Origin of the sequence: Pseudoalteromonas sp. P1-11, from assembly GCF_001399995.1 — a bacterium.
In the GTDB taxonomy this organism is placed as follows: Bacteria; Pseudomonadota; Gammaproteobacteria; order Enterobacterales; family Alteromonadaceae; genus Pseudoalteromonas; species Pseudoalteromonas atlantica.
The window spans coordinates 539,594-597,264 of record NZ_LJSP01000002.1; the positions used below are offsets into that span (position 1 = coordinate 539,594).

Below are 57,671 nucleotides of genomic sequence, written 5' to 3' on the forward strand. Positions count from 1 at the left end.
CCCTTGGACCCAAACCAAGTGCGCTACCAAACTGCGCTAATCGCCGATACTCGAAGTAAATTGGGGTGACTGATGGGGCTCGAACCCACGACAACCGGAATCACAATCCGGGGCTCTACCAACTGAGCTACAATCACCACGGTATTTACTTTGTTTTCAAATGGCGCACCCGGAAGGATTCGAACCTTCGACCAACGCCTTAGAAGGGCGTTGCTCTATCCAGCTGAGCTACGGGCGCATCGAAAACTTCATAGTTTGCCTGTAAGCTATTCTATTATAAAAATAAAAGAAGTGGTCGGCGATGCAGGATTTGAACCTGCGACCCCTTGGACCCAAACCAAGTGCGCTACCAAACTGCGCTAATCGCCGATGCTTACGATTGCCTGCGAGTGACCTCGTTGACAACGGGGTGCATAATAGTGATTTGCCTGGGAGAGGTCAAACGTTTTTTGCATAAAATAAATCAATCGGTCATTTTTAGTTCATAATGGTTAAATATTGCAAAACTAAGCTGAAATTTAGACGCTTTTTTTGAAAACACCGGTTTATAACCTAAAAGCAACTTGGCGCTTCGGGCCTTTTCTGCGAAAATAGCCTGCATATTAAAAAAGCATTAATAAAATTAATTTTTTGCATACACCCCTCTTTATATGCAGATGCTTTTAAAATATAAGTATCGAAGTTTATTTAACCCCAATTAAAGGTCCCCCATGACGGCAAACATCATTGATGGTAAGGCAATCGCAAAGCAAGTACGTAGTGCAGTGGCTGAGCGCGTAAGCGAACGCGTTGCAAACGGTTTACGTGCACCCGGTTTAGCAGTAGTACTGGTAGGGCTTGACCCTGCAAGCCAAGTTTACGTTGGCTCTAAGCGTAAAGCGTGTGAAGAAGTAGGATTTATTTCAAAGTCATTTGATTTACCTGCTCAAACCAGCGAAGAAGAACTACTAGCATTAATTGATGAGCTAAATAACGATGGCGAAGTAGATGGTATTTTGGTGCAACTACCGCTACCTGAAGGCCTAGATGCTGAAAAGATTTTAGAACGTATTACACCACATAAAGATGTAGACGGTTTTCACCCTTACAATATTGGCCGCTTAGCGCAACGTATGCCGGCGCTGCGCCCATGTACACCCAAAGGGATTATTACCTTATTAGATTCAACGGGCGTGCGTTACAAAGGGATGCATGCGGTAGTTGTTGGTGCCTCTAATATTGTTGGCCGCCCTATGTCGCTTGAGTTATTACTTGCCGGTTGTACTACAACGGTATGTCACAAATTTACACAAGACTTAGAAACCCATGTGCGCCGCGCAGACTTATTAGTAGTGGCCGTAGGTAAACCTGAATTCATACCTGGTGAGTGGGTAAAAGAAGGTGCAATTGTGATTGATGTAGGTATTAACCGTTTAGATACAGGCAAGTTAGTGGGCGATGTTCAGTACAGTGTTGCAGAGCAAAAAGCTGATTTTATTACTCCTGTACCGGGTGGCGTTGGCCCAATGACTGTAGCAAGTTTAATTGAAAACACCCTCGAAGCATGTGAAAAATACCACAGTTAAATTAATGCCTTAGCATTAAAAAAGGGTTGCCAACTGGCAACCCTTTTTAGTTTAAAAGCTACTTTAACGCATTTACGCTTTACGCCACGTTGTTTTACCTGCTGAGTCTTCAAGCACGACACCGAGTGCATTAAGTGCATCACGTGCTTCATCAGCAGCGGCCCAATCTTTGTTTACGCGCGCTTCATTACGTTTTACAATCAGCGCTTCGATAGTGGCCACTTCATCATCATCTTGCCCGCCTTGCAAAAACGATTCAGGTGCTTGCTGGGCAACACCAAGCACTTCGCCTATGCTGCGTAGCACAAATGCTAATTGCCCTGCTTGCTGTGTATCGGTGTCTTTAACACGGTTTAGCTCTTTAGCCAGTTCAAATAAAACCGGTAACGCCTCTGGTGTATTAAAATCATCATTCATGGCTTTTCTAAATTTAGCCACGTACTCATTGTTTTCAATATCACACGTTATTGGCTCAACACCACGAAGTGCTGTGTAAATACGTTCAAGCGATGAACGTGCTTGATCTAAATTCTCTTGCGAGTAATTTAGCTGGCTACGGTAATGCCCTGAGATTAAAAAGTAACGAACTGATTCAGCGTCATATGTTTTTAGTACCTCACGCACAGTAAAAAAGTTGTCTAATGATTTAGACATTTTTTCTTTATTTACTTGTACCATGCCTGTGTGGATCCATGTATTTACATACTTACCATTGTTTGCACAGCATGATTGCGCAATTTCGTTTTCATGATGCGGAAACTGTAAATCAGAGCCGCCACCGTGAATATCAAAATGCTCGCCTAAATGCTTTGAGCTCATTGCTGAACATTCTATATGCCAACCCGGACGCCCTTCTCCCCACGGAGATGACCATGAAGGTTCGCCTGCTTTTGCTTTTTTCCACAATACAAAATCAAGCGGATCGTCTTTATCTTGGGCGACCTCTACGCGAGAGCCTGCTTGGAGCATACTTAAATCTTGCTGCGATAGTGCGCCGTACTGCTCAAACGTAGAAACATCAAAAAGCACGTCGCCGTCGTTTGCTACGTATGCATGGCCCTTTGCAATTAAGCGCTCAACCATTTCGATAATTTCATCCATATGGTTTGTAACCGTAGGTTCAATATCTGGGCGCAGCATGTTTAGGCTATCAAAGTCTTCGTGCATGGCTTGGGTCATACGCAAAGTTAGGTCATTAATTGACTCGCCATTTTCGTTTGCGCGTTTAATTATTTTATCATCTACGTCGGTAATATTACGTACGTATTTTAAGTCGTACCCAAGGTGGCGAAGGTAGCGGACAATAACATCAAACCCGACAAATGTACGCGCATGACCGATATGACAAAAATCATAAATGGTGATACCACACACATACATGTCGATTTTGCCTTCGACCATAGGTTTAAACTGCTCTTTTTGTCGCGTGAGTGTGTTGTATATTTGTACCATTTACTTTTAGTCCTTGACTGTTTGCTGAGTTGGCTATGTTAACACTTGAAAAGCCCCCGCTCTAGCGCTTTTTATACCCAAACCTCTTCAATACGCATGTTTAAGCAGCAATTAAAACCAATTTAGGCAAGGCCTTGATTGTATGTAATAGAGGTTCTGTTGTTAAAATTAATAACACTGTAAAAATCAGTTTTAAACCACCCTGTTTATTGCTTAACAGGCTCTTGTTCTGTGCATGGTTTATATTGAAAAAAATACCACAACGGCCAAATACCGCCTCGATATTAACCCCCTGTAAAACGCACAAGTATATACCTTGGGCAGCTTTGGATATATTGAACAAGCACTTTGTTTATCTTAGTTAACTAAGATAAAATAGCGCGACTAATTAAACCAGATATAGGAAACCACATGGTTGTTCTACACACTAATTTTGGTGACATCACCATTAAAATGTTTGAGCAAGAAGCTCCAAACACAGTTAAAAACTTTTTAGAGTACGCAAACTCAGGTTTTTACAACGGCACTATTTTTCACCGCGTAATTGACGGCTTTATGGTGCAAGGCGGTGGGTTTGTACCTGGTATGGAACAAAAAGACGTTAACGACCCAATTCAAAACGAAGCAAATAATGGCCTATCTAATAAAGTAGGTACATTAGCAATGGCGCGTACGCCTGATCCACATTCAGCAACAGCCCAATTTTTTATTAACGTTAACGACAACGACTTTTTAAACCACAGCAGCGAAACTTCGCAAGGCTGGGGTTACTGTGTATTTGCTGAAGTAGTTGAAGGTATGGACGTAGTAAATAAAATTAAAGGTGTAGCAACAGGCAGCGCTGGTTTTCACCAAGACGTACCGCTTGAAAATGTAATCATCGAAAACGTTACTGTAAGCTAAACGTTTACTCATATACTGAGTAATTAAGCGGGCATGGTACATTATGTATTCGTCCGCTTTTATTAAACCTAACTAGATGCCTTTATGACTTCTCAAACCTACTTTATTGCAGACTTACACCTAAGTGAAAACCGCCCAGATATTAGCGAGGCCTTTTATCGCTTTATAAATACGCACATTATTGGTAAGCCCGTAGATGCACTGTATATTTTAGGTGATTTTTTTGAAGTATGGGTTGGGGATGACTACGTAACAGAATTGGCTAGTGAGGTAGCAAAGCATTTAAAAGCCGTTAAAGATGGCGGTACACCAGTGTACTTTATACACGGTAATCGCGATTTTATTATGCGTGAGCAATACGCTAAACGCGCAGGTATGGTATTGCTAAACGAGCAAACGGTTATAGATTTATATGGCACTCCCACTGTTATTTTGCACGGTGATGAAATGTGTACCCAAGATATTGAGTATCAAAAGTTTCGTAAAAAAAGTCGCGGTTGGTGGTGGCCTAAATTAATGTTAGCAATGCCACTATGGTACAGAAAAAAAATTGCTCGCAATGCCAGAGAAAAAAGCAAATTAAGCCAAGCCGACAAACCCATAGAAATTTTAGACGTAGTAGATGACGCCGTACTAGCGATGTTTGCCAAGTATAATGTAAGCAACATGATACACGGCCACACCCACCGCCCTAACGTACACACTTACACTGTAGGTAAGCAAACACTAACACGCACTGTGCTTGGTGATTGGTATACTCAAGGCTCATATTTAGTGGTTACTCCACAAGGTCAAAAACTCATTAATACGCCCTTCGCATAATCTCAAATCCTGACTATTATTTAAGTACTTTTTGGTAATAGGATAAGGATATATGTATAAAGCTATTTATTGTTTGGTGCTTTGTTGCATTTTTTCCAAAGGGTATGCCTCAGAAAATTGGCAGCTCGTCGCCGAAAACTCCCCACCCTATATTGGTGAGCGCTTAATTGATAACGGCTGGGTTACTGCCTTAACTAAAGCGGCCTTAGCTAATCAAAATATTAATAACGACATCGAGTTTACCAGCTGGAACAGGGCGCTGGAGCTTACCAAAATAAATAAAAAAGATGCGATTTTAGGCGCTTTTTATACAAAGTCGCGTACTGATCTTTTTTATTATTCGCGCCCACTTGCTAACGTATACGTTGGACTATTTAAGCTCAAAGACAGACAAATAAACTATGACGGCAGTATGGACTCTTTACAGCCATACAGTATTTGTAAAGGCGTTGGCTACGCAGTAAGTGAAGTTTTTTCTGAAAGTAATGGCCTGGCCGTAACCTCAACTCGCGGGTTAATTAACAGTTTATATATGCTTCAAAAAGGACGAATAGACTTAGTAGCAGGCACTAAAGAAGTGGGTGAATACTGGTTAAAAAACACCGAAAAGCTTAATGAACCCGGCGCGCCACAAGTTGAATATATTTCGCCCGATTTAGAGCATCATCAACTGCATGTTATGTTTCCAAAGTCTGACCCTGATGCAAAACAAAAAAGAGACGCGCTTGAACAAGGCTTTTCTACTATTTTATACAATGGCACCGCAAAAGAGCTATTAGTAAAACATGGCTTTTCTCAAAGCACGGCGCTTGAGCTCATAGACTTTATAGAAAGAAGTAGCACACCTAACTAACCGGTGTGCTTAAAGAGCTAAATAGCACCACTTTAGTTAGTAACTAGTGCAGGTGCGCCACTGTGAAATTTAAAGTCTTCATCAGGGCTAGTGATCAAATCAGCCTCAATTTTACCAAAAAAGTCTACTCGCTCAGTAATATCAAAATCAGCAATTTCTTGTGCCAGTGTTAAGTAATCTTGATAATGGCGCGCCTCAGAGCGAAGCAATGAAATATAAAAATCGCCTAAGCGTTTATCAACATGTGGAGCAAGTGCAGCAAAACGCTCACATGAGCGAGCCTCAATATAAGCACCTACAATTAGTTTATCGACTAATGCATTAGGCTCAAATGTTTTAACGTTACGTAGCATCCCTTTAGCGTAACGACACGGTGTAATACTGCGGTACTCTACCCCATACTCGTCCATTATTTCGAGCACTTGGTAAAAGTGATGTAATTCTTCTTTTATTAGCATCACCATTTTATCTATTAAATCTTGCCCGTAAGGTGAGTTAGACTTTGGGATAATAGATTTTGTAAGTTTATTTTTAGCCGCTAAATCACGCCAATTACCTTCCCGTTTATAAATAAGTGTTTCAAAGGGCTTTAGCCATTCAAGTAATGCATCGCTGCTGTCTTTATCTACCGCGTACTTACGAATTAAAAACATTGCACTTTGCGCTGCTTTTAACTCACAAATTAAGTGATCGATTAAAATAATCGATAAATTTTCTTTTTTTACAGCCTCAATAACCCATTCATTTGGGGTTTCGCACAATAAAAAATTATTAATAGGGGCTAAAAGTTCGCTATGTGGCACAGGGCTGCTCGTTACTTCAAATAATAAAAAGCCATTTTAACACGAAAAATAACGAAGAATAAAACGAGCTAAAACAACCCCTTTAAAATGTTAATAAGCAGTTAACTTGACTTTGTATATGAACTAAACCATAAATATAGGTGCTGTATAAAAAACAAACTAACTAAAACTAAATTATAACCAACAGTAATACGTTCCTTTTATGGAGTACCGCTATGATACTGAACCACCTGTGGGGCATTTATGCTCATCCACTCGAAGAATGGCAAACAATAGATAACCGCCACGAAAGCCTGACTTATAGCCTGTCGCATATTTTACTTATTGCATTATTTCCATCGATTATGGGGTATTACTCATCGGTGTATTTAGGCTGGAGTATTGGTGCGGGCAACCCAGTATTTTTAACGCATGAAAGCGCACTGCTAATTGCCGTGGCTATGTATGGTGCGTTAATAGCCGGTGTGTTTGCACTGGCCTATTTAGCCCATTGGATGGCCGTTACATTTGGTGCTAAACCTACCTTTACACAAACGCTTGAACTTGCCGCTTATACTGCTACACCCGTGTTTATGTCGGCCTTAGCCGCTTTTTTACCTGAGCTGTGGTTTGTTGTTTGCGTAGGTATGATTGCCCTAGCCTACTCGGTGTACTTGCTTTATACAGGCGTGCCAATACTAATGCATATTCCACAAGAGCGCGGCTTTATTTATGCCAGCTCTGTTGTTACCTGCGGGCTAATTTTATTGGTAATAATTTTAGCTGTAACCGCAATACTTTGGACTAACGGCATTATGAGTCCAATGTTTACCTAATCAACCACGTTGTTTGATATGAAGTGTTCCCTTTCTTTCCTTCGCAAAAAAGGAGCTAGTTAGCTCCTTTTTTTATGTCTGATTATGTTTAATCACACATTAATCAGCTTCGTTGGCATCTTGATTGTGTATTTCAAGGCCTGATGACATGGCGTTTTCTCGGTTACTTTTAGCCGAGTCGTTACGCAATTGATCAATATGGTTTAAGTAATCTTGATCGATATCACCGGTAATGTATTGCCCATCAAATACAGAGGTTTCAAACTTAGTAATTTCTGGGTTTTCTTGGCTTACAGCGGCAATTAAATCGTTTAGCGATTGAAAAATTAAGCCGTCAGCACTGATGCTTTGGTTAATGTCTTCAACTTCGCGGCCATGCGCAATAAGCTCTGCGGCAGATGGCATATCAATACCATACACATTAGGAAAACGAATTTCTGGTGCTGCTGAGGCAAAATACACATTTTTTGCTCCGGCTTCACGGGCCATTTCTACAATTTGTGCCGAGGTTGTACCGCGTACAATTGAATCATCAACCAGTAAAACGTTTTTACCTTTAAACTCACGGTCAATCGCATTTAGCTTTTGACGCACTGACTTTTTACGCATTTCTTGGCCAGGCATGATAAATGTACGACCAATATAACGGTTTTTAACAAAGCCTTGGCGGTAAGGTAAATCAAGCATGCGGGCAATTTCTAACGCCACATCGCATGAGGTTTCAGGAATTGGGATAACAACATCAATGTCTTTATCGCTCCACTCACGCGCAATTTTTTCACCCAGTTTAGTACCCATATTTACACGCGTTGCGTAAACCGACATACGATCGATGGTTGAATCTGGGCGAGCAAAATAAACAAACTCAAAAATACACGGCGCATAAGAGGCTTTTTCAGCACAACTTTGTGAATGAAATTGGCCATCTTCAGTTACGTAAATCGCTTCACCTGGCGCAACGTCACGCACAAATTCAAAGCCGTCTGGCTTTAATGCTACGCTTTCTGAGGCAAACATGTACTCAGTGCCTTTAGGGGTTTCACGCTTACCAAATACCAAAGGACGGATACCATTAGGGTCACGAAATGCTAAAACACCGTGGCCAATAATCATCGCAATAGCGGCGTAGCCACCGGTTACCTTGTTGTTTACTTCGGTTACTGCAGTGAAGATGTCTTCAGCGTCTAAATGTAATTTGTCAGACTTACTTAGCTCATGTGCCATGATATTAAGTAGTATTTCTGAGTCAGACGTTGTATTAACGTGACGACGCGCTTCTGAGAACAGTTGCTGCTTTAGAGTTTCAGCATTGGTTAAATTACCATTGTGCGCAAGCGCAATACCAAATGGTGAATTAACGTAAAACGGCTGCGCTTCAGATGAACTTGACGAGCCAGCAGTAGGGTAACGTACGTGGCCAATACCAATTGTGCCTTGTAGTCGTTTCATATGGCGGGTGTGAAACACATCCTTTACTAGGCCATTTGCTTTGCGCAAGCTAAACGTATTGTTTTCAATGGTAATGATGCCCGCGGCATCTTGACCTCGGTGCTGCAAAACAGTTAAGCCATCATAAATCGCCTGATTAACAGGAGATGTTCCGACTATCCCAACGATACCACACATGTAATTTATCCTCGCCGATTAACGGTTTACTGAATTTAAAAAGCTCGAGTTGTTTTCTAGGTACGAAAAGAACCATTCAACAACAAAGCCAAATTCTGGAATCAAAATAGAATTGCCCCACCAGTGCGTGTTTGGTGCACCAGTAAAAGCATCAAGAAAGAAGAGTAACGCGCTCACGACCAACACGCCTCGTAACGCACCAAAAACAATGCCGAAGACACGATCGGTGCCAGATAAACCAGTACGTTGTACAAGCTCACCTAAAATGTAGTTTAGTAAACCGCCTAACAGTAGCGTCGCAAAGAAGAGTATGGCAATGGCCGCCGCATTTCTTAAAAGGGGTTCAGAAATACTTGTTAGGAAGGAAGCTAAATATTGGTAAAACAAACTAGAGATGATAAATGCGCAAGCCCATACTGCTAATGACATAGCTTCTTTAACAAAGCCGCGTATTAAACCGATGATGGTAGACAGTGCAATGATGCCAAGAATGGCGTAATCAACCCAGATCATATTAACCAATTAGTCGCTATTTTGGGGCGCATTCTATACCCAAACCTCGTTAATATGCAAGTTAAAGCGGGAGATAACCAGCAACTAGCACGTACAAAAACTTATCACTTTAACGGCTATTTTTAGCCCTTAAAAACAAAAAAAGCCTTACTATAGTAAGGCCTTTTAAAATCAATTAGAGACGCTGTATTGAGTGACTTTACCGTTTAACTTGGTAAGCGCTTTAAGCTCGGGTAACTTTTTGGTCAGCTCCCCCTTATCAAGCGAGGGCCCAACAAACACTTTAGTCAATGTGCCGTTTGGCGTTTTAATTGGTTTTGTAAACGTTTTAAAACCTTTCGCTTTAAGCTTAGCTTGTAAGGCCTTAACATTGGCGGCATGGGAAAAACTACCTAGCTGAATTACATAGGCCATATCAGTGAGGTTTTCTTCACTTTTACGTGGTGCAATAGGTTTTGCTTTTACCGGCTCTGGCGCTTTAGCTATAGGCTTTTGCGCAGTTTGAGGCTCTATGCTTGCTTCGACTATTTCAGGCTCAGCTGCGTATTGGCTTTGTTTGCTTGTCAGCACATCGTCATCGGCAGCTATGTCTTCAATTTGCTCTTGTTTTAAAGGCTCAGCCTGCGCTACTTTTTCATCTATAGACTCTTGAAGGTCAATAGTTTTAAACTCAGAGCGTTCAGGGATAGCTTTAAAGCCCTCTTTGTAGTGGACCTTTTCGCCATCGAGTATATTAGGAATAAACACAATTGCTGCGATCACCACAATACTGGTTCCGACTAAACGATTTATAAAACCTGAGTTCACCGACTTTCTCTCTATTTTTTAAAGTAGTTTATAGCATCTGCAACAGTAAAAAATGACCCAAACACAATTAAAAGCGTATCACTTTGCTGTGTAGGCATAATTACATTAAGTGCATCGTGCACACTATTATAGCGTTCATGCGTGCCTGTATGAGGTATAGTTTGCAACGCCGCGGCCATATTTTCAACGTTATCGCCACGAGGTATGTGCAAGCTAGTAAGAGACCAGTGATCAATTACATGGCTTACCTCTTTAAGTACACCCGCTTTATCTTTGTCAGCAAGCATAGCGACTAATGCATGAATTTTAAAGCCTTTATCTTTATAGCTTGCAAGCTTTAGTGCTAAATAACGAGCAGATTCGGGATTGTGAGCTACATCGGTAAACACTAAAGGTGCAGTGCTTAACTGCTCAAAGCGTCCCTCAACAACTAAGTTAGCTAAACAATGCTTAATTACCTCATCACTTGGCAATAAATTTAGCACAGCTAAGGTTGTTAAGGCCGTTGCTGCATTTTGTGCAGGGATCGCTGGCTTATCTAACAGCAAATTATGATTTTTATATTGCCATGTAAAATGCGCTTCGTGCTCTTTGAATATAAAATCAGTACCGGATATAACCATGCCTGCTTTAATATCGGCACCGTAATCGGTCATTGTATGTGGTATGTTTAAATCACCAATAATAGCCGGCGTGTTTTGACGAAATATGCCTGCCTTATCATAAGCAACTAACTCTCGTGTATCGCCTAGGTATTCTTTATGATCTAAATCTATGGTGGTGATCACGCTTGCATAAGGTGTAACAATATTGGTGGCATCAAAGCGCCCGCCCAAACCAACCTCAAGCAGCACATAATCAACCTCAAAGCGTTTAAAAATAGCCAGCGCACCTAGGGTGCCATATTCGAAATACGTAAGCGCCGTATTAGCGCGACCTTGCTCTAGCGTGTTAAAGGCATCAACATGGTATTGATCATCAAGCTCTTGGCCATTTATGCGCACACGCTCGTTGTATCTAATTAAATGAGGAGAGGCATACGTACCTACGCTGTAACCTTGCGCAAGTAATAGCGATTCTAAACAGCGTGCAGTTGTGCCTTTGCCGTTTGTGCCGCCAATAAGAATAATTTTGCTGGAAGTGTTTAATAAGCCAATGTTATTTGCAACAGTAGCAACGCGTTCGAGTCCCATTTCAATATTTGCAGGGTGAACACTCTCTAAATAACAAAGCCAATCATCAAGGCTTGATGATTGGCTAGGAATTGTATTTGTCATAGCGTGTAATCAGTAAAGCTGAAATTTACGCTACTCTATGCTCTTGTTCGGTAGAAGGCAAGTTCATAAATTTAGCAAGTACGCGTGCTAATGTGTCGCGCATTTCACGACGGTCAATAATCATATCAATTGCACCGTGCTCTAATAAGAACTCACTGCGTTGAAAACCTTCTGGCAAGGTTTCACGCACTGTTTGCTCAATTACGCGCGGACCCGCAAAGCCAATTAAAGCTTTTGGCTCAGCTACGTTAATATCACCTAACATCGCTAATGATGCAGATACACCACCCATGGTTGGGTCGGTCATTACTGATATAAACGGCAGGCCTTTTTCGCTCATTTTAGCAAGCGCAGCGCTGGTTTTAGCCATTTGCATTAGCGACATAAGCGCTTCTTGCATACGTGCACCACCTGAGGCAGAAAAACACACTAATGGCATGTTGTGCTCTAAACATTGGTCTACGGCATCAACAAAACGTGCGCCTACAACCGAGGCCATTGAACCACCCATAAATGAGAATTCAAAAGCAACCGCAGCAACAGGAATACCTTTTAAGCGGCCCTTCATTGCTACTAACGCGTCTTTTTCGCCACTTGATTTTTGGGCTGCGCTAATACGGTCTGAGTATTTTTTAGAGTCTTTAAACTTTAATACATCTTTAGGCTCGTGCTCAGTGCCAAGCTCCGTGCGGTCACCCTCATCTAAAAAGTGCTCTAAACGTTTACGGCCGCTCACACGCATGTGATGGTCGCATTTAGGACATACGTTTAATGATTTTTCTAGTTCAGCTTTATATAAAATTGAATCGCAAGCTGTACATTTAGCCCAAACGCCTTCTGGAATTTCTTTACGACCTGACGACTTAGTCGTTTTAGGTAAGATTTTTTCTAACCAACTCATTTGCAACTCTCTTAATGCTGTTCTGTGTCGCGAGTCTGCTAATAAGTAGCAGACAGATTTTTTCAATTAAAACATGAATTACACAAACACGGTATAAAAAACTGGTCTTAGTAGTTAGATAAACGCTTATAAATTCAACACTAACATTCCGAGTCAGGTAAAAATAATGGCCCTAGTGGGGTTTTAGGAATATTAAAGTGTTCTGGGTAATCTACATCTACTAAATAAAGACCCGCGGCTTTTGCTGTGGCACTGGCTTTAGCACGTTCTTTTAAATCTAATAGCTCTTTTAACCATACAGGTTGGTGCTTGTGTAGGCCTATATCCATTAAACAGCCGGTAATATTTCGCACCATATGGTGTAAAAAAGCGTTCGCTTTAATATCAATAATAACGTAATCGCCCTGGCGATGTACCGATAAATGATGAATAGTTCTGTTTGCTGTATTAGCTTGGCAATGCAGCGCTCTAAAAGAGGTAAAGTCGTGCTCGCCAATTAAGTACTGACACGCCTCTTGCATTTTTGTTTCATCAAGTGGGTGATGAAAATGCGTAACGCCTTCATTCATAACTGCGCCTCTATAAGCGTAATTATAAATAACATAACGATAACGACGCGCTGTTGCGCTAAAGCGTGCATGAAAGTCTTCACTAACAGGTTGTGCAAAACGAATCGCTATATCTTTAGGGAGTAACGTGTTCATTCCCATAGTAAATGCAACCATCTCACGGGGAGCATGGGTTTCAAAGTGTACAACTTGACCAGTGCCATGCACACCTGCATCTGTGCGGCCCGCACACACTATTTCAACCGGATGATTACAAATGCTCGACAACGCTTTTTCTACTTCTTGTTGTACGCTATTTACATGAGACTGACGTTGCCAACCACTGTAACGTGCGCCGTTGTATTCAACTCCAAGTGCTACTCGCATAATTACTGCTTTACCTACTGTGCTAATGAACGGGGCATTTTATGCTATCTCGCGGTGCAATAAAAGTAACCTCGTCTATTTATAGTTATTCGCAAAATTAAGTAATTTATTTTACCCCAATAAAACACAGCGATAAGTTAGTGAGCTTTTAACATCCTGGGTTTAATAAACGTCTAAAACTAATTAAGTGCTTTTTATAGGTTAGAGTTATTCGTACCTATAAAAAAACCGCATTAACAAAGCTAATGCGGTTTTTATAATCATGAATGCTCTAGTTAAGTTTAGCTTTTAAACTTTGCGCTTCTTCTTGTACATCTTCAGGGCCACTTTCAATAACATCTTCAATCACTTTAAGGGCTGAGTCAAAGTCGTCAATTTCAATGTATGCTCTTGCCAAATCAAGCTTGGCAGAATAACCACCGCTTTCTAAGTCAACATCTGTTGGGTTATCGCCTGCAAGTAACGAATCAAAGTCACTTAACCCTACGTCCATATTAACCTCGTCATAGGGCTCGTGCTCAAGTACTGAGTCATCGCTTTGTTCAAGTAGCGCGTCAATATCAACAAAGTCATCGGTTGTAGCCTGCTGTTCACTTGGCGAAGGCTCTTCTTGTACCGCTTTCGCTTCAACTTCAGTGTCTAAGTCTTCGTTTAATAGGCTATCAAAGTCGACATCAAATTCGCTGCTATCTTCTAAATTTAACTCATCCGGTTCACCTAACTCACTAAGCAACGCATCAAAATCGGTTTGCGTTAAGTCAGCCATAAATTCATCGTCTAGCTGCTCGTCGGGTATAACGTCTTCATTAGTTTGATCATCAGCAGCCTGTGTTAGCTCGGCTTCTAATTGCGAATTTGTTATTTCATCTTCAACATCTTCTGAAAGTGCTTGTTCTAAAATTGCATCGTCAAAATCAGGTTGTTCCTGCGCACTATCCGTTGCTTGCGCTTCACCTAGAGGTTCCTCCTGCGGTAAAGGCGCATCAAGCTCATCGTCAATCAGCGGCTCGTCATCTAGGTCGGCTTCTAACGCATCAATACCAGTGTTACCAGCAAGTGCATTTGCTAAGTCTTGCTCAGCTTGGCTTGGCGCCATACCGCTTGCTTGTCCATCAAGTTCATCACCTTGTAACTCTTGCGGACTATATGATTGCTGATCATCTAAATCAATTTCGTCATCGTTATCAAGCTCTAACTCAGGGTACTCGTCAAGTTCTTCACTTGGAGTTACTTGCTCATCTAATAAAGCATTGAGCTCGTCGTCTAACTCATCAACGCTTTGCAATAAATCATCATCGAAAACCCCTTCGTCTTCATCCGTATTTTCAGATAAATCTAGCTCGCTTTCATCATCAGTTAATTCATCTAGTGATGACGGCACTTGAGCGTGGTTATCATCTGCACCTATATCATCGGTATGCTTCGGCTCAAGCTCTGGCTCTGAAAAATCGTTATCAATGAGTAACTCATCATCAAAGTCGTCTTCTAAGCTATCTAATTCACTGCCTGAAAGTGCGTTTGCTAAGTCTTGTTCAGCTTGGCTTGGCTGCATGCCTGTTGCATCACCATCAAGCTCATCTCCCAATAACTCATCAGGAAGATATTGCTGTTGCTCTGTTACATCTAACGTCTCGGGCTTATCATCTGAAAAGTCTATATCATCACTAAGCGTATCATTTACAACATCATTTTCAGGTTGAGTATCTAAAAGCGGACTCACTGGTTTTTCTTGTGAATCAAGCGGATCGTCACCTAAATCAACCTCTACCTCTTCAATGTCATCATCAAGATCATCTAACGCCCAATCAGGGTTTTCAACATAGTCTTCGTCTGTAGCCTGCTGTAGCTCGTTGAGTAATTCATCAACACTTTTTAGGGTATCGTCGGTGTACTCTTCCTGTGCATCCTCTGGGTCGAGTAACGTTTCTGAACTATCTGTAAAGTCAGTGTTTTCAAGCAAGTCAGCATCAAGCTCTGGTTCCTCGCGAAGTTCTGGCTCGTCTGCAAGCTCAGGCTCATCTTCAAGCTCTGGCTCATCTTCAAGCTCTGGTTTTTCTTCGAGTTCAGGCTCTTCTTCGAGCTCTGGTTCTTCTTCAAGTTCAGGTTCTTCTACAAGTTCAGGTTCTTCTACAAGTTCAGGCTCTTCTACAAGTTCAGGCTCTTCTACAAGCTCTGGCTCATCAATAAGTGAAGACGCTAATGTTTCAATATCATCTTCGTCAAAATCTTCCTGTGCATCAGCTAGATCTTCGACTGAATCAGCTAATGCGCTATCAATATTTCGCTCAGTATTATTATCTGTTGCTACTTGAGCGACAGATGAATCTTCAACTTCATCAATTAAGCTGTCTATGTCGTCTAAATCAAAGTCATCGCTTTCTTCAACTAGCGCATCAGCAGGAGTTTCTTCGGTTGTATTGCCTGCTTCATCAATTAAGCTGTCTATGTCGTCTAAATCAAAGTCATCGTCTTTTGGTGATTCTTTATCAGCTTGTTGATCTAATAGTTCATCAATATCAAAGTCAACATCCTCTTCTTGGGCTAGCTCTTCGCTTAACGCGGCCAACTCATCATTGCTTTCTAAGCTGCTATCTGCGGTAGGTTGCTCAACCTCAGGCAAGTCAATTTCAGGCAGGCTATCGTCCTCATCAAATAAATCGTCTAGGTCGTCACTGCTTAAAATATCGTCCGAATCTTTTGTATCATCTAAATCAAGGTCAATTTCATCATCTTGTTTTTCATCTACAGGTTCATCAAAGCCCTGCTGCATGAAAACGTCTAACTCGTCCCCTTCACTGCCTTCGTCATCAAAAACAATATCATCACTTAATAGGCTTTCTAATTCGTCTTGATCGAGCAAGTTTTCTGAATCAGAAAATTCATCGTCTAACGCATCATCGAGAGAATCATCAAATGCAATATCATCCTCTGGCAAAATATCGCTGCTATGATTGTCATCTAGTTGAATATCTAAATCATCAAGCGGGTCAGGAATGATTGGATCGTCTAACGCATCATTACTTTGCGGCTCGTCTTCGGTAAAGCTGGGCGTTTGTGGCAGAAAATCATCGTCATCTTGAGTTTCTTCGTCTTTGTTGGCGCGCTTTCGTAAAAACATCACCACAGCAAAAATAATTAATAACGCAGGAATGGTCATTAATAAAATAAGTACAAGTGGGTTAGACATTAAAGCGCCTAGGTTAAAAGGTTCTTCTTTTGGTACTTCTTGCACTTTTTGCTGAGCTATTATTTCGTTTTGTTTTTCTATTAGCTCTTTTAGCTGTTTTTGAATTTCGCTGTCTTGGCCTAGCTGTTCTTTTACATTGGCGAGCTCTTTTGAAATACCCGACAATTGTTTTTTGAGATTATTATTCTCAGCTAATATTTCTTCTACATTATTAACCGAGCTTTTAAATTGCTGCTGCAGCTCTACAAGCTTATTACCTTGCTGCGTTTTTATTTCATTTAATTCTTTTTGGATTTCTTTTTTAGCGTCGTCAACATCGGCTTTACGAGCTTGTGTTACTTTAGTTTGCGCGGCGTTAATTTCACTGGTGGTTAGTGTGCCATTTTTCTTTTTTTCCCACAGCGCGTCATCTTGCTCTGAGCGTTGTTTAGCAAGCTGTGGATTTACGCGTCTAATTTCCGCTAAAGTGGGTATTTTTAAATATGCACCACTTTGCATGTGGTTTAGGTTTTGTTCTAAAAAAGAATTAGGGTTTTTGTTATACAAGGCCTGCATAACTTGGTAGATACTAACTGAGTTATCTGGGCGTACTTTGGCAGCAATACGCCATAGTGTATCGGTTGGCTTTATAGGCCCTATTGATCGCCCTTGCGCACCATAGTCAGCGCCTTTTGGCCCCTTTAATTGGGTGCTGTCTTGAGAGTAAATTGGAGTTACTACCAATGCAGACGCTAATATAATAAGTGAAGCTAAACCGCGCATGCTGATCCTTTAATGTGTAAATGTTAAATGCTTTGCTATTTATTTAGCTGCTCAACATTAATTATTCTTGCCGTAACCAGCCAAATAGCTGATCTACATTTGTTATTACAATCTATTTTTATTGCAAGCTCTATTCCAGTTACAAACTATAAACCAGTTGCGGCCTAATATCCATTGCAACGCTTTGAAAATAAATACCTTAAAACTTTATTCTTAATACTATTTTATCGTGATAGATCAAGGCGTTTAGTTTGTAGCAACGCTAAGCGGCAATAATTTGGCTCCCTTAAATACAAAAGCGGCAAACTATAAAAGTTTGCCGCTTAATTTACACACAATATTAGCGGGTATTTATAAGTAGTTAGCGATTAACTCTTCTGCTATTTGCACACTATTAGTGGCAGCCCCTTTACGGGTGTTATCACTTACAACCCACATATTTAAACCATGAGGGTGCGAAATATCAGCGCGTAAGCGGCCAACATAAACTGTATCATTACCACTGGCATCTGAAACCGCGGTTGGGTAATCGCCCTCATCTTCAATAAGCTCGACTCCTGGGGCATCATTTAAAAGCTGTTTAACGTGCTCAAAGTCATACGGCATGCGTGTTTCAATGTTGATTGACTCAGAGTGGCCAAAAAATACAGGTACACGTACACAGGTTGGGTTAACAGCAATAGTGGTATCACCCAAAATTTTATGCGTTTCGTTTACCATTTTCATTTCTTCGCGCGTGTAGCCGTTATCTTCAAAGGTATCTATTTGAGGGATAACGTTAAATGCAATTTGCTTAGGAAAAATTTCGTTTTCCATTGGGCGAGCATTCATTAAATTAGCTGTTTGTTTTGCTAGTTCATCTACGGCTTCTTTGCCTGCACCAGATACAGCTTGGTAGGTAGATACATTAATGCGGTCAATACCGTAGGCGTCGTAAATTGGTTTAAGCGCTAGCATCATTTGAATAGTAGAGCAGTTAGGGTTTGCAATAATATTGCGATTTCTAAAGTCTTCAAGGCTTGCTGCATTAACTTCTGGTACCACTAGCGGTACTTCAAAATCATTTCTAAAATGTGAGGTGTTATCAATTACAACACAGCCCGCATCGGCTGCAATTGGCGCGTATTTTTGTGATACACTGCCACCAGCTGAAAACAAACCTATGTGTGCCTGGCTAAAGTCAAAGCCTTCTACGTCTTGCACTTCAATGGTTTCACCACGAAACTTTATGTCTTCACCTGCGCTGCGGCTACTGGCTAGTAAAAAAAGTTGGTCTACCGGAAATTTACGATCTTCCAGGGTTTCAATAATTTGACGACCTACTAAGCCTGTAGCGCCAAGTACAGCAACGTTATATTTTTGCGACATATTTTATCCTCTTTAAGCAGTGTTAAAACAACACTACTAGTTAAATTAGTTTGCGGTGTTAAAGCCAAGCTGAGCGAGTGCATCTGTATGCTGTGCACTCCCTTTTACCGTTAAAGTGCTAAACTCACGCCTTACTGGGTAGTTTTTACGTAAACTATCAAACCCGTCTTTTGCTAAGTTGCGCAGCAAAATGCCATCATCACGGCGTATGTCGTAAATTAAATGCACTAAACGCGCAATATCAGCCTCAGTAAAGCTGCTTTGTAAACTTAGGCTTGTAACAGCAGGTTGTGGTAAAAAATCAGCAAGAGATTTTTCTGCGGTTACGCCTTTTAATTTACACAATGCTTGGTACAGCATTTGTGTGCCGCGGGCTTTTCCTTCAAGGGTATGGCCAGCAATGTGCACGCTGGCATAGCGCACATGATCAAGCAATGGAATTAAAATGTTAGGCTCGTTTTCCCAAACATCCAAAACCAAATCTAAGTCTGCCCCTTGCTCCATAACCGATAACAAAGCTTGATTATCAATTACTTCTCCACGGCTCGCATTTATAACTGCTAACCCAGGCTTTAACGCTTTAAGGCGTTTTTCATCAATTAAATGATGCGTTTTGTGCTCACCGGTTTTAATCAGCGGTACATGAAAGGTAACCGCATCTACGCGCTCAAGTAGTTCGTCAAGCTCAACATGCTCGGCTAATAAGCCCTGCTCATGTTTAATTGGGTCACATAATAAAACATCAACATTAAGTGCTTTTAGTTTTTGTGCTAAACAGCTGCCAATGTTACCCACCCCAACAATACCTATTGTTTGACCACTTAAAGGGGCTGCGTTTTCTTGGCTTAAGGCAAACAAGCTACTTATTACATACTCAGCCACCGCAATTGCATTGCAGCCAGGGGCACTACTAAAGGCAATACCTTTATCGTTTAGTAACTGAGTATCTATATGATCAACACCAATAGTGGCGGTACCTACAAAGCTTAATTTATTAGCGTGGGCAAGCAAGTCACTGTTTACTTTAGTAACCGAACGCGTAAGTAATACATTAACATCAATTAACGCATCGGGTGTTAAGTTTCGTCCATCAAAGCGCGTTACCTCACCAAAGTCTGCAAAATACTGCTCAACTAAAGGCATGTTTTGATCGGCAAGAATCTTCATTGGGGAGTCCGTATGGCAAAATGAGGCGCTATTGTAACGAACAACCGAGCCATTACACAAACTAAAAAGCCGAGCAATGCTCGGCTTTTAATCACTATAAAGAGAAAACGAATTAACCTTTATATTTGCTCATAACTAATGTGGCGTTTGTACCACCAAAACCGAAGCTATTAGACATAACAGTATTAAGCTGTGCATCACGGCGCTCAGTTACAATGTTAAGGCCTTGTGCTTGCTCATCTAGCTCATCTACGTTAATAGATGGCGCTACAAAGTCGTTTTCCATCATTAAAATTGAGAAAATAGCTTCGTGAACACCCGCAGCACCTAGTGCGTGACCCGTTAATGATTTAGTCGCACTAATAAGCGGCGAGTTACCACCAAATACTTCTTGAATAGCGCCTAGCTCTTTAACATCGCCTACCGGCGTAGATGTACCGTGCGTGTTTAAATAATCAATTGGTGTATCAACGCCTTGCATTGCTTGGCGCATACAGCGTACTGCGCCTTCACCTGAAGGTGCTACCATGTCGTAGCCATCAGATGTAGCACCGTAGCCTACAATTTCTGCGTAAATATGTGCGCCACGAGCAAGTGCATGCTCAAGCTCTTCTACTACAACAATACCGCCACCAGCAGAAATAACAAAACCATCGCGGTTTGCATCGTACGTACGAGATGCTTTTTCTGGTGTTTCGTTATATTTGGTAGATAACGCGCCCATTGCGTCAAATTCCATTGCAAGAGTCCAGTGGAGCTCTTCACCACCACCGGCAAAAATAACATCTTGCTTGCCTAATTGAATTTGCTCAACAGCGTGGCCAATACAATGTGCAGATGTTGCACACGCAGAACTTATAGAATAATTAACGCCTTTAATTTTAAATGGCGTTGCTAAACAAGCCGATGTCGTGCTTGCCATCGTACGCGGAACCATATAAGGACCTACACGCTTTACGCCTTTTTCGCGCAAAATATCGGCCGCTTCTACTTGCCACTTTGAAGAGCCACCACCAGAGCCAACTAATAAACCCGTGCGCTCATTAGATACTTCCTCATCAGATAAGCCAGCATCTTCAATTGCTTGCTTCATAGAAATATAAGAGTAAGCAGCAGCATCACCCATAAAGCGCATTGCTTTACGGTCTACGTGTTCTTTAACATCAATATCAATTTTGCCCGATACATTACTACGTAAGTTGTAATCGGCAAATTCTTGGTTAAAAGCAATACCGCTTTTGCCCGCTTTTAGTGACTCTAATACTTCTTGTTTGTTATTACCGATGCTTGATACAACACCGATACCCGTAATTACGGCTCTTCTCATGGGTAATTCCCTTAGCTTGATACTAAATTACTGTGTATTTTACGCTGTTTTTTGATGTTAAGTGGTCAGCTTTCTAGCGTACACCTGTACTCTGAATTTAATAGCTTATAAATAACGCCAGACTATTTCAAAGAAAACCCGTAAAATAATTAAAAAATACTGTCTAAAAATTTAATAAGTCATGATAAAAAACGCCCAAATACACTTTAATGAAGTAGGCACACCGGTAGCCGATAACTTTGACGATGTTTATTTTTCTAATGACGACGGCCTTGCTGAATCGCATTACGTGTTTTATCAACAAAACAATATACAGGCGCGGTTACAAAATCATGACCAAACGCATTTTGTTATTGCCGAAACCGGTTTTGGTACTGGTTTAAACTTTTTAAATGCATGGCAACACTTTAATGACCACCTTGCCAATCAACAAGTTCAAAATCAAGTAGACAAACGGGTTAAACGATTGCATTTTATTTCATTTGAAAAATACCCGCTTAATGCTGATGATCTAAAAAAAGCACTGCAAGCGTGGCCAACATTAAACAAGCTTAGTGATGAATTAATAACACATTACCCTATAAATTTAGGCGGCTGTCATCGCATAGAATTTAATAACGGCCAAGTTATACTTGATTTGTATTTTGGCGACGTGCTTGATTCAATAAATGCAATGAGCTACCCGCAATCAGGGGTGGTCGATGCATGGTTTTTAGATGGCTTTGCACCGAGTAAAAACCCTGACATGTGGCAACAAAGTGTGTTTAATGCCATGGTTGATATATCACGCAAGCATGCAACACTTGCCACATTTACCGCTGCAGGCTTTGTACGCCGAGGCTTAATAGCTGCAGGCTTTAGCATGCAAAAAGCGAAAGGCTTTGGCCGTAAACGCGAAATGCTGATAGGCCAATTAGCACACGCTAATAGTGCACAGTCATCGCCCCCGTACTTTGAACAACCCCCAGCCAAACTAGAGCATGTTGCTGTAATTGGCGGTGGGATTGCGAGTAGCTGTATTTTGCACAGTTTGGCTAAGCGTGGCATTAAAAGTAGCCTATTTTGCCATGATGAAAAACCAGCTATGGGTGCTTCACATAACGTACAAGGCGCGGTTTACCCCCATCTGCAAGCTAAAAACTCACCTCATAGTGAATTATTTGCGCACAGTTTTTTATACGCTAAACGCAGTTACCAACAACTACTAAAAAACGGCTTTAATTTTGATTATAGCTGGTGCGGTGTACTGCAACATGCGGTAAAAAAGCCTCTTGCCGATAAACATCAAAACTTAGAACAAAAACAGTTATGGCCTCCAGCCTTAATGCGCAATGTAACTGTAGAGCAAGGAGATAAACTGGCAGGCGTAAAAACCGGCTACCCCGGCGTTTATTTTGAGCAAGGCGGTTGGGTAAACCCACCCCAGCTAGTTGAGGCAATGCTAAAAGCGGCCAATAGCCTTAACCCTATTAATAGCTATTTTAATTGCCATATACAGCAACTTACTAAAACCGATGCAGGCTGGTATTTAACCCACAAGCATACCCAATATGGCCCTTTTAGTGATGTAATAATATGTGCAGGTGAGCATAGCGATGCGTTTGAACAAACAAACGCATTACCTATTGTAGGGGTACGTGGTCAAGTATCGCATATTCAAGCGAGTGAACAATCTAAACAGCTTAAAACCGTGTTGTGCCATAAAGGTTATTTTACCCCCGCCTATTTAGGTAAACACTGTATGGGCGCTACATTTGAAAAAAACACAAAAAGTCGCGCCGTTACAGACAAAGACAACCAGCTAAACCATGAGCAACTACTTAGCTTTTACCATCAAAGCGACTTTGCCACCACATTAGGTAACATCACCTGTGCCAAAGCAGCTGTGCGCTGCACGTTTATAGATCACTTACCAATGGCAGGACAATGGTGTGAGCAAAGCGATTACAGCACCGCCTTTGCTAATTTACGCCTAGGTAAACGCTATCAATACTCACCTCTATGCAAGCCACAACAAGGCTTACATATTTTTACCGGATTTGGAGCGCGCGCATTATGCAGCGCTCCGTTATTAAGCGAGCACTTTATTAGCACGTTAAATAATGAACCACGCCCACTCAGCGAGCGTGTAAGCCAGGCCATTCACCCTGCGCGTTTTATAGTACGTGATTTAATACGAAATAAAATTTAAATGACATCATTCATTTTTTGCGTAAAATAATAACTATAAAAGGAATTTATACCAATCCGCTTAATTAAGTGATCAATTTTGAGGCAGAAAAAACGTGTTGATAGCTAGGTAAAAAGTTCGCTATTTAGTTGTTCTAAATAAGAATTTTTTAAAACAGGTAGCGACACGGTTAGCACCGCAAAATGATTAAGTATTATTGCGCACTGGTATTATATAACCAATGCGCACCATATGTATGAATGCGGATGGGTATCAATAAAAGGATAACAATGAAAGCTTTAACCTGTGCTGTAACATTACTCGCCGCTTTATCGTTTAACACATTTAGCCAAGACGTAACCGCCATCCCCTTACCTGAAGAATTCATCACTACCATGGATGTAACTGGCGAATACCCGCTGGTTAGAACAGGGTATTTAGCTGCTTCTATTGATGCTATTTCTAAATTTTATCAGCAGGCCCTTGGTGACCCCATTAACAGCAAAGGCGATAATAGCTACCGCACCCTTTACTATAACTACCAAAACCATGCTGTTCGCATCAGTTTATACCATCATAATTATGTTACCGAAGTCAGCATAATGATTGAATAAACACAGTAAAAAGCGGCTAATTTTCATGCTCAGTTCAGACTCAATTTTTATTTACTTTTAAATAACCACTTTGTAGAGAAAAACAGCGTTTTACCCTTTAAAAACGAATGCCTACCCCAAGGTCTATTTGTACTAAATACCTTTACACTATATTGAGAAGGAATTAATTATGAGTAAGACCCTAATTATTGGCGCTAGCGGACAAATTGGTAAAATGGCAACCAAGTTGCTTTTAAACAATGAGCAAAATGTATCTGCATTAGTGCGTGATAAAAGTAAGTTAGATGATTTAGATAGTCCATTTTTAACCATTGTGGAGCAAGATCTCGAAGGCGATTTTTCTGATGCGTTAAAAGATTGCGATCAAGTTATTTTTGCTGCTGGCTCTGGCGGGAGTACAGGCACAGATAAAACCGTGCTAATTGATTTATGGGCAGCCACCAAAGCAGCAACGTATGCTAAAGAGCATGGCGTAAAGCATTTTATTATGATTAGCTCTATTGGCGCTGACGATCCAGACTCAATTGAAAGCGACTTAAAACCTTACTTAGTTGCCAAACATATGGCCGATGAGCACCTTATCAACAGTGGCTTAAACTACACCATAGTGCGCCCAGGTGGGCTGACCGATGAAAGCGCCTCAATGAAAGTAACCACCGAGCGTCCAAACGATCGTTCTAAAGCTAAAATTAGCCGCGAAAACGTTGCTAATGCCCTATTACATATTGCTACTAACGCATTTAATGGCAACCGTGTTTTTGAACTATTTGACGGCGAAACGCCCATTAAAGCAGCTGTAAAATAAACACTCTGGTTGCCCTTTGTAAACCCCCTTACAAAGGGCAACGTATTTAAATGCTAAATCGCACGCGCCCTTCCTTGCTTCACTATATTTATTAAATGTAAACAACACGTTTAAATCGCTTTATAAAAGCCTACACACCGCGTTCCTAATAAAACAACATGAAAAACAAGTACTTCCACTAAAACCACCACAAAACAATGCGTTAAAAACTCAACAGAGTAAATTTTGTTCAGGCTTTTTTACTAGTTTAATAAGGCTAAATACTAGAAACCCCTTATTTTATCTGGTACGTTAATGCCGTGTATAAAACAATAATAAAAATTCCTCAATGGAAGTTGCACGAATAAGGACATAGCGTGAGCGCCTCATTTAAAATTATTTTTAATGGTCAGTTACACCAAAATGCTGACATTAGTACCGTACAAGAGCAACTCTGTCAGTTTTTAAAAATTCCCCATAATGTCGCTGTAAAATTATTTGATGGCCGAGCCTACGCACTCGTCAAAGACCTATCGAGTATTGATGCAGTTAAAACAGAATCTAAACTAAAAAGTTTTGGTTTAATCACCAAAGTAGAACCGCACGCAAGTGTAAGGGCACCCCAAAGTGCCGCGGGTACTAAACTGGTTGTTGCTCGCAATGAGCCAGCAGTAAAAAACATAGCTAATACAATAACCAGCATTAAAAAGTCCGGCGTAAATAGCCCAACCGCCTTGCCCAAATTAGCACTGCAAAGCGCATTATTTTTTTGTTATAGCTTATTATTCATCTGCCTTATTTACTCAGCAGTAATAAGCTTTAACACACTTAAAATGAGTATGATAGACAGCTCATCAGCTTCGCCCTCAACAACATTAAATTACGTTCATTATAAGCAGTACTTAGCAAATCAAAAAAAGTACCCAGAAGTCACCTTGCCTAACACCCACAACACAGATGAGCTTAACCAAGGGGCGCAGCAAAAAATTGATAGCTATTTTGCTCGTTTTTCAACGCATATAAACAGTTACGCAAAAATTCTAAAGCAACCAAATATAAACAGTATGGGCGCAGAAAGGTTAAAGCAGCACCTACAAGAAATAGATGCGCTAGGCACTGAACATGTATTTTGGGAGCAGTTAATTAACCTTGCTAAATCGCTTAATAACGACGCCCATGTAATGAGCAAGCTTGGTAATGATAACCCTGATAAAATTCAATGGATAAACGCCGTTGATTGGATAAGCCAAAGCTACATTAGGCAACAACAAAATAAGCCTGACGCTTTGCCCGTCACACCTACAAACACACAACTCGCCAAGTCACCGATATTAGATTTAACTCTACTAATTAGCTTAATGTCGTTTTTAACGCTTATTATTATTAGTATTAAAATGAAAGTAAGGTCGATAAAAATGAAGCTAGCCACTGCAAGCAAATAATAAATTAAAACCATAAAAAAACCGCCAATCTGATTGCTCAAATTGGCGGTTTTTTATGGTTTTTAAGTAACGAACTTAAATACCTGTATTGGTGGAGCTGGGGGGATTTGAACCCCCGTCCGAAAAGCCTCGACCGTCGGTACTACATGTTTAGTATTGTCATTTAATTAACCTTTAAATCCCGGACAAACACGGTAGATAAAGGCGAGGCCGCTTAGTTTTAACGCTTCAACCCCGGCCAGGGTTTCCGTCGCGATCAGGTGTTAGGGTGACACTCCAAAATCCAGTCCACAAGAATACATGGAAGGAGCGCTAGCCAGCCTAAGCTGCTAGAGAGTAGTTATCGTCGTTTGCGATTACTTTAAATTGCGGCTTTTTTACGAGGCAAACCGCACCTCGACATGCACCTCAGGCTTCTTGAATTCCGTCGAATCCTAATCAGCCCCTGAAATATGAATTTCTTTCAGTGAGGGCAGTATAACTGAGTAAACGACTGATACTCAAGGGGTGTGACACTTTTATTTTAGCTAACTGAATCAACTGAACAGTAAACAAGCACAAGTTTGTAAAAAAGCAAACAAATACTGAACATTTACTTAACATGTCGGTCAAGTTGTGCTCAAATAAGGAGTTAAATTTTACACTAGCTATAAGGCTTTAGTAGTAAAAGTAATAATCATAATAACAGGCATATTACGTAGGGAATTTATAAATGTCGGTTTTTTTATTTAATGAACAAACGGGTGAGCTGGCGTTATCAGCACACCCTATTGATAATGGATTTCCGGTGACGAGTGCTCAACTTATTGAGCTACTTGAACAGTCGGATTATTGCGAGTTTGAAGTACTCTCTAGCAATATTGGTAAGTTATTTTCACCGAGTAAAAATTATCAGCAAGAATCATTAGTAATTGCCAAAGCCACGGACGCGAGCATTGTTATTAACGTTGATGAAAAAAACATGGTTGCAGAGGCAACGCTTACCACGGCCAAAGGCGGCGCATTACTCTCTATGGAGGCAGCTCAAGCAGCTTTAGTTAAAGCCGGTGTAAAAAAAGGCATTAGCCCTCGCGCACTTGATACGTTTTTAGGTCAGCAGTTTTCTCACCCTGCAGGTACATCATACAGCGCTATTGTGGCTCATGGCCGAAACCCTAAAGAAGGTAGTGATGCGAGGTTTGTTCGCCTTTGCTCTACAGCGCAAGACCGCGTACTTAGCCCCCAAGCAAAAGAAGGTGGCAAGGTCGATATGAAAGACCTTGGCGCGATTATTACGGTAAAGCCCGGCACCCCTTTAATGCAGCGAGTAGCAGCTACTCCAGGTGAAGATGGCTATACGGTTTTTGGCGATATGATCAAGGCAACGCCTGGTAAAGAACACCAATTACAGCCCTTTGAAGGCACAAAAATAGATCCTAATAACCCAAACATGCTCATCGCTGATTGTAAAGGTGTGCCTGTGGCCTTACCTAGAGGCATGCGGGTTGACGATGTTTTGTGTTTTCATAATGTAGATGTAAGTACAGGCCACGTTGATTTTGATGGCAGTGTAATTATCTCTGGTGATGTAAAAGACGGTATGCGGGTTAAAGCCAATGGCGATATTACTGTATTGGGGTTTGTTGAATCAGGCACGATTGAAAGTCAAAGCGCGGTAACTATTATGCTCGGCGCTATTGGCCGTAAGCGTGAAAATGAAGAAGCATTTACTTGCGAAATTTCAGCCCAGCGTACTATTTCTATTGGTTATGCCCAGTACTGCAATATTAAAAGTGCGCAAGATTTATTTATAGAACGCCAAGCATTGCATTGTAATTTAAGTGCAAGGCGCTTAATACGTGTGGGTAAAGCAGGTAACCCTCGCGGCAAAATAATTGGGGGCAATATTCTTGATGCTATGCGTATAGAAACAGGTGAACTAGGTGCGCCGGCAGGGACTAAGACCCGTGTGTTTTTAGCTCAAAACTGGCATGAGCTGCGCTCAAAGCAGTCTCAAATAATTGATTTTGAAAAAGTGTTAGCAAGTAAAACATCTGCACTTAAACAAGCTAAAGAAAAAGCGATAAAAATTCCAGTTGCTGCTCAACGCCAACAACTACTAGATAAAATTGCCGCTAATGAGCAGCATATAAAAACCCGCGCTATGCACGTACAACGTCAAAAAAGATTGGTGAAGCAAAAAATTTCTCAGCTATTGGCAACTAGCCGACTTAAAATTAACGAAATAATGCACCCAGGTGTGGAGCTTAAAATAGCAAAAGACACAAAACAGTTTTCGCGTATTTACCCACCCCACTTAGTAAAACTTTCTGAGGGAAAAATCACTCAGTCGTTTTAGTATCCTCTTCGGTGTTTTCAGTTTCTTGGGCGTCACTTTCAGGTAGTGGCGCTAATGGCCAGCCCCCTAGTTCTTGCCAACGATTTACTATTAAACAATATAGTTCTGCTGTGCGTTCTGTATCGTAAAGTGCTGAGTGTGCTTGGCTGTTATCAAACTCAATCCCCGCGGCTCTACATGCTTTAGCCAGTACTGTTTGGCCTAAAGCTAACCCTGCAAGCGAGGTTGTGTCGAAACTCACAAATGGATGAAATGGCGTACGCTTAATATTGTTACGCTCAATGGCTGCATTTAAAAAGCCATGATCAAAGGCTGCATTATGTGCCACTACAACTGAGCGTTGACACCCAGCAGCTTTTTGCGCTTTACGTACTGCTTTACAAATTTCTTTAATTGCTTCGTCTTCTGGTACAGCGCCGCGCAACGGGCTAAACGGGTCTATGCCGTTAAATTCAATTGCGGCTTGTTCAATATTAGCGCCTTCAAAAGGCTCTACATGAAAATGAACGGTATGATCTATGCTGAGTAACCCTTCGTCATCCATTTTTAAAATTGATACGGCAATTTCAAGTAAGGCGTCGGTTTCTTTATTAAAGCCGGCGGTTTCTACATCAATAACAACAGGAAAAAAGCCGCGAAAGCGTTGTGCGAAAAGTGTTTGCTCAGTATTTGCCATAGTCTTCTTGGTTTATGAGGATAAGCTCACTATTATGTCAAAATTGGGGGCTACTCGGCTAGGGCTTTATAAATTATTTAATTAATATATTGTAGGCATGCTATTTGCTTTTAAATAACTGCTAATTGTATTGGCTGTTATTAATTCCCATCGCATTAAATTACGGATACTAGTATGGCGCCTAGAAAATAGCGCAATAACAAGGCGAAAATTATTTATAGCTTTGTTTTACATCAGTAAGTTTAACGCAGTGAGCGGGCTATTTAATACGATACCAAGATTATGTTTTTAATTAAGTTGGTATAGAGCCCTACTTTAGCCGTACGCCAAAATATTGGCTTAGTAGATTAACCGGAGCGTTTTATGAAGTGTAAGTTGTTTTTTATTAGCGTAAGCCTTGGCACCGCCTTGATGAGTTATTCATCGCAAGCTGCTATGCGCCAATACAGCGCAAATCAAGATAACTCCAATTGGGAAGTTATAAAAACAACGCGCTTACAGTGTCAATTAAACCACGAAGTGCCCTACTACGGTGAGGCCATATTTAAGGCATCGGCCAGTAAAAACAAAAACCTAACTTTTAATCTAGATATGGTTGTGCGCCCCGACAATTACGATATAGCCGGTTTAAAGGCGGTGCCACCAGCATGGCGTTCAGGCCTGCCCGCGCGTGATATAACCACGATGAAGTTACTTAAAAAGTTTGATGGTGAGCTTGGTAATAAAACCGCATGGGAAATGCTAACTGAACTTGAAAAAGGGTTTCATCCTACCTTTTACTACCAGGACTGGCAAAATAGTGCCGACAAAATTGCCGTTGGTATTTCAAGCGTTAATTTTAAACAAGCCTATTGGGCGTTTTTACAGTGCCGCGATGAACTTTTACCATACAGCTTTGAAGATATTTCATTTACTGTAATGAACTACCAATCAAATAGCAGTAAGCTCACTAAAGAGTCGCAAAAGCGCTTAGATAAAATTGCTGAGTATTTAAAAAATGATACCAGTATTGAGTCTATAAGTATTGATTCGTATACCGATAGCTACGGTGGCCGTTGGAATAACTTAGATTTATCGCGTAAGCGTGCTAAAGCTATAAAAGATTATATGGTCAGCTTAGGTGTTGATGAGGGCAAAGTACAAACCACAGGCCTAGGTGAAAAACGTTTTGTTGATACTAACGAAAATATTTTAGGGCGAAATAAAAACCGTCGTTTAATTATTCAAATAGCAAAAATGTAACCGCCCTAAACAGCTAGCTAAAGCTTCGCCGCTTTATGAGCTTATCGCCAAACTGAAAAAACGTTAGGCTCAAAAATATAATTATGGCTCCTATAATGAGCTCCTGACTTAAAGGCTCGTTATTAAGTAATGCGCCTAGCGCTAATGCAAAACTTGGTGTTATTAAACTACTTAAGGCTACAGTACTGGCGTTTAACTTTTGTAATACATGAAAATACGCTAAAGCCCCTACAATCGAGCCAAAAATACCTAAATACGCAATACTCCATAACGAGCGAGGACTCCAATAATCCATACTTATTTGCCCATCTACCAGCCACCACAGCAGCCCGAATAAAGGAGTAACAAAAACCAGCGCTCCAAAAGTGGTTGCCATAGGGTGAATAGCAATTTTTACACGTTTGATCATCACCCCACTGAGACTAAATAAAGTAACCGCCAATAACACATACATCAGCCCTATGCCCTGAGTTTGTGAGGTTTGTAGCTGGTTATAACTTACAAAATAAAGGCCTATTAATGCACAGCTCAGCGCTATTAATTTAATAGGGCTAAATTTAGGCTCATTAAGTAACCTTTGTGCTAAAAAACCAGAGAGAATAGGCGCAAGGCCAAACACTAATGAAATAATACCTGAAGGTACTGTGGTAGCAGCCATGTAACTTAATGACATACCGCCAAAAATACCCAAACTGGAGTATGCATATAACGTAAACGCGTTTTTGCTCCAAGGTACACGAATATTGGCTATAGCAACAATTAACCCAGCAACAAATAAGCCTATAATCATGCGCATTAAAACGGCGAGGGTTGGTGCTACAGTTTCACTGCTCCATACAATACCTAAAGGCGTAGTACACCAAATAATGACAAGTAGTAAATAAGATAATTTAACTGGCACACGCCATCCTTTGCACTGAGGAGGTAGAAACCCTATTAAAGTAAATTATACGCGCGAAAGTAATACGCAGTACATATATAAACGTCTAAATACAGCTGTAAATTCATAGTTACATTATTATTTACCGGCATTTATTACAAAACTATTTATGTTTTAAGTAACTAGTTATATCTTGAGTGCCTCTCACACATTTTAGGATAGTTAAGTGCTTAAAAATAAAACAATAGGCAGCATGTTAATTGTTGCAGGCACCACCATAGGCGCAGGTATGCTGGCATTGCCAATAGCCTCTGCAGGGCTTGGATTTAATACCGCGCTTGCACTGATAATAGCCAGTTGGTTACTGATGACCTACACCGCTTTATTAATGCTAGAGCTCCACCAATACGCCCCTAGAGATGCAACGTTAAACACCTTAGCAAAGCGCTGGTTAGGAAAACGCGGCCAGTACGTTGCTAACTTTTCGATGATATTTTTGTTTTACGCTCTGTGCGCAGCCTATATAGCCGGGGGGGGCGCGCAGTTGCAGTCGCGTATTAGTAGTGATTTGAGCATAAACATAGCGCCCCAAATTGCCTCTATTGTTTTAGCCATTGTAATAGGTAGCGTGGTTACTTTAGGCACCAGTAAAGTAGATAAACTTAACCGCGTGTTATTTACGATTAAAATTTTAGTACTAGGCAGCTTGTTTTATATGCTTACACCCTATGTACAAGGTAAGCACTTACTTGAAATGCCCGTTGAGCAAGGGCTGATTTTATCTGCCTTACCCGTTATTTTTACCTCATTTGGTTTTCATGGCTCTATTCCGTCAATTGTTAAGTATGTGGGGCTGGAAACAAAAGTATTGCGTAAGGTAATGATTGCAGGGGCTGCTTTACCTTTAGTGATTTATATTTTTTGGCAACTGCTTAGCCAAGGGATTATGCAGCAAAGTGATTTACTCAATAGTAATGGCTTAACAGGCTTTGTAGAGAGTGTGGCAAATATTGCGCATAATCCGCAGGTAACAAGCGCTGTTACACTGTTTGCCGACTTAGCATTGGCCACCTCTTTTTTAGGTGTTAGCTTAGGGTTATTTGATTTTTTTGCTGATGCATTTAATAAAGGCGACACCAAGTCAGAAAGAATAAAAACCGCACTAATTACTTTTATTCCCCCTTTAGGGTTTGCGTTATTTTACCCTCAGGGATTTATAATGGCGCTAGGCTATGCAGCCATCGCCCTTGTGGTATTAGCAATATTTTTACCGGTTTCTATGGTGTATAGGCAGCGTAAATCGGGCCCTCAAACGGGATATCAAGTGCGAAGTGGTAATATGGGATTAGCGGTGGCTGGGCTGTGCGGCATTGTAATTATTGTCGCCCAATTTATGCAAATGTTGGGATTAGTACCCGCTATTGGTTAATAACAAAACTAACCCCTTTAGCTTAAAGGGGTTAGTTAAAAATGTTAAAATACCCGAGACTCACCACGGCCTGTAGCCTGAGAAGCTGCTTGTAACTCACCGTCTTTATTTACAATAACCTGCAAATCGCCAAAACGGCGCTCATCCAGTGTGTAGCCCATTTTTATAAGTTCAGCTTGAGTGTTTTCACTGAGCCCTGCGTGTGTTCTGATCACGTTTTTAGGCCATAACTGATGATGAAACCGCGTGCTATTAACAATATCGTTGGCGCCCATGTTAAATTCAACCGCATTTAAAATAGATTGATACACCGAGCTAATAATTGTTGTGCCCCCAGGCGAGCCTGTGACCATTTTAACGCTGTTGTTTTTGAGCAGTATGGTTGGCGACATTGAGCTAAGCATACGCTTTTGTGGCTGGATTTCATTGGCTTTACCGCCGAGCGCACCAAAGGCGTTCATTACCCCTGGTTTAGCGCTAAAGTCGTCCATTTCGTCATTTAATATAAAGCCTGCCCCTTCAACCACAACGCCACTGCCAAAGCTTAAATTAATCGTTGTGGTATTGGCCACTGCATTACCCATTTTATCAATAATAGAAAAATGCGTGGTTTGCTCACTTTCTTTGAGGCCTGGTTTAATGTTTTCGGTGGTTGAAATAGCTGTTAAAGAAATATCTTTACTGCGCGCTTTTAGGTAATCAATATGAGTAAGCTCAGTCACTGGTACATCAAAAAAGTCCGGATCACCCAAGTACTCTGCTCTATCGGCAAACACACGTTTACCTATTTCAGCAAGTAAATGTACGTATTGAGTAGAGTTATGTACCAGCCCCATTTCACTTTTTTTAAGCTCAAACATTTTTAGCCACTGCAAAATAGCTATTCCGCCAGAGCTTGGCGGTGGAGAGGTTAATACTTCATAACCGTTCCAGTTAGCTTTAAGCGGCGTGCGCGACACAGCCGTGTAATTAGCCAAATCAGTTTGGTTAATAATGCCGCCGTGCTGGTGCATAAAGTTGGCAATAATGCGGGCTGTTTCGCCTTTATAAAACCCGTCTTGGCCGTTATCTCTTATGCGCTTTAAAGTGGCGGCTAGCTCAGGCTGTTTAAAAATCTGATTTGCTTTTATATCTGCAAAATAGTGTTTAAAATTTACATTTATATTTTGTTTGTCTAGATGAGCAATGTATCGTGCGACCCCTTGAGCCAATTTGGGCGGCACTTTAAAGCCTTGCTCTGCTAAGGTAACCGCTGGCTGTACTAATGCTTGCCATTTTAAGGTGCCGTGTTTTTGATGGGCCAGCCACATACCGGCTACGCTCCCTGGTACACCACTTGCGTGAATACCATAAATTGACTTGTTTTTAATTACATCGCCCTTGGCATCTAAATACATATCTCTGTGCGCTGCTTGGGGAGCCGTTTCGCGATAGTCTATAAAGTCGCCTTTTCCCTCTTTTTGTATAAGCATAAAGCCTCCCCCGCCAATATTTCCAGCTTCTGGAAGCGTTACCGCTAATACAAATTGCGCAGCAATAGCCGCATCAACGGCATTTCCACCTTGTTCTAAAATAGCTTGTGCTGTATCTGCACTAAACGAGTCAGGCATTGCGACAGCGCTTTTAGTAACTTGCTCCGCCTGCACGCTAAATATACAAAAGTGTGTAATCAACACACTCTTAACAATGAGCCGGCTTGGTCGAAAGAATAACCCCATAAAACATCCTTACTTTATTATTTGAATATCGCTTGGCTCATTTATGCATACCATAGAATGTTAGGTCAATGTTTATACAAGTAATTTTTTGTATGCTATAACGCCTTTGCGTATAAAACGGCATCCAAATCGCCTTGTTCATCAGTGTGTATATAGTTTTTAACCCAGGTAAATCCCAGCTTTTGCATGACGCTAATTGAGGCTTTATTATCGGCCAGTGCCATTGCCGATAGTGTTTTTATCTCTGGCTGCATTTTTAAGGCGTTACATAATGCACTAGCCGCCTCCGTTGCATAACCCTGTCCCCAACTAGATTGCTTAAAGCGCCACCCTATTTCAATATTTGTAAAATCGGGAGTTTGAGTAAAAAAGTGCATAGGCCTAATCAGCACCCACCCTATAAAAAAGTCCTCTTTTTTAAGGGTGATTTTCCACAGCCCCCAGCCTTTGTTTGCATTTTTATAGGCAAGCATTCTGGGGATCCCTATTTCTTTAATTTGTTTTAATGTCGAAGGCGTTCCTCGGTTTATGTATTTCATTACCGCGGGGTCTTGATCTAGTTCATGCAGCAGCGGCCAATCGTGTTCATTCATTAATTTGAAATTTAAGCGTGTTGTTACAGGTGTGTTCATCTTCGCTGTTCTATTATTAAGTGGAATTAATTATTTGTCTCTAAGGAGAGATAGCACATGAACAAATTAGCAGGTTTAGCTTTATTAGGCACTTTAATTACACTAACGGGCTGTGAAGATGCTCAGGAAGTACAAGAAGATGCAAAAGATAAAAGCGCGCAAATGCAAGAGCAGCTTGGTGATACATGGAACGATGTAAAAGATAAAGCCACAGAGCTTAAAAATGATGAGTCATTAAATGAGCTGCTTGAACAAAGTAAAGCAATGGGCTTAGACATGTACGACGATGGCAAAGAGATTGCCGTTGATGCATGGATAAAAAGCAAAGAAGCAGCGGGTGAATTAACCGAAAAAACGAAGCAAAAAGCGCAAGAAATCGCCGAAGAAATTGAAGAAGCGCGTGAAGAACATGCTGAAAAACAGTAATATTATTGATACTAATTCATTTAATTAAGTAATTTTCTTTGGGGTAAAAACATTGTTTAGTAAGTAAAAAATTGCTATTTAGGTGTTCTTAACAAGCGTTTTAACGCACTTAGCGTGAGGCTTAGCCCCTTAAAATACTCAATTATTATTGCTGATTGGTATTAAATAGTATTTACAAAAAAAGGCTGCAAATAACATTATTTGCAGCCTTTTTATTTATGCGCTTATTACTATAATTAAATTGCTTCTTCGTCTTCTTCTGCGGTGCGTATACGTACTACACGCTCAACATCTGTGACAAATATTTTACCATCACCAATTTTGCCTGTTTGCGCTGTTTTTACTATTACTTCTATAGCGCGTTCAACATCTTCATCGGTTAGCACAATATCAAGTTTTACCTTAGGTAAAAAATCCACCATGTACTCAGCGCCACGGTAAAGTTCTGTGTGACCTTTTTGACGACCAAAACCTTTTACTTCACTTACAGTCATACCCGTGATACCTACATCTGATAGGGCTTCGCGTACGTCGTCTAACTTAAACGGTTTGATGATTGCTTCTATTTTTTTCATGCTCACTACTTATTAAAGCTTTAGTTGCCTCGATTTTAGACAATCATGGAGTTCATAGCAAACAAAGCAATTGAATTCGATGATAAAACAACCAAGCGTGGTATAATTATTTATAAGTCTGAATTATAAATCTTTCTCAACTAGCTATAATAATAACAAATGTAGTGGGTATAAATAATATGAAAAAATTCCAAACCGGTTTAACTTTATTAGAGCTCATGGTGGCAGTAGCCATAGTCGGTATTATCGCCTCTATAGCTCTTTGGGACAGTAGCGATATGCTTGAAGAAAACCGCGCTGAGAATTTTTTGCTTGAGCTAAAACGCAATATTAGCTTTGCTCGTGCCCAAGCCGCCAGTACAGATGAGATTGTTATCATATGCCCAGCTCCTATAAATCAAGTTGAGAGTAATCGATACTTTAAATGCCAGAGCTCTTGGGGGGGGGAGTCCATAATTACTCTCTTTGTAGATACCAATAATAACGGAATATATAACTGGCAAAAAGACACTATTTTACGCACAATGGAGCAAATAAATAGTATCGACAAGGTTAAATTTACTGGGAATAGTAGCCTTCGCTTTAATACTAGTGGGCGCATTACAACAACCCTAAGCAACAGCGATAACTTTTCTGGCTTTGTATATTGCCCCAATAATGATAATCAAAACAATAAAGCGCTAAATGTATCAGTATCTGGCACTGCTTTTTACCTTGGTGACACCACCGAGGATTGTGATTAAAAAAACAGACAGCCATATCTTGTCATATTCGTATCATTTACTACACTGAGCTAATACATTTTTTAATTCAGGGCTTCAGGGATGAGGTTATCTACCCAAACTCAGGCTGGCTATACGCTTTTAGAATTAATGGCATCAATTGCTATTGTGAGTATTGTTAGCCAAATTTCTCTATCGGTTTTTCCTGATTTTTTAGCAAAAACCCGAGCCGACAATCATGTTAGTTTGCTACACAGAAACATTAATTATGGCCGCCTTTACGCCATTGAAAATGGCACTTATGTTACTTTGTGTGCTTTAAAAGATAATCAATGCACTAAAGATGAGTGGGATGGGAAAATGTCGCTGTTTATTGATAACGACAAATCTACCTCATTAGACACCGACGACTTATTAATAAGCACATTTGAAAAAATCCATGATGCAGATTCTATTCAATACCCCCGAAGTGCAATTACCTTTCGGCCCGACGGCTCTTTAAATGGTTTTCAAAATGGAACATTTATATATTGCCCAAATAAAGATAAAGCCAACCTTGAGGGGCTGGCTTTATCTGTCAGTCAAACAGGCCGTATACGTATTAAATCAACTGATAAATGTCAGAAAAAGTAGCTCGAACTATCGGCCCCAACAATAACCAACATCGGAATCTCCTTTAGTACCTTCTGCACCTTTTAAACCGATATCAGTAATTGAAATCTCTTTACAATCAGTATCCCCTTTTACAGCACCCGCAATAGGTTTTGCAGTAATTGTAAACGTATTATCGTCATCACCCACATCAATCGACAGCTTAAAATGGCCGTTTTCTGTGGTTTCTTGTATACCTAAGTCTGAGAATGTCTCTGTGTACTCACGATTATCTACAAAGTACTGCTCTTGTTTGTTTGCAGCGTCTAAAAGCGCCGCTGCGGCCTCGGCTCGAGAAGAGCGTTTTACATACTCAGTATAATTAGGCAGTGCTATTGAGGCTAAAATACCTACAATAGCTACGGCTATCATTAACTCTATCAACGTGAATCCGCGTGCTTGTTTATTCATTAACATTCCTTAATCATCAATTTCATCATTTTCTTCACGTTTATAAATATAGGTTTGTTGGGTTTTAAAGCCAAACCCTACACTATCATCGTCACTCACTAATTGTACGGTACCATCTACAACCGTTAAGCCTGGGCCCATTATTTCTACTGGCTTCATTGGGTTTTGTGCATCTTCGCCTTTTATTCCCGGCCCAATTAGGTAAAACTGGCTTTCTTCGGTCACTTCAATGGTTGGGTTATCATCACAAAAGCCGTCGCCATTTCCATCGGCACAAGAGGGGCTTTCACCAAAGTACAATTGTGGTGTATCAGGTACATCATAGCTAGTGGTAAACTTTAAGTCGTCATATACCTTGGTGCCATAATGTAAATGGAACGCATACAACGAGCCGCCACCGCCACTTAACGAACATTGGTTCTCTGTAGAGGTTTCTGATGATGGAGTAAAGCTTGTATAGTAAGCGACACCGCCCACCACTGTGGCTGCTGCTAAAGATTTTTCGCCTGTGCCTAATTCATAGCGCCAGCCTTTAAATTTGGCTAAATCGACTTCTAAATCAACAAACTTATCTACATCATCAAGTGTATTACCAAACGGGTCGCTGTTCATTAGCATTAAATCTGCTGGTTTAATCGCTGTAGGAGCGCTAGTGAATGACTGAGTTACTGTATTTTCATCTCTTATCATAAACAGCTGATCGTCTTCATTTGTACCTGTTGGTTTTGAGCGATTTCCGCTGCCTATTACAATAGCGTCATACGGCGTATCTAAACGTGTAATCACTGTTTCACCATTAATTGTTGTTTCACTTACTTTGCTATAAAGTGTACGTGCCACCAACGGCTGGTAAAAAAAGCGACGGTCTTGGCTTGCTAAACTGCTACCTAGTTCTGCAAGTTTAAAGTGCGTAAAATTACTGGAGCTTGTGCCTGGCATGTCTATACGCCAAATATCGCCCCCGGTATCGGCAGCATAAATTCTATCAATGTAACCATCGTAATCTGAATCAAGCGTAGAAACATTTGCTGCAATCGAGTGCTTACCTTTAAATCCATTTTCGTTTGGCGTTAAAGCCCACACTTTTTTACCTGTTTCAGCTTCTACTATATAAATACCGCGACCAACAGAGTCTTCACTTCTTACCACGGCATCTTTATTTGTATCGTACCCTGCTCCAAAAACGAGTAATGGCTTATCGCCAAATGCTTTTATGTACGCTATTTGGGGTTTTGACCACGTTTGAGCTAGCTCTTTAAAATCGCCAGTACCGCCTTCTATAGGGTTATCCCATAGTTTTTTAGGCTGATCGGGGTTAGTAATATCAAAGGCGTAATAGTTTTTTCCACCACGGCGCATACCTGCAAATGCCCACACGTCATCACCATCGCTTGCATCAACAATACCATCGTTAATGCCTTCGTCATTTAAGCTTTTATCACTAAAGTAAACACTGATTGGGCCGTCCATCCCGTAGAGTTTACCGGTGTCTTCATTGCGTAAAGGCTTAATAATATCGTACAGATCAGAGGGAATGAACGCCCAGCTTTCGGTCACTTGGTTATTGGTATCATCGTCTTTAAACATATGTAAAAAGCCGGCATTAGTACCAATCAATATACGTATGTCGTCATTGCCATAGTCGATTGCTACGGGCTTAGAATGTAAAGGGTCGCCAAAAATATCGCTGCGTTGATCGGTGTTTGAGCCATCGTTATCTTCATCGTCAACATCTATCCCCATTGCCCATTTTATATCTAAACTAGCTAGGCTAATCGGGTTATTGGTGACTAAATCTAAAATATCGCTCACAATATTAGTAGTAAACTCAACTATATCGCCTTGCTTATCTGTATAGAGGTTGCGTCTATCTTCAGCTGGAGTCCCTGTGAGCGAAGCTAAATGATAGTTTACGCCCCCTTGTGCAACTAAGTTACCATCGGCAGACTGGCCATCTGGCAGCCAAAACGTTTTAGCATCTGTGTCTATTAAGCCATCAGAATCAAGCGCTGTATTATCTTCAGAGTCAACTATTTCACTGCCTGATACTTTTAATTTTTTTAAATTCCCACCCCATCGAGTGTTTGTTTCTGGGTAAAACATGGCAAAGTAAATAGCATCACGGCTACGTGTTTGGTCTACGTTGTTACTCGCAACTGAAGGCGAAGAAAAACTATCGTTAACTTCACGAATGCGAGAAATAGCGCTATTTAGCGAGTTAGAAAGCTCATCGGGTGTACTCGCTGGTAAGTTTTCACCGCCACCTAATAAAGCTGTTTGCCGCAACAACTCTTGCCCTTCGTCACTCATGCCTGACCCAAAACCTATGGTGTATATGCGGCCTGTTTCATGAATATCAGGTGTTGATGGATACAAATCAACTGTCGTATTACTGGTGCCATGAATTATTTTAGCTAATTGATGCAAATAATTATTATAAACGTAGTCCCCCTCGACCAAAGGTTGCCCAAAATAATTATTGTGTATTGCGCTTATTGAAGCATCACTGCCATTATCGCTATTTTCGTTAATGTAACGTCTTCCCCAACGATCATATACATATCGGGGTGAAGGGTCTCCATCCGTCATGTAAATTATATTTACTGAATTATCACAACGTTTTGCCTCTGCATTTGAGTCAGCGAAAGGGGAAATATAGTTATAACTATATGTATTTTCCCACTCGTTCCAACATCTCCATCTATTACATTTACGAACACGCTCTCTTCCAGTTAATACTTCGTTTTCGATTGAGGTGTCTCTATCTGATTGATCTATTGGCTCCGCATACTCTAAACCGCCACCTGTAATATACAGATATGCTTCCCACAGAGTCTCGGCTAATGGCGTACCCCCATTAGCAGGAAGCCTGTCGATTGATGAAGTAATATCCGAGTGCGGGCTTCCTATGCCTTCAACCACATAGCCACCAGCTGTTCCTACAAAACGCATTAAGCCGAAATCGATCCCTTCATTGTCATTCACTACTTTTTTCATTGCAGTCTTTGCAGCAGCAAGACGGCTATCTGGGCAAGGAATATACAGGTTACTACTTTCATTGAAACCACAACTAAGACCTGTGTTAGATGAAAACGCCATACTGCCTGAGGTATCAAATATAAGTAAAACCCTTGGCTTTTCTTCCACATCTACATCGTGGTTTACATAAAGCTCTATGTCTTCAGCCAATGCTGAGGCGCTCAGTGCTAGACCAAGTAAAGAGACCAATGGCTTATTAAGATTAAATTTCATTCTAAATCCCCTTACTTATACTGGCCATTTCTTGAGCTACACCTGTTACAATTGTAAGTTCGTGCTTTGCTTTAGAGCCATATTGAATAGTGGTAGAAACTTGCAGCATGTTACACGATATACCCGCAGTAAAATTAAATCGACGTGGGCATTCTAAATCAAGCGCCCCCTGATTTAGGTTTATCATTTTGCTTTGCATATCGTCGTGCGTGGCTATTACCATCCCTTCATCATCTGCGCCTGCATGTGTTGATACTTCATCTGGCGTTAAAAAAAACTGATTAGCAGCACCTTTGCTTGCCTCATCAGAAATCATTCGCTGTACTTCTCCAATAAGCTCATTTTCAGCGACTTCTCGCTCTTGAGCTGCATTGGTAATTTTTATATCTACACTACTGCTGCTCATTAATGTAACGGCAATTCCCGTTACAGCAATGACCATAATAAGGGCTGTAATAAGCACAACACCTTGTTGTTTGCTTGCGTGTTTACTTAGATACGCCATAAATTTGCTCCCACGTTATTTAAACGAATAGTGGTGGTGAATACTGTTCTTCTGTAAGTATCGGTAAAAGTGAGCTCTCGGGAGTCTTCATCTTCACCTAAAATATATGTTTGATTTTTTATCTTAAGGCCCGGATCTGGTTGCAATGCTCTAACTAATAAAAAAACCTGCACTGTTAGAATACTTTTGCGGTTTTCCCAGTCAGAGTGCTGCATGTCCTCAATGCTTCGGTACGAATCAACACGGCTATCACTGTCTGTATCTAAACCAAATACAAAGCGCATGTTTTCAACGCCCTCCATTATGGTTTCGGCCTTCATGCTGGCACCATTTAAGCGTTTACGCATTAATGCAGGTACTGTAAGGCTTTTATTATTTACTGTATAAGTTTGCTCTGCGAGGTAATAAACATGATGGCTATAAGGCCACACCGTGGCATTAACATTTAAACTCCCCGAATCTACAGCGCCTCGAGCAAACTCAGCGCTTTCTTGCTCAGCTATAAAATAGTTTTCATCAGCTTGTGTTTCATTAGTGGTGCCATTTACGGTGAGCTGCTCACCTTGTAAAAACTTGATTTGTAAAATGTCAGTCCCTGCAATTGGCTTACTTATACAATTAAGCTCGCTTGTTGAACTGGCTTCTTTTGCATAAATAGTTCTGAAATTGCTTGAAGATGCTAAATCTGGAAAGCTGCCGTTATTAAGCCCTTCAAAACAATCACCACTGGGGGTAGGTAATGTTTGTGTGTTTGCTGCAGTAAACGAATCATCATAATAAGTTCCCCAAAAGCCCACCTGCTCAATATCGCGCTGCATAATATTAATGGCTAAGCGGCCTGACTCTTGTAACTCGCCTATTGTCATTGTGTCTTTTGTGGTTACTTTCATGCCAATATAGGTAAACATCACCCCACCTAAAATAAGCCCACCAATAAATAATGAAATCATCATTTCTATTAGTGTAAAACCTTTATCTCTCATGTTAGCTCCTTAGGTATATATAGCTATTTAATGCAACCAAACGGCGTTTTTTATCGTCAGTACCGCATTTAAGCGCTTTGGTTTCATCATTGGCATTAAACTCTTGGCGGCCTTGCCAAGACACTATTACTTCAATATTAAACCCACGCCCACCCGTACCTGCTGCAGCCGTAGGGTTTATACATACAGTGGCATCATCGAGAGAGCCGGTGTTTTCGCGTGCACGAATGGCTCGTTTCCATTGCTGTAAATCAAGGGCTGCAACTTGCGCTGCAGTGCATGACCCACTAAAACAAGCCGTAGAGGTAGACGTTGATGTTTTACTGGTGAAAGTTTGCGTATATAAAGCAACTAGCTGTGCGGTATCATTTGCTCTAATGCGCTGAATAATATCATTTCCTAACGCTACCGCGGCTGCGCGCTGCATAGAGTCAAAGCTTGCCTGCTTAGCTTTTGCTTGCAGTGCAACAGCGCCTAATAAGCCAAAGCTTAAAATAATAAACGCAATCAGCACTTCAATTAAGGTAAAGCCTTTTTGAGGTTTTTTGTGAGGTGAATGCATAGTAAAAACCAAATAAATTTTATCTGATTATAAGTTTATGCATTGAAAATGTAGATGCAATATATACTAGGACAAGCGGTTAAATTTGTTGATAAACGGTTAACAGCATCAAGCCAATTGAGCTTTGAGGATTAAAATTACTCTATCTAGAAGTGATTTAACTCCAGCGCAATGCTGCTAATTTAGTGGGCTCAATAACGGCCTCTGCCTTGCTTTAAAAGCCAAGCAACCTACTAAAAATTCAACCTAAAATATAACAGGCTCTAACTTAGCGCATTTTTTACTGTTTTTAGCTCTCGCCTACTTACGCTTAATTGCTCCTTACATCCGGCTAGTTCTACGCTATGTAAACCAGGGCTTTGAGTATGCAAGGCAACAAGCTTTTGTTTGTTTATGAGCGTGTTTCTGTGAATACGTAATAATTGCGTTGGGAAGCGTTGCTCAAGTTGTTTTAAGCTTTGTTCAATTAGGGCCTCGCCTTCTTTGAATACCATATTGGTGTATTTTTCTTGGGCATTAAAGTAATACACTTGATCAAGTTCAATACTTTTTATTGTGCCACCAAGCTGATAACTAATTTTTGTAGATTGCTGCTTTTGCATATGCGCTTTATTTAAACGCCCTGCCTGTGCTAACACTTTATTTAATGCCTGTTCAGTAACTGGTTTTACTAAGTATCCTGCGGCACTGAGCTGTAGCGCATCAAGTGCATGCTCGGGGTAAGCCGTTACAAATACTATTGCCGGTGGCACGCTCAGCGTATTTAGTTGCTGTGCTACTTCTAGGCCATTAATACCCGGCATATCTATGTCTAAAAAAACCAAATCGGGATGAACCTGCTTGATAATGGCAAGCCCCTGCGCGCCGTTATCACCTTCGCCTTTAACTAAAATATGCTCGTTGTGCTGCAGTAGCCGCTTTATTCTTGCGCGAGCTAGCGGTTCATCATCAATAATTACAACATTCATTGGGGGTTCTCAAACTGCTTAGGGATCACCACTTTTACTCTAAATACATCCTCTTTTTGTGTGATCGTTAGTTGTGCTTTTTCTTTGTAATATATAAACAATCGCTGGCGAATATTTTCAAGTGCCATGCCGTTATTTGGTCTTTTTAAAGCCTCATTATGAGTGATAGGGTTAGAAACAATCAATGTTAAATATCCTGTTGTGACATGTAGCTCTACACTAATAACGGCCCCTGTTTCACTGGGCTCTACCCCATGGCATACCGCATTTTCTATTAACGGCTGAAGGGTTAAGCACGGAATACTAATATCTGGTAAATCAGCAGGCACTTGCCAATTAAGCTTTAAACGGTTGCCAAAGCGCCAAGTTTCCAGCGCAACATATTGTTTTGATAAGGTCAGCTCATCTTCGAGAGAAACGCGCTGCCCCGAGCGCATAGCCGCTTGCGACAACGCCGCAAGCGCAAGTATTGCTTGCTCTGCAGCATCGGCGTCATGGTGTGTTAGCTCGGCGGCGGTATTAAGGCTATTGTACAAAAAATGAGGGCGAATTCTGGCTTGCAAAGCATCAAGCTCCGCGCGCGAGAGCGCTTTTGTTTGCTGCTCTTTTTCAAAGTAAATCAGTAAAAACTGAACAAATAAAGCCGAGATCAAAAAAACAATTAAGCAGTTTCGTAATACAAAATAAATACTCGTTTCATCATTTGTAATATCTAAAAAGTAGCGGGCACACAGCACACTAAATAAAGCGGTGCTGGCTAAAAAGGAAATAAAAAAAGCAAAAAGCTGGGTGGTTTGCGGCTTTTTTTGTAAAACACTCCGAAAAGAGTATAAAGCAGAAATACTGACCAAAACGGTCATATGAGAAAATAAACTAATTACGCCAAGGCTTTGCCAGCTATCCCCTTCAACAAAAGGAGCAAACGCTAAGATGGTAGCTACAACTTGGGTAACAATAAGCGTGGCAAGTACCCCGCGCTCATTAAAAAGAGCCGAAAAAAGCAATGTTTCACCTTGCGGCACCTTGCTCATAACGGCTCTCCTTGTAATCTAAATAATTAATTTATATAGATTAACGCAGCTCAACAGGAACGGCAAATACGATATTCTCTTCTTCACCTGGGTTTTCAACTACCTGCTTGCCGCCTAGCTCTTTTAAGCGTGCAATAACTTGTTGTACAAGCACTTCTGGCGCAGAAGCCCCCGCAGTTACTCCCACAGCGTTAGTTTCACCAAACCACTGTGCTTCAACATTTGTTGCATCATCGATTAAATAAGCGGTTGTGCCCATTTTATCTGCAAGTTCACGTAAACGGTTAGAGTTAGAGCTGTTTTTTGCCCCCACAACTAATAGCACATCTACCTTGTCTGCTAAATCACGCACAGCATCTTGACGGTTTTGTGTCGCATAGCAAATGTCATCTTTGCGCGGGCCATCAATTGCTGGGAATTTTTCGCGCAGCGCATCAATTACATCTGCAGTGTCATCTACCGAAAGCGTTGTTTGGCTACAATAAAATAGATTATCAGCATTTTTAACGTTAAGTTTGGCAACATCTTCTGCGGTTTCTACAAGGTAAATACCACCGTCGTTATTGTCATACTGCCCCATAGTACCCTCAACTTCTGGGTGACCATGGTGGCCAATTAAAATACACTCAATACCTTTACGGCTCGCACGCGTTACTTCCATATGCACTTTAGTAACTAATGGGCATGTTGCGTCAAACACTTTTAAATCGCGGCGTTTAGCTTCTGAGCGTACCGCTTGCGATACACCGTGGGCGCTAAAAATAACAATGCTGTCATCAGGTACTTGGTCTAGTTCTTCAACAAATACGGCACCACGGTTTTTTAAACCATCTACTACGTAGCGGTTATGAACGACCTCGTGGCGTACGTAAATTGGCTTTTCAAAAATATCTAAAGCGCGCTCTACTATGCTAATTGCACGGTCTACCCCTGCACAAAAGCCTCGCGGGTTCGCTAATAAAATATCCATTAGCCTTGCACCTCAATAATATCTACTTCAAACGTTAAACGTTGACCTGCTAACGGATGATTAAAATCTATAGTAACCGACTCACCTTGTACTTCGCGTACCAGTCCTGGCAGCTCAGTACCGTCTGGCTGAGTAAAGGCAATAATTGCGCCGACTTTAGCTGGCGTTTCTGCACCAAATTTACTGCGTTCTACATAGTAAATATTATCTGGGTTAGGTTGGCCAAAGGCGTCTTCTGGTTCTAACTCAAACGTTTTGCTTTCGCCTGCACTTAAACCTAGTAAGCACTTTTCAAAATTAGCCGTTAAGCTGCCATCACCCATCGTTAACTTGGCTGGTTTATTATGCACCTTGGTTGAGTCTGCGGCAGAGCCATCTTCTAGTTTAATAGAAAAGTGAAAAATAACCTCTGAGTTTTCACCAATTACAGCTTGGCTCATGCTTTATGCTCCTTCGGACTTTCGCCTGTAAAGGCATCAAATAATAATAATGCGGCACCAATACAAATTGCACAGTCGGCAATATTAAATACTGGAAAATGCGAGTTTTTATAAAACACATGTATAAAGTCAATTACATAACCATAAGCAACACGGTCATATAAATTGCCAATAGCGCCAGCAAGCACTAACGCATAAGCACTACATAATATTTTATTTGTCGCTGGTAAACGCTTTAACCACCACACTAATAGCGCACTAATAGCAATGGCAATAAAACTTAAAAACCAACGTTGCCAGCCACCCGCTTCACTTAAAAAGCTGTAGGCCGCTCCATAGTTATGTACGTAGGTAATACTAAAAATAGGCAGTAAATTAATCGACTCTTGATAAGCCATGGTATTTACAACAAGTGTTTTAGTGGCAAAGTCTATTACAAGCAGTAATAGACTTAACCAAAGCCACACTAAACCACTTTTTTGGGCTAGTTTGCTCACTGAGTAAAGCTCCTAAGCGAATTGACGCTTTTCACCTTCGCCGTCAACATTGCTTACACAACGACCACAAATTTCAGGGTGTGCAGGCTCTGAACCTACATCATCGCTGTAATGCCAACAACGCTCACATTTAGTTGCATCTGTGGCTGCTACGCTAATGTACAAACCTTCAATTTCGGTTGTTTGTGTATCATTTGGCTGGCTATCTACTGCAGATACAGTGACCGCAGACGTTAGTAATACAAAACGTAGTTCATCACCTAATGCTGCTAACTTATCAGCCAGTGCTTTTTCGGCGTATAAGTTAACGCTTGCTTGTAACGTTGCGCCAATCACTTCTTCTTTACGGGCTGCTTCTAATACGCGGTTTACTTCGTCACGTACATTTAGAATCGCTTGCCAGTCATCGTTGCTAAATTGGCTGTTTGTCGGTGCGTGTAAACCGTCGTACCATACCGATGTAAATACGTAATCGCTACGCTCGCCCGGTAATGCTTCCCAAATTTCTTGAGCTGTAAAGCTCATAATTGGTGCCATCCAACGAGTCATTGCTTCAGCAATATGATAAAGCGCAGTTTGACAAGAACGACGTGCATGACTGTCGCTTTTTGCTGTGTACTGGCGGTCTTTAATTACATCTAAGTAGAACGAACCAAGCTCACCTGTACAGAAGTTCATTAGCTTTTGCGTTACTAATAGCATTTGGTAGCTATCGTAAGCTGCTAAAATTTCTTCTTGTAATTGGGCTGCACGGCCAACAATCCACTTATCAAGCTCAACCATATCATCAACAGCAACTTGGTCTGTTTTTGGATCAAAACCACTTAGGTTAGCTAGTAAGTAACGGCTAGTGTTACGAATACGGCGGTAGCGATCTGCTGAGCGTTTAAATATTTCATCCGATACTGTCATTTCGGCGGTGTAATCGGTAGAAGCTACCCATAAACGTAAAATGTCAGCGCCAAGTTTATTCATCACGTTTTGTGGTGAAATAACGTTGCCTAACGATTTTGACATTTTGCGGCCGTTTTCATCTACGGTAAAGCCGTGCGTTAGTACTTGCTTGTAAGGTGCGTGACCGTTAATAGCAACTGAGGTCATCATTGATGACATAAACCAACCACGGTGCTGATCAGAACCTTCGAGGTATAAATCGGCTGGGCCAACTAACTCTTCACGTGCATCAACAACACACGCATGTGTTACGCCCGAATCAAACCATACATCTAACGTATCTTGTACTTTCATGTATTGCTTGGCATCTTCTTCGCCTAACAAGGTGGCAGGCTCTAGGTCATACCATGCTTGAATGCCTGATTTTTCTACCAGCTCTGCAGCTTGCTCAATAAGCGCTTGCGTATTTGGGTGTAAAGCACCAGTGTCTTTATCAACAAATAAAGCAATTGGCACACCCCAAGTACGTTGGCGTGAAATACACCAATCTGGGCGACCTTCAACCATGTTCGCAATGCGGCTTTCGCCCCACTCTGGCAACCATTGGGTGTTTTTAATTTCGCTTAACGAGTCTTGACGTAAGTTAGCCTGATCCATGCTTACAAACCACTGCGGTGTAGCACGGAAAATAATAGGCGTTTTGTGGCGCCAACAATGCGGGTAGCTATGCGTAAGCGCATGATGATGCATTAAAGCACCGCGCTCTGTTAATACGTCAATTACACTGGCATTTGCTTTAAATACATGCTGACCAGCAAATAATTCTGTATCAGGCAGGTAAACGCCATTCGCGCCCACAGGGTTTGCTACTTCAAGATTGTAATTTAAGCCTGCCGCGAAATCTTCTTGACCATGGCCTGGCGCGGTATGTACCACACCCGTACCTGAGTCAGTAGTAACGTGGTCTGCTACAATTACCGGTACATCAAAATCGTAAAATGGGTGAGCAACGTGTAAGTTTTCAAGTGCTGCACCTTTAACATAACCTAGTACGTGGAAATGATTAAAGCCATAACGGTCCATTGCATCTTTAACAAGCTCTGAGCCTAAAATTAAACGTTGCTGTGAGCCTTCATCATCTACTTGTACTAAGGCGTACTCTAAATCTGCATGCACTGCTACCGCACGGTTAGCGGGTAAAGTCCACGGCGTTGTAGTCCAAATAACAGTACCTACACTGCCTTGGCCTTTATGGCCATCGGCTAAATCAAAGGCATTAACAACCGCGTCTTGATCTGCAAATGTAAAACGTACGTCAATCGCTGGAGATTGCTTATCTTGGTACTCTACTTCGGCCTCTGCTAATGCAGAGCCACAGTCTGTACACCAATGCACAGGCTTTGCACCTTTATGAAGGTGGCCATTTTTAATAATACGACCTAGCACGCGAATAGCGTTTGCTTCAAAGTCATAGTTCATTGTTAAGTAAGGTTTGTCCCAATCGCCAAACACACCTAAACGTTTAAAGTCTACTTTTTGACCTTCAACTTGCTTTTTAGCGTAAGCACGGCATTTTTCACGAAACTCGCTCGCGGTTACTTTAACGCCAGGCTTGCCTACTTTTTTCTCAACCATTAACTCAATTGGCAAACCATGACAGTCCCAACCAGGCACATAAGGTGCATCAAAGTCAGATAAAGTTTTAGACTTAACAATTATGTCTTTTAAAATTTTATTTACTGAGTGGCCTAAATGGATATCGCCGTTTGCATACGGAGGGCCGTCATGCAAAATAAAGGTCTTTTTACCTTTTTTAGCGCTGCGAATTTGACCGTACAGGTCGTCTTCATACCATGCTTTAAGCATTTTTGGTTCACGTTGTGCCAAATTGCCACGCATTGGAAACTGTGTTTCCGGTAAATTCAAAGTATGTTTGTAGTCGCTCATTAATCCTACTTTCCGTATCTATCGGCTACCTAATTTAAACCAAAACACTGTTTTGCGGCGGCAACATCGGTTGCAATTTGTGCCGTTAACTGTGTTAATGTCTCGAATTTTTTCTCATCGCGAAGTTTTTTTATTAACTCCACGTGCATAAACTGTCCATATATATCTTGTGCAAAGTCAAAAAGATGAACTTCTAACAAAGCACGAGTTCCATTAAAAGTGGGCTTGTTACCAATATTGGCTACCCCATAAACGTGTTTTCCGGCAATGTTTGCTTTTACGGCAAACACCCCATTTACAGGGCAAACTTGGCGTTTAAGCGCTATATTTGCAGTCCGAAAACCAAGCTCTCGCCCTCTTTTCCAACCATGTATTACACGCCCTGAAATAGCATAATTATGCCCTAGCATTAACTTAGCATTTTCTAAGTCGCCTGCGGCTAATGCTTCACGTATTAGTGTGCTGCTTACTCTAGCATTTAATTGGCGAAAACTCGCGGTGCTTTTTACATCCATGCCCGCTTGTTTGCCCATACTGAGCAGTAAATTAAAATTCCCTTGGCGCTGTTTACCAAATTTAAAATCATCACCTACTGTGAGTGCTTTAACGCCTAGCTTTTTAATTAAAATATCACTAACAAATTGCTCTGCATGCATATTGGCAAATTGTTGGTTAAAGCTAATACAAATAACCCGCTCAATACCTAGGTTACTTAGTAATCTGAGTTTGTCGCGTAACCGAGTAAGTCGAGCTGGCGCATTGTTTTTAGCAAAAAACTCTTGCGGCTGCGGCTCAAATAACATCACAGTACTGGGTAAGTTATGTGCTTTGGCATCCGCTAACAGCCCTTTTAACACTTCGCCATGGCCTAAATGCACACCGTCAAAATTACCAATAGTCAACACACAACCATAATGTTGCGCTCGAATATTGTGTATACCTCTAATTAACTCCATGCCACCTAATGCCTTTTTCAGCGAGTATTATTAACGACTTTAAAATCGGTCAAAACCACAGGGCTGCCGATTATAATCTTTTTTTTAGTTTGATTCAGTAGTTGCTACACTTTTTATCGTATTTAGTCTTACACCAAGTAAAAACAGCACCGCAAAGTAACTTATTGCAGCAATTACTAGCAATACAATTAACAACATTACTTGCTCAGAAAAATGCCATGTAGCCCAATAATATCGGCTGCTGACGTACCACGTTAGAGCGCCCATTACCAAGCTTGCCACTATGCACTTTACGCTAAAGCGCAGGCTCATTGCAGAAAACTGATACACGTTTTCTTTTTTAAGTTGCCTGTAAAGTAAAAAAGCATTGCAACTGGCCGACATAGACGTTGCTAAAGCAAGCCCTAAATATCCTATAAACGGGGCTAACATAATATTAAATACCATATTAAGCACCAGCGTAATAATACCAATGCGCACAGGTGTTTTGGTATCTTGGCGCGAGTAAAAACCCGGCGCTAATACTTTAATAAGCATAAAGCTAACTAACCCTACCGAGTAGGCAACCACCCCTAAGCTTACCGCTTTAACATGATCAACATCAGCGTCTTTAAATGCACCGTGATCAAATAGCACAGTAATGATAAGCGGGCTTATAATCATTAAACCAACCATGGCGGGTATGCCTAAAAAAATCACAAAACGCACACCCCAATCTAACGTATGCTGAAAATCACTGAGCTTTTTACTGCTATGCAATTTAGAAAGTGCGGGTAAAATAACAGTGGCAATACCAATACCAAATAAACCAAGTGGAAACTCAATTAACCTATCTGAGTAATAAAGCCATGCGATAGAGCCCGTCATTAATAGCGAGGCAATCATGGTGTCGAGCAGGAGGTTAATTTGGCTTATTGAAACACCAAATAATGCCGGTAGCATAAGCTTACGCACTTTTTTAACGTTCTCGTCTTGCCACGCCCAGCGAGGACGTGCCAGCATTTTTGCTCGGTATAAAAATGGTAACTGAAACAACAATTGCACCACCCCGCCCACAAATACACCAATAGCTAACGCATACGCCCCCACGCTAAATTTGTCGTGCAATAAAATGGCGCAGGTAATAATTGAAACATTAAGTAATACGGGCGTAAAAGCAGCCACTGCAAAGCGGTTATACACATTCATTACTGCACCGCTAAGTGCTACCAAACTAACAAATAACAAATACGGAAAAGTTAACTTTAATAAGGAGCTTGCCAGCACAAATTTTTCTGCATTAGGGCCACCTTGCCACCAATCTATAAACCAGCCAGTACCAAATAACGCGGCAATAACAGGCGAGGCAATAACGCCAAAAATAGTCACGCAAAGCAAAATAGTGCCCAGCGTACCGGCCGCCTGTGCTACAAATAACTTAACTTTATCATCGCCATGGTGTTCTTTAATTTCACTAAGTACAGGCACAAATGCCTGGGCAAAGGCCCCCTCTGCAAATAGACGGCGTAAAAAATTGGGAATACGGTTAGCAAACAAAAAAACATCAGCAGCTGCACTAGCACCTAATAAGTTTGCAACGACAGCGTCTCGTACTAACCCTAAAATACGCGATATCATTGTCATACAACTTACAATCATACCGGAGCGAAATAATCCTTTTGACACCTTAAACCTACTTAAAAACCTTTAGTTAGCGCAATTATGCCACAGTCTTTTTTATAAATCGCTTTAAAGCACTAGGCTGGGCGTCTGTGCTTTGTTACAATAGCGATATTAACTGCTAAAGCGGCAAATTGATGTTCGTTATAAGGAGCAGTTTTTCTTGAGTTGTTAAATTTAAATTGACATTCATGATAAAAACAGGCATATTCCACGGCCTTTAATTTAAGCTTTATTTAAGATTGTTAGGAGCAAACCTTGGCTAACATCAAGTCTGCAAAAAAACGCGCTATCACTAGCGAAAAAAACCGTCAGCACAACGCAAGCCGTCGTTCAATGATGCGTACTTACTTCAAAAAAGTAACCGCTGCTATTGAAGCTGGCGATAAAGAAGCTGCACAGCAAGCTTTCTCTGTTGCTACACCTATCCTAGACCGTTACGCAACTAAGGGTCTAATTCATAAAAACAAAGCAGCTCGTCATAAGAGCCGTTTAGCAGCTAAAATTAAAGCGCTATAATTTGTTTTATGTTTAAAAAACCGGCCTAGGCCGGTTTTTTTATATCTAAAATTTGGTATTTAGCAATCCACTAAACTTTAAGCTGATTTAACGCATTACTATTAAAGCTGGTTAAACATTTTCCAAATCGGGATAAAACTTTTTCAACATGGCCGCAATTTTTTTAGGCGTAAATGGCTTAACCACAAACCCCTTAGCACCTTTATCAATGGCTTCTTTAACATTTTCTACTGCTGAATGGGCCGACACCATCACCACATTAGTTTCAGGGTTAATATCATTAATTTGCGCGATTAACTCTTTACCATCGCCGTCAGGCAGTTCAATATCTAAAAAAATCATATTGTAATTAGCTGCTTGGCATTCGCTAATGCATTGTTTAGCCGTTGAAGCCTCTTTAACGTTTTCTATTCCTAAGTGCATGAGCGTTTGGCTCAAAAAACTACGCACTGTGCTAACATCATCTACTATTAAAATTGATAGCTGCGTATCCATGTATCTTCCTCGTAGGCTAAAAGCATTGTATAAGTTATTATATAACTAGATATTTAATCATTTTATTATAGAGACCTACGCTCAAAAGGCCAGATTTGCTTTATGTCAAACAACACAAAAAAACAATCATTGCTTGGTAAAACACCACAAAAAAGAAAAACCCCTGTAAAAAAGCCCCGCAATAGACCGCAAACAGCACCGCAATCTTCAGCTAACTCAACATCAACCCCAGCGGAGCAGCCTGTAAAGTCTAAAACAGGGTTACTTATTACGCTGGCTATCATTTTTGCTGTAGTCATTATTTTTCCAAAACCAACTTTGCTCACCTATAAAAAATTAGGGTTAGTGAGCGAAAGTATTTATTGGCCTGGGGTCTTTGGATATGGCCGTACATTACTTGATTCAAACTTACACCCGCAGCTAGACGAGAAGCGCAATGCCCTTTATTTATGCGCAGATATGAAGGCGCCGCAAAGCTGTCAAAAGTACCAACTAATAAAAAACAATGGCTTTTTTGCAGCACTAGCTAGCTATATTTAGCCTTAAAAAAACTAATCTGAAAATTTAAAATTACTTGGTTGAAAGGTGTGCAAAAGATCAACATAATGGCGCTCCTTTTTTCAACAACTGAACTATTGAAACGACCATGCTAAATGAGCTAGATTGGCTTTTAAACACTGTATTACTTGCACTAGGTTTAGGTGCATTCTTTATTAACCACATAACAATACTGCGTGTTGCAGCGATTAGTGCTTGTGGTCTGTTATTTTTGTCTTTTAGCTTGGATTTAATGTCGTCGAGTGTTATTTCGAATATGAGTTTAGTGTTGATCAATACATTTTACTTGTTCAAAGTATATACGTTTGGACAATTTAATGTAACGCAGAGTTAACATTTCCCCTTAGAATATTTTATAGCCCAGCCTTGCTGGGCTTTTTTATTTGAAAAAATTAAAAGGCTTGGGGAACAGATTGAACTAAGATAAAATTTATCTCGTATTAATCCTCATTTAGGTCTTACTATGTCTTTATCTGATTTCGATTTATTTTTATCTTCTATGGAAGATGTAAAACCTATAAACCACGATACTGTAACTCCCCTTGCAAGTAATCCCAGTGCCACCCTTGCCCAACAAGAAAAACGCAAAGCTGCCGAGCTTAGCCTTGCGAATGACGAAAATTACTTACAATCTGAGCATGTAGAGCTTTTAGACCCGCATGCATTACTCAGTTTTAAAAAAGATGGCGTACAAAGCGCAGTATTTAAAAACTTACGCTTAGCTAAATACCAAGTTGATGCCACATTAGATTTGCATGGCCAATTACTCAAAAACGCACGCACAACATTATTTAACTTTATTACTGATTGCCACCAGCGAAACATTCGCGTTGTATTAGTACGCCATGGCATCGGTATAAAAAATAAAGCTAAGCCCGGTATACTAAAGAGCTATGTTAATAAGTGGCTACAGGCTCTACCCGCGGTATTAGCGTATCATACCGCTTTAAAGCACCATGGTGGCAGTGGCGCAACGTATGTGTTGCTTAAAAAAAGTGATGAGAAAAAGCATGAAAACCGAGAGATCCATGCTAAACGGTACTAATTAACTTATTTTACTAAATACCAGTAACGAAGCGCACTTTAGTAATTAAATGACCTAATGAAAGGTGGGTTCTCTTTAATTATCTGGCTTTATTAAGCCAAAAACAAATTAACAGAGCCCCCTTTTTTATAATGTGCCTACAAATACGCCTATTCACTTTGTGAAGTTTTGCTTTGTGGCACTTGATCGGCACTCGCTTGGTTAAACCAAGCAGACACGCCTAGCACTATAATAGAAACCACTACTAAACTTAGTTTTACTCCGCCTTGACTTGATTTCATACGTTACTCTTATTATTTTTATTTTAGTGACTAAACTTCACAATAATTAAAATTACAAATGTTAACAAGCTGTTTGTTAAACTGTTTTGCTATCTATTAATAACCTTTTGTTCTATTAACCCGATTATTTAATGTAAGGCCGCTTTTTAGGCGATTAATATTTTCTGCGATTTGCGCTGTTACGCTATTTAAATCAGATAACGCGGCGCAGTGTGGTGTAATAGTTATGTTAGCGTTATGCCAAAATGGGTGGTCGTGCGGTAGCGGCTCTTGGGTAAATACATCGAGCGTGGCAGCCCTTAACATTTCACTGTTAAGTGCGTCTATTAAATCTTGCTCTACTAGGTGCTCTCCTCTGGCAACGCTAATTACACACGCATGGGCCGGTAACTTAGCTAATAAATCTGCATTAATAATACCCTTAGTATCTTTTGTTAGCGGCAGTAGGCATACCAAGTAGTCAATTGTGGGCAGCATTTCATTAAGGCCTTGCTGCTGAGAATATAAATGCACCTGCTCATCACTTTTTTCAGTTTTTGACCAAGCGCTTACTGTAAAGCCATTCAGGGTTAGTTTTTTGGCGCACGCTTTACCTAGCTCACCAAAGCCTAAAATACCCACGTGATTATATTTATATGCACGCTTAGGTTTATAATTGCATTGTGATTGCTTAACAAAATACTCTTTTAAACGCAGCTTGTGCGCAAGTACATGGCCTAGCACGTACTCTGCCATATCTTGAGCAAGCTCAGTATCAACAATGCGAACCACGTCTACCTCTTTAGGCAATAAAGACATATTAATACTATCTACACCCGCCCCAAACGATGACACCGCTTTTAAGTTAGGTAATTGCTGCCACAAATCATCTGGTGCATTCCAGGCTAATACAAACTCTACATTGTTGAGCTTTTTACACTCTGGCCATTTCATTATCTCTTCATTGGGTAATAGCTCTTTTAGCTTTGCAATTAGCTTTGTATTATCTCGCCCGGTAATGGCTACTAATACCGACATAGAAGCTCCTAATTTTATTGAATAAATTTTATCTACACTAATAAACAACTGAGCAGCTCGTTATTTGCTCTTTAAAAAGTCACACAACTGCAAAGTAAATGTCACACCCTTTTTTTACTCTAAACAGGATGGCGAATAGGCCAAATTGTAAATGAGGTTAATATGATAAGCGTTGATAAAGTAATAGCTGCAAACTTACCACAATTAGAGAACTCCCCTAAAGTAAAAGGTTTAGTTAAAAAGGGGCTTGGCTACTTATTACATGAACAAGAATTTGTCGCCTTTGGCGATGCTTACCCCCATTTACAAGGACTAGAGTTTGTTGAACAAGTGCTTGATGAGCTTGACTTTGATACCCGCTATAAACCAAAACAAATTGAAAACATACCCAGCGAAGGTAAGTTAGTTATTGTGGCTAACCATCCCATTGGCTCGCTCGACGCACTTGCGCTGATAAAAGTACTTTCCAGCGTTAGGCAAGATTTAAAAGTGGTTGCCAATCGCATGCTAATGTCGGTCACCCCTATGCATTCATTGCTGTTGCCAGTAGATAATTTATCGGGAACCAGTAAAAAACAAGAATTAAGTAATATACAAAAACACTTAAAAGATGAAGGTGCGTTACTTATTTTCCCTGCGGGAGAGGTCTCGCGTTTAAGCCCTACCGGTATAAAAGATTGCAAGTGGAACAGTGGCTTTTTACGCATGGCTAAAAAAGCAAACAGCCCTATTTTACCTATTTATATAAAGGCCAAAAACAGCCCGCTTTTTTATGGCACCTCAATGATTTACAAACCACTTGCGAGCTTATTATTAGTAAAAGAAATGTTTAAGCAGCGACAAAAGTCATTAGAATTTGAAATTGGTGCTTCCATTCCGCCTGAGTCATATTTAATCGAAAACTTAAAAGATAAAGAAATCGTTAATCTCATTCGCAAGCAACTTTATCGCCTTACCACTAAAAAACCCCTTCCTCTTAAAACCCAAACCCCTATTGCAATACCCGAGTGCCGCAAAGAGCTTAAAAAAGCCATAGAGAGTTGTCAGTTATTAGGCAAAACACAAGATGGCATGCATATTCATTTATACCAGTACACTGGCAGCTCACCAGTGTTTAGAGAGCTTGGACGACTGAGAGAAATTGCCTTTAGAGCGGTAGGTGAAGGCAGTGGAAAACGCCGCGACATCGACAAATATGATATGGATTATCAACACTTAGTGCTATGGGATCCTACGCAGCTAGAATTAGTGGGGGCATATCGCCTTGCTTGTGCAAAGGAAATAATAGAGAAACATGGC

At 40.8% G+C, this 57,671-nt stretch carries 53 protein-coding genes, 4 tRNA genes and 1 other RNA gene (2 of these 58 running past the window's edge); 20 read left to right on the plus strand and 38 right to left on the minus strand.

Annotation, left to right across the window (positions count from 1 at the left end; genetic code table 11):
• The 4 genes from AN390_RS05110 to AN390_RS05125 all read right to left on the minus strand — a co-directional run.
• A tRNA-OTHER gene (locus AN390_RS05110) sits at positions 1-46 on the minus strand; it reaches 69 nt to the left of the window's first position.
• Between the two features lie 15 nt (positions 47-61).
• Positions 62-137 (minus strand) — tRNA-His (locus AN390_RS05115).
• A gap of 24 nt (positions 138-161) precedes the next feature.
• Positions 162-238 (minus strand) — tRNA-Arg (locus AN390_RS05120).
• A gap of 54 nt (positions 239-292) precedes the next feature.
• Positions 293-369 (minus strand) — tRNA-Pro (locus AN390_RS05125).
• A 341-nt stretch (positions 370-710) separates the two neighbouring features.
• On the opposite strand from AN390_RS05125, the gene folD reads away from it, so the two are divergent.
• Positions 711-1,565, plus strand: a complete 855-nt coding sequence (gene folD, locus AN390_RS05130; protein WP_029772557.1) for a bifunctional methylenetetrahydrofolate dehydrogenase/methenyltetrahydrofolate cyclohydrolase FolD — start codon at positions 711-713, stop codon at positions 1,563-1,565.
• 72 nt (positions 1,566-1,637) lie between these two features.
• Here the strand turns inward: folD and cysS are convergent, their stop codons facing one another.
• Positions 1,638-3,017 (minus strand): cysteine--tRNA ligase, encoded by a 1,380-nt coding sequence (gene cysS / locus AN390_RS05135; protein WP_055253120.1) that lies wholly within the window; start codon positions 3,015-3,017, stop codon positions 1,638-1,640.
• A gap of 411 nt (positions 3,018-3,428) precedes the next feature.
• On the opposite strand from cysS, the gene AN390_RS05140 reads away from it, so the two are divergent.
• From AN390_RS05140 to AN390_RS05150, 3 genes are all read left to right on the plus strand, one after another.
• Positions 3,429-3,920 carry a peptidylprolyl isomerase gene (locus tag AN390_RS05140; RefSeq protein ID WP_024032242.1) on the plus strand — a complete coding sequence of 164 codons (492 nt, stop codon included), beginning with the start codon at positions 3,429-3,431 and terminating at the stop codon, positions 3,918-3,920.
• Positions 3,921-4,004: 84 nt separating this feature from the next.
• Positions 4,005-4,742, plus strand: coding sequence for a UDP-2,3-diacylglucosamine diphosphatase (locus AN390_RS05145; protein WP_055253121.1), 738 nt, complete (start codon positions 4,005-4,007; stop codon positions 4,740-4,742).
• A 52-nt stretch (positions 4,743-4,794) separates the two neighbouring features.
• Positions 4,795-5,595, plus strand: coding sequence for an ABC transporter substrate-binding protein (locus tag AN390_RS05150; RefSeq protein WP_004586889.1), 801 nt, complete (start codon positions 4,795-4,797; stop codon positions 5,593-5,595).
• A gap of 32 nt (positions 5,596-5,627) precedes the next feature.
• Here AN390_RS05150 and miaE read toward each other — a convergent pair whose 3' ends face one another.
• On the minus strand, positions 5,628-6,398 hold the full coding sequence (gene miaE, locus AN390_RS05155; RefSeq protein WP_004586888.1) for a tRNA isopentenyl-2-thiomethyl-A-37 hydroxylase MiaE: 771 nt from the start codon (positions 6,396-6,398) through the stop codon (positions 5,628-5,630).
• Between the two features lie 215 nt (positions 6,399-6,613).
• Here miaE and AN390_RS05160 point away from each other — a divergent pair, with 215 nt between their 5' ends.
• Positions 6,614-7,213 carry a Yip1 family protein gene (locus AN390_RS05160; RefSeq protein ID WP_055253122.1) on the plus strand — a complete coding sequence of 200 codons (600 nt, stop codon included), beginning with the start codon at positions 6,614-6,616 and terminating at the stop codon, positions 7,211-7,213.
• A gap of 99 nt (positions 7,214-7,312) precedes the next feature.
• Here AN390_RS05160 and purF read toward each other — a convergent pair whose 3' ends face one another.
• The 10 genes from purF to fabB all read right to left on the minus strand — a co-directional run bounded on the left by purF (position 7,313) and on the right by fabB (position 21,083).
• Positions 7,313-8,839: an amidophosphoribosyltransferase gene (gene purF / locus AN390_RS05165; protein WP_004586886.1), complete on the minus strand. Its 1,527-nt coding sequence runs from the start codon at positions 8,837-8,839 to the stop codon at positions 7,313-7,315.
• An 18-nt stretch (positions 8,840-8,857) separates the two neighbouring features.
• Complete coding sequence (locus AN390_RS05170) at positions 8,858-9,352, minus strand: CvpA family protein (RefSeq protein WP_004586885.1); 495 nt, start codon at positions 9,350-9,352, stop codon at positions 8,858-8,860.
• Positions 9,353-9,523: 171 nt separating this feature from the next.
• The gene (locus AN390_RS05175; RefSeq protein WP_055253123.1) at positions 9,524-10,159 is read right to left on the minus strand and encodes an SPOR domain-containing protein; all 636 of its coding nucleotides are present in this window, start codon (positions 10,157-10,159) and stop codon (positions 9,524-9,526) included.
• Between the two features lie 11 nt (positions 10,160-10,170).
• Positions 10,171-11,436 carry a bifunctional tetrahydrofolate synthase/dihydrofolate synthase gene (gene folC / locus AN390_RS05180; protein WP_055253124.1) on the minus strand — a complete coding sequence of 422 codons (1,266 nt, stop codon included), beginning with the start codon at positions 11,434-11,436 and terminating at the stop codon, positions 10,171-10,173.
• A 25-nt stretch (positions 11,437-11,461) separates the two neighbouring features.
• Positions 11,462-12,337, minus strand: a complete 876-nt coding sequence (gene accD, locus AN390_RS05185) for an acetyl-CoA carboxylase, carboxyltransferase subunit beta (protein WP_024032247.1) — start codon at positions 12,335-12,337, stop codon at positions 11,462-11,464.
• A 140-nt stretch (positions 12,338-12,477) separates the two neighbouring features.
• Positions 12,478-13,272 (minus strand): tRNA pseudouridine(38-40) synthase TruA, encoded by a 795-nt coding sequence (truA, locus tag AN390_RS05190; RefSeq protein ID WP_055253125.1) that lies wholly within the window; start codon positions 13,270-13,272, stop codon positions 12,478-12,480.
• 271 nt (positions 13,273-13,543) lie between these two features.
• On the minus strand, positions 13,544-17,221 hold the full coding sequence (locus AN390_RS05195) for a FimV/HubP family polar landmark protein (protein ID WP_055253126.1): 3,678 nt from the start codon (positions 17,219-17,221) through the stop codon (positions 13,544-13,546).
• Positions 17,222-17,572: 351 nt separating this feature from the next.
• The gene (locus tag AN390_RS05200; RefSeq protein ID WP_055253127.1) at positions 17,573-18,589 is read right to left on the minus strand and encodes an aspartate-semialdehyde dehydrogenase; all 1,017 of its coding nucleotides are present in this window, start codon (positions 18,587-18,589) and stop codon (positions 17,573-17,575) included.
• 45 nt (positions 18,590-18,634) lie between these two features.
• On the minus strand, positions 18,635-19,756 hold the full coding sequence (locus AN390_RS05205) for a 4-phosphoerythronate dehydrogenase (RefSeq protein WP_055253128.1): 1,122 nt from the start codon (positions 19,754-19,756) through the stop codon (positions 18,635-18,637).
• 112 nt (positions 19,757-19,868) lie between these two features.
• Positions 19,869-21,083, minus strand: coding sequence for a beta-ketoacyl-ACP synthase I (fabB, locus tag AN390_RS05210; protein WP_055253129.1), 1,215 nt, complete (start codon positions 21,081-21,083; stop codon positions 19,869-19,871).
• A 181-nt stretch (positions 21,084-21,264) separates the two neighbouring features.
• Between fabB and mnmC the strand changes: the two genes are divergently transcribed.
• From mnmC to AN390_RS05230, 4 genes are all read left to right on the plus strand, one after another.
• Positions 21,265-23,274 carry a bifunctional tRNA (5-methylaminomethyl-2-thiouridine)(34)-methyltransferase MnmD/FAD-dependent 5-carboxymethylaminomethyl-2-thiouridine(34) oxidoreductase MnmC gene (mnmC, locus tag AN390_RS05215; protein WP_055253130.1) on the plus strand — a complete coding sequence of 670 codons (2,010 nt, stop codon included), beginning with the start codon at positions 21,265-21,267 and terminating at the stop codon, positions 23,272-23,274.
• Between the two features lie 269 nt (positions 23,275-23,543).
• Positions 23,544-23,867: a hypothetical protein gene (locus tag AN390_RS05220; RefSeq protein ID WP_055253131.1), complete on the plus strand. Its 324-nt coding sequence runs from the start codon at positions 23,544-23,546 to the stop codon at positions 23,865-23,867.
• A gap of 169 nt (positions 23,868-24,036) precedes the next feature.
• Positions 24,037-24,672 carry an NAD(P)-binding oxidoreductase gene (locus AN390_RS05225; protein ID WP_055253132.1) on the plus strand — a complete coding sequence of 212 codons (636 nt, stop codon included), beginning with the start codon at positions 24,037-24,039 and terminating at the stop codon, positions 24,670-24,672.
• A gap of 356 nt (positions 24,673-25,028) precedes the next feature.
• Positions 25,029-26,093, plus strand: coding sequence for a hypothetical protein (locus AN390_RS05230; protein WP_055253133.1), 1,065 nt, complete (start codon positions 25,029-25,031; stop codon positions 26,091-26,093).
• A gap of 89 nt (positions 26,094-26,182) precedes the next feature.
• On the opposite strand, the gene ssrA is transcribed toward AN390_RS05230, so the two are convergent.
• Positions 26,183-26,539: a transfer-messenger RNA gene (ssrA, locus tag AN390_RS19595) on the minus strand.
• Between the two features lie 266 nt (positions 26,540-26,805).
• Between ssrA and AN390_RS05235 the strand changes: the two genes are divergently transcribed.
• On the plus strand, positions 26,806-28,431 hold the full coding sequence (locus AN390_RS05235) for a DUF342 domain-containing protein (RefSeq protein WP_055253134.1): 1,626 nt from the start codon (positions 26,806-26,808) through the stop codon (positions 28,429-28,431).
• On the opposite strand, the gene rnt is transcribed toward AN390_RS05235, so the two are convergent.
• A complete protein-coding gene (gene rnt / locus AN390_RS05240; RefSeq protein ID WP_029774102.1) occupies positions 28,415-29,107 on the minus strand; it encodes a ribonuclease T in 693 nt (230 codons plus the stop codon). The two genes, AN390_RS05235 and rnt, sit on opposite strands and share 17 nt — an antisense overlap.
• 363 nt (positions 29,108-29,470) lie before the next feature.
• Here rnt and AN390_RS05245 point away from each other — a divergent pair, with 363 nt between their 5' ends.
• Positions 29,471-30,349: an OmpA family protein gene (locus tag AN390_RS05245; protein ID WP_024032261.1), complete on the plus strand. Its 879-nt coding sequence runs from the start codon at positions 29,471-29,473 to the stop codon at positions 30,347-30,349.
• A gap of 13 nt (positions 30,350-30,362) precedes the next feature.
• On the opposite strand, the gene AN390_RS05250 is transcribed toward AN390_RS05245, so the two are convergent.
• Positions 30,363-31,250, minus strand: a complete 888-nt coding sequence (locus AN390_RS05250) for a DMT family transporter (protein ID WP_055253135.1) — start codon at positions 31,248-31,250, stop codon at positions 30,363-30,365.
• A gap of 205 nt (positions 31,251-31,455) precedes the next feature.
• Between AN390_RS05250 and AN390_RS05255 the strand changes: the two genes are divergently transcribed.
• Entirely contained in the window at positions 31,456-32,658 is a 1,203-nt protein-coding gene (locus AN390_RS05255) for an aromatic amino acid transport family protein (protein WP_095206728.1), read from the plus strand.
• A gap of 44 nt (positions 32,659-32,702) precedes the next feature.
• On the opposite strand, the gene ggt is transcribed toward AN390_RS05255, so the two are convergent.
• A complete protein-coding gene (gene ggt, locus AN390_RS05260; RefSeq protein WP_055253136.1) occupies positions 32,703-34,376 on the minus strand; it encodes a gamma-glutamyltransferase in 1,674 nt (557 codons plus the stop codon).
• Positions 34,377-34,471: 95 nt separating this feature from the next.
• On the minus strand, positions 34,472-35,008 hold the full coding sequence (locus AN390_RS05265; RefSeq protein ID WP_055253137.1) for a GNAT family N-acetyltransferase: 537 nt from the start codon (positions 35,006-35,008) through the stop codon (positions 34,472-34,474).
• A gap of 57 nt (positions 35,009-35,065) precedes the next feature.
• On the opposite strand from AN390_RS05265, the gene AN390_RS05270 reads away from it, so the two are divergent.
• The gene (locus AN390_RS05270; RefSeq protein WP_024032265.1) at positions 35,066-35,434 is read left to right on the plus strand and encodes a hypothetical protein; all 369 of its coding nucleotides are present in this window, start codon (positions 35,066-35,068) and stop codon (positions 35,432-35,434) included.
• 236 nt (positions 35,435-35,670) lie between these two features.
• Here the strand turns inward: AN390_RS05270 and AN390_RS05275 are convergent, their stop codons facing one another.
• Positions 35,671-36,009, minus strand: coding sequence for a P-II family nitrogen regulator (locus AN390_RS05275; protein WP_004588371.1), 339 nt, complete (start codon positions 36,007-36,009; stop codon positions 35,671-35,673).
• 179 nt (positions 36,010-36,188) lie between these two features.
• Between AN390_RS05275 and AN390_RS05280 the strand changes: the two genes are divergently transcribed.
• Positions 36,189-36,752, plus strand: coding sequence for a GspH/FimT family pseudopilin (locus AN390_RS05280; RefSeq protein ID WP_054983038.1), 564 nt, complete (start codon positions 36,189-36,191; stop codon positions 36,750-36,752).
• 81 nt (positions 36,753-36,833) lie between these two features.
• Positions 36,834-37,364 carry a GspH/FimT family pseudopilin gene (locus tag AN390_RS05285; protein ID WP_054983037.1) on the plus strand — a complete coding sequence of 177 codons (531 nt, stop codon included), beginning with the start codon at positions 36,834-36,836 and terminating at the stop codon, positions 37,362-37,364.
• 6 nt (positions 37,365-37,370) lie between these two features.
• Here the strand turns inward: AN390_RS05285 and AN390_RS05290 are convergent, their stop codons facing one another.
• From AN390_RS05290 to murJ, 13 genes are all read right to left on the minus strand, one after another.
• Positions 37,371-37,793, minus strand: coding sequence for a type IV pilin protein (locus AN390_RS05290; RefSeq protein WP_055253138.1), 423 nt, complete (start codon positions 37,791-37,793; stop codon positions 37,371-37,373).
• A 9-nt stretch (positions 37,794-37,802) separates the two neighbouring features.
• Positions 37,803-41,045 (minus strand): PilC/PilY family type IV pilus protein, encoded by a 3,243-nt coding sequence (locus AN390_RS05295; RefSeq protein ID WP_055253139.1) that lies wholly within the window; start codon positions 41,043-41,045, stop codon positions 37,803-37,805.
• A 1-nt stretch (position 41,046) separates the two neighbouring features.
• Complete coding sequence (locus AN390_RS05300) at positions 41,047-41,550, minus strand: hypothetical protein (RefSeq protein ID WP_055253140.1); 504 nt, start codon at positions 41,548-41,550, stop codon at positions 41,047-41,049.
• Positions 41,538-42,533, minus strand: a complete 996-nt coding sequence (locus AN390_RS05305; protein WP_055253141.1) for a PilW family protein — start codon at positions 42,531-42,533, stop codon at positions 41,538-41,540. The genes AN390_RS05300 and AN390_RS05305 overlap by 13 nt, the downstream gene beginning before the upstream one ends.
• A 1-nt stretch (position 42,534) precedes the next feature.
• The gene (gene pilV, locus AN390_RS05310) at positions 42,535-43,095 is read right to left on the minus strand and encodes a type IV pilus modification protein PilV (protein WP_024032271.1); all 561 of its coding nucleotides are present in this window, start codon (positions 43,093-43,095) and stop codon (positions 42,535-42,537) included.
• Between the two features lie 263 nt (positions 43,096-43,358).
• Complete coding sequence (locus tag AN390_RS05315; protein ID WP_055253142.1) at positions 43,359-44,063, minus strand: LytTR family DNA-binding domain-containing protein; 705 nt, start codon at positions 44,061-44,063, stop codon at positions 43,359-43,361.
• Positions 44,060-45,094, minus strand: a complete 1,035-nt coding sequence (locus tag AN390_RS05320; RefSeq protein WP_055253143.1) for a sensor histidine kinase — start codon at positions 45,092-45,094, stop codon at positions 44,060-44,062. Before AN390_RS05320 ends, AN390_RS05315 begins: the two co-directional genes overlap by 4 nt.
• Positions 45,095-45,134: 40 nt before the next feature.
• The gene (gene ispH, locus AN390_RS05325) at positions 45,135-46,064 is read right to left on the minus strand and encodes a 4-hydroxy-3-methylbut-2-enyl diphosphate reductase (protein WP_029774112.1); all 930 of its coding nucleotides are present in this window, start codon (positions 46,062-46,064) and stop codon (positions 45,135-45,137) included.
• Complete coding sequence (gene fkpB / locus AN390_RS05330) at positions 46,064-46,504, minus strand: FKBP-type peptidyl-prolyl cis-trans isomerase (protein ID WP_004588360.1); 441 nt, start codon at positions 46,502-46,504, stop codon at positions 46,064-46,066. Before fkpB ends, ispH begins: the two co-directional genes overlap by 1 nt.
• The gene (gene lspA / locus AN390_RS05335) at positions 46,501-47,001 is read right to left on the minus strand and encodes a signal peptidase II (protein ID WP_055253144.1); all 501 of its coding nucleotides are present in this window, start codon (positions 46,999-47,001) and stop codon (positions 46,501-46,503) included. Before lspA ends, fkpB begins: the two co-directional genes overlap by 4 nt.
• A 12-nt stretch (positions 47,002-47,013) precedes the next feature.
• On the minus strand, positions 47,014-49,842 hold the full coding sequence (gene ileS / locus AN390_RS05340; RefSeq protein ID WP_055253145.1) for an isoleucine--tRNA ligase: 2,829 nt from the start codon (positions 49,840-49,842) through the stop codon (positions 47,014-47,016).
• A 29-nt stretch (positions 49,843-49,871) separates the two neighbouring features.
• A complete protein-coding gene (gene ribF, locus AN390_RS05345; protein WP_004588357.1) occupies positions 49,872-50,798 on the minus strand; it encodes a bifunctional riboflavin kinase/FAD synthetase in 927 nt (308 codons plus the stop codon).
• Positions 50,799-50,882: 84 nt separating this feature from the next.
• The gene (murJ, locus tag AN390_RS05350) at positions 50,883-52,421 is read right to left on the minus strand and encodes a murein biosynthesis integral membrane protein MurJ (protein ID WP_055253146.1); all 1,539 of its coding nucleotides are present in this window, start codon (positions 52,419-52,421) and stop codon (positions 50,883-50,885) included.
• A gap of 294 nt (positions 52,422-52,715) precedes the next feature.
• On the opposite strand from murJ, the gene rpsT reads away from it, so the two are divergent.
• Positions 52,716-52,976 carry a 30S ribosomal protein S20 gene (gene rpsT, locus AN390_RS05355; protein ID WP_004588355.1) on the plus strand — a complete coding sequence of 87 codons (261 nt, stop codon included), beginning with the start codon at positions 52,716-52,718 and terminating at the stop codon, positions 52,974-52,976.
• A 111-nt stretch (positions 52,977-53,087) separates the two neighbouring features.
• Here rpsT and AN390_RS05360 read toward each other — a convergent pair whose 3' ends face one another.
• Positions 53,088-53,471, minus strand: coding sequence for a response regulator (locus tag AN390_RS05360; protein WP_004588354.1), 384 nt, complete (start codon positions 53,469-53,471; stop codon positions 53,088-53,090).
• Positions 53,472-53,573: 102 nt separating this feature from the next.
• Between AN390_RS05360 and AN390_RS05365 the strand changes: the two genes are divergently transcribed.
• The 3 genes from AN390_RS05365 to smrA all read left to right on the plus strand — a co-directional run bounded on the left by AN390_RS05365 (position 53,574) and on the right by smrA (position 55,074).
• Complete coding sequence (locus AN390_RS05365) at positions 53,574-54,011, plus strand: hypothetical protein (RefSeq protein WP_055253147.1); 438 nt, start codon at positions 53,574-53,576, stop codon at positions 54,009-54,011.
• A gap of 106 nt (positions 54,012-54,117) precedes the next feature.
• Complete coding sequence (locus tag AN390_RS19860; protein ID WP_083901815.1) at positions 54,118-54,363, plus strand: hypothetical protein; 246 nt, start codon at positions 54,118-54,120, stop codon at positions 54,361-54,363.
• A gap of 129 nt (positions 54,364-54,492) precedes the next feature.
• Positions 54,493-55,074 carry a DNA endonuclease SmrA gene (gene smrA / locus AN390_RS05370; protein WP_024032280.1) on the plus strand — a complete coding sequence of 194 codons (582 nt, stop codon included), beginning with the start codon at positions 54,493-54,495 and terminating at the stop codon, positions 55,072-55,074.
• A gap of 149 nt (positions 55,075-55,223) precedes the next feature.
• Here smrA and AN390_RS19935 read toward each other — a convergent pair whose 3' ends face one another.
• Together AN390_RS19935 and AN390_RS05375 are read right to left on the minus strand one after the other, a co-directional pair.
• The gene (locus tag AN390_RS19935) at positions 55,224-55,355 is read right to left on the minus strand and encodes a hypothetical protein (protein ID WP_257125150.1); all 132 of its coding nucleotides are present in this window, start codon (positions 55,353-55,355) and stop codon (positions 55,224-55,226) included.
• Between the two features lie 96 nt (positions 55,356-55,451).
• Entirely contained in the window at positions 55,452-56,372 is a 921-nt protein-coding gene (locus AN390_RS05375; RefSeq protein ID WP_055253148.1) for a glyoxylate/hydroxypyruvate reductase A, read from the minus strand.
• Positions 56,373-56,534: 162 nt separating this feature from the next.
• Between AN390_RS05375 and AN390_RS05380 the strand changes: the two genes are divergently transcribed.
• Positions 56,535-57,671, plus strand: partial view of a lysophospholipid acyltransferase family protein gene (locus AN390_RS05380; RefSeq protein ID WP_055253149.1) — the 5' portion only. 570 nt of this gene lie beyond the right edge of the window; only the first 1,137 of its 1,707 coding nucleotides appear in the window; its start codon is at positions 56,535-56,537; its stop codon lies off the right edge, out of view.

Excerpts from the sequence above, each read along its gene's own strand:
- AN390_RS05290 (WP_055253138.1), bottom strand. The coding sequence starts at position 37,793 with ATGAATAAACAAGCACGCGGATTCACGTTGATAGAGTTAATGATAGCC.
- AN390_RS19935 (WP_257125150.1), bottom strand. The coding sequence starts at position 55,355 with ATGAAATCAAGTCAAGGCGGAGTAAAACTAAGTTTAGTAGTGGTTTCT.
- murJ (WP_055253146.1), bottom strand. The coding sequence starts at position 52,421 with ATGACAATGATATCGCGTATTTTAGGGTTAGTACGAGACGCTGTCGTT.
- AN390_RS05140 (WP_024032242.1), top strand. The coding sequence starts at position 3,429 with ATGGTTGTTCTACACACTAATTTTGGTGACATCACCATTAAAATGTTT.
- AN390_RS05245 (WP_024032261.1), top strand. The coding sequence starts at position 29,471 with ATGAAGTGTAAGTTGTTTTTTATTAGCGTAAGCCTTGGCACCGCCTTG.
- AN390_RS05320 (WP_055253143.1), bottom strand. The coding sequence starts at position 45,094 with ATGAGCAAGGTGCCGCAAGGTGAAACATTGCTTTTTTCGGCTCTTTTT.
- AN390_RS05270 (WP_024032265.1), top strand. The coding sequence starts at position 35,066 with ATGAACAAATTAGCAGGTTTAGCTTTATTAGGCACTTTAATTACACTA.
- AN390_RS05150 (WP_004586889.1), top strand. The coding sequence starts at position 4,795 with ATGTATAAAGCTATTTATTGTTTGGTGCTTTGTTGCATTTTTTCCAAA.
- AN390_RS05315 (WP_055253142.1), bottom strand. The coding sequence starts at position 44,063 with ATGAATGTTGTAATTATTGATGATGAACCGCTAGCTCGCGCAAGAATA.
- pilV (WP_024032271.1), bottom strand. The coding sequence starts at position 43,095 with ATGCATTCACCTCACAAAAAACCTCAAAAAGGCTTTACCTTAATTGAA.
- AN390_RS05225 (WP_055253132.1), top strand. The coding sequence starts at position 24,037 with ATGAGTAAGACCCTAATTATTGGCGCTAGCGGACAAATTGGTAAAATG.
- AN390_RS05205 (WP_055253128.1), bottom strand. The coding sequence starts at position 19,756 with ATGAAGATTCTTGCCGATCAAAACATGCCTTTAGTTGAGCAGTATTTT.
- AN390_RS05275 (WP_004588371.1), bottom strand. The coding sequence starts at position 36,009 with ATGAAAAAAATAGAAGCAATCATCAAACCGTTTAAGTTAGACGACGTA.
- AN390_RS05305 (WP_055253141.1), bottom strand. The coding sequence starts at position 42,533 with ATGAGAGATAAAGGTTTTACACTAATAGAAATGATGATTTCATTATTT.
- rnt (WP_029774102.1), bottom strand. The coding sequence starts at position 29,107 with ATGGCAAATACTGAGCAAACACTTTTCGCACAACGCTTTCGCGGCTTT.
- cysS (WP_055253120.1), bottom strand. The coding sequence starts at position 3,017 with ATGGTACAAATATACAACACACTCACGCGACAAAAAGAGCAGTTTAAA.
- AN390_RS05300 (WP_055253140.1), bottom strand. The coding sequence starts at position 41,550 with ATGGCGTATCTAAGTAAACACGCAAGCAAACAACAAGGTGTTGTGCTT.
- AN390_RS05375 (WP_055253148.1), bottom strand. The coding sequence starts at position 56,372 with ATGTCGGTATTAGTAGCCATTACCGGGCGAGATAATACAAAGCTAATT.
- AN390_RS05285 (WP_054983037.1), top strand. The coding sequence starts at position 36,834 with ATGAGGTTATCTACCCAAACTCAGGCTGGCTATACGCTTTTAGAATTA.
- fkpB (WP_004588360.1), bottom strand. The coding sequence starts at position 46,504 with ATGAGCCAAGCTGTAATTGGTGAAAACTCAGAGGTTATTTTTCACTTT.
- folC (WP_055253124.1), bottom strand. The coding sequence starts at position 11,436 with ATGACAAATACAATTCCTAGCCAATCATCAAGCCTTGATGATTGGCTT.
- AN390_RS05160 (WP_055253122.1), top strand. The coding sequence starts at position 6,614 with ATGATACTGAACCACCTGTGGGGCATTTATGCTCATCCACTCGAAGAA.
- AN390_RS19860 (WP_083901815.1), top strand. The coding sequence starts at position 54,118 with ATGCTAAATGAGCTAGATTGGCTTTTAAACACTGTATTACTTGCACTA.
- AN390_RS05295 (WP_055253139.1), bottom strand. The coding sequence starts at position 41,045 with ATGAAATTTAATCTTAATAAGCCATTGGTCTCTTTACTTGGTCTAGCA.
- mnmC (WP_055253130.1), top strand. The coding sequence starts at position 21,265 with ATGATAAAAAACGCCCAAATACACTTTAATGAAGTAGGCACACCGGTA.
- AN390_RS05360 (WP_004588354.1), bottom strand. The coding sequence starts at position 53,471 with ATGGATACGCAGCTATCAATTTTAATAGTAGATGATGTTAGCACAGTG.
- truA (WP_055253125.1), bottom strand. The coding sequence starts at position 13,272 with ATGCGAGTAGCACTTGGAGTTGAATACAACGGCGCACGTTACAGTGGT.
- AN390_RS05200 (WP_055253127.1), bottom strand. The coding sequence starts at position 18,589 with ATGTCGCAAAAATATAACGTTGCTGTACTTGGCGCTACAGGCTTAGTA.
- AN390_RS05235 (WP_055253134.1), top strand. The coding sequence starts at position 26,806 with ATGTCGGTTTTTTTATTTAATGAACAAACGGGTGAGCTGGCGTTATCA.
- AN390_RS05170 (WP_004586885.1), bottom strand. The coding sequence starts at position 9,352 with ATGATCTGGGTTGATTACGCCATTCTTGGCATCATTGCACTGTCTACC.
- ileS (WP_055253145.1), bottom strand. The coding sequence starts at position 49,842 with ATGAGCGACTACAAACATACTTTGAATTTACCGGAAACACAGTTTCCA.
- AN390_RS05195 (WP_055253126.1), bottom strand. The coding sequence starts at position 17,221 with ATGCGCGGTTTAGCTTCACTTATTATATTAGCGTCTGCATTGGTAGTA.
- AN390_RS05220 (WP_055253131.1), top strand. The coding sequence starts at position 23,544 with ATGAAAGCTTTAACCTGTGCTGTAACATTACTCGCCGCTTTATCGTTT.
- purF (WP_004586886.1), bottom strand. The coding sequence starts at position 8,839 with ATGTGTGGTATCGTTGGGATAGTCGGAACATCTCCTGTTAATCAGGCG.
- AN390_RS05145 (WP_055253121.1), top strand. The coding sequence starts at position 4,005 with ATGACTTCTCAAACCTACTTTATTGCAGACTTACACCTAAGTGAAAAC.
- accD (WP_024032247.1), bottom strand. The coding sequence starts at position 12,337 with ATGAGTTGGTTAGAAAAAATCTTACCTAAAACGACTAAGTCGTCAGGT.
- AN390_RS05280 (WP_054983038.1), top strand. The coding sequence starts at position 36,189 with ATGAAAAAATTCCAAACCGGTTTAACTTTATTAGAGCTCATGGTGGCA.
- AN390_RS05265 (WP_055253137.1), bottom strand. The coding sequence starts at position 35,008 with ATGAACACACCTGTAACAACACGCTTAAATTTCAAATTAATGAATGAA.
- folD (WP_029772557.1), top strand. The coding sequence starts at position 711 with ATGACGGCAAACATCATTGATGGTAAGGCAATCGCAAAGCAAGTACGT.
- ggt (WP_055253136.1), bottom strand. The coding sequence starts at position 34,376 with ATGGGGTTATTCTTTCGACCAAGCCGGCTCATTGTTAAGAGTGTGTTG.
- fabB (WP_055253129.1), bottom strand. The coding sequence starts at position 21,083 with ATGAGAAGAGCCGTAATTACGGGTATCGGTGTTGTATCAAGCATCGGT.
- smrA (WP_024032280.1), top strand. The coding sequence starts at position 54,493 with ATGTCTTTATCTGATTTCGATTTATTTTTATCTTCTATGGAAGATGTA.
- ribF (WP_004588357.1), bottom strand. The coding sequence starts at position 50,798 with ATGGAGTTAATTAGAGGTATACACAATATTCGAGCGCAACATTATGGT.
- AN390_RS05365 (WP_055253147.1), top strand. The coding sequence starts at position 53,574 with ATGTCAAACAACACAAAAAAACAATCATTGCTTGGTAAAACACCACAA.
- ispH (WP_029774112.1), bottom strand. The coding sequence starts at position 46,064 with ATGGATATTTTATTAGCGAACCCGCGAGGCTTTTGTGCAGGGGTAGAC.